The organism is Paenibacillus sp. TC-CSREp1, from assembly GCF_050171015.1.
In the GTDB taxonomy this organism is placed as follows: domain Bacteria; phylum Bacillota; class Bacilli; order Paenibacillales; family Paenibacillaceae; genus Paenibacillus; species Paenibacillus silvae.
Map to the genome: position 1 here is coordinate 173014 of NZ_JBNOKM010000007.1, position 57671 is coordinate 230684.

A 57671-nucleotide genomic window follows, 5' to 3' on the forward strand; every position below is an offset into this window, starting at 1 on the left:
AGGCTGTCATCTGCTGCACCCCGCGCCGATACAACATCTGCACCCGCTCTGCACCCAGCCGCACGGAACAGGTCGCTGCATCCACTGCCGTATTGCCTGCACCAATAACAGCTACGTTCAAGCCATGGAGCGCTGGCGGCACACCTTGCTTGGTCGATTCCACAAGCTCAATGGCATCATACACCCCTTCCAGTGTCTCCCCCTCAATGCCCAGCATCGGGACCGATCCCATGCCACAAGCCAGAATTACAGCCTCGTGCCGCTCCAAGAGCTCCGACGCCGCCATGTCGATGCCAATGCGTACACCATAGCGAATCTGCACGCCCAGCGCTTCCACCTGTTCTACTTCCCACAGCGGAACCTGCTCGGGCAAACGGAAGGATACGATGCCGTAGGTATTCAGCCCGCCGCCTTTTGCCTTGGCTTCATAGATGGTCACTTCATAACCTGCCCTTCCCAGCTCACGTGCTGCCGAGAGTCCGGCAGGTCCTGCACCGACAACAGCAATGCTTCTGCCATTTGCAGGAGCTGCATGGAAAAGAGGTTCATTGCTCTCCCTCGCCCAATCTGTTGCATAACGCTGCAGGTCCCCAATGCGAATCGGCTTTGAAGATTCGTTCAGCACACAAGCACCCTCGCACAGCTCCTCCGTGGGACAGACTCGAGCGCAGCTCGCACCGATTGGATTGGCATCCATGATCGTGCGAGCCGATCCTTTGAGATGCCCGGTTGCTATTTTTTTAATAAAAGAAGGGATGTTGATATCGGTGGGGCACGCCTTAATACACGGAGCATCGTAACAATACAAACAGCGGTTGGATTCCTCCATCGCTTCCTTGCCAGTCATTGCCGGTTTCATCTCGACAAAACGAGACTCCCATCCATAATCGGACCCTGCTGCTCCAGAGTGATTCATCAATGTACGCACCTCCTGTAAATTAACGACCTGTATTCACTTTCAGTCAGCCGCACTACAGACTCACCAGCTGCTCATACGTCTCAGGTCTGCGATCCCGATAAAATTGCCACACATTACGCACTTCCCGAATCATCTCCGTATCCATCTCGCCAATAACTACTTCATCCTGATCCCTGCTGCCTACAGCCACCATGCGTCCCCTCGGGTCCACCAGATACGACTGCCCATAAAATTCACCCATATTCCACGGCGCTTCCACACCAACACGATTGATTGCCGCTACATAATAACCGTTGGCTACCGCATGGGCCGGCTGCTCCAGCTTCCACAAATACTCCGAGGTGCCTGCCACCGTAGCGGACGGATTAAACACAATTTCGGCCCCTGCCAGCCCAAGCAGACGCGCTCCTTCTGGAAAATGACGATCATAACAGATATACACACCCACTTTGGCGTAAGCCGTATCAAATACCGGATAACCGAGGTTGCCGGGTTTGAAATAATATTTTTCCCAGAAGCCGTTTGTCCCTTCTCCTGCCTCCACATGGGGAATATGATGCTTGCGATATTTGCCCAGATACGTTCCGTCCGCATCAATGACCGCCGCTGTATTGTAATAGGAAGCAATTCCATCCACCTCGTACACAGGCAAAATAAGGACTACAGCAAGCTCCTTCGCCAGCTCCTGAAAGCGTCTGGTTGTCGGCCCTTCCGGCACCCGCTCTGCCGATGCGTACCATTTGGGTGTTTGTTCTGTGCAAAAGTAAGGTCCGTAGAAAACCTCCTGCAGCCCGATGATCTGCGCCCCTCTCGCCGCTGCCTCACGTACAAGCCTGATGTGCTTCTGAATCGCCGCCTCCTTATGCACTTCAACAGGGGCTTCACCCTCAATGTCATGGGATGCCTGAATCAAACCGATACGAATTACACTCATAACGTCATCACGCCTCCTTTGGTAATATGCACATGCTGCGGATGGTACGGAACAGCACCTCTGTACCCAGCGCAATATCCTCAGGGGAGGAATATTCACTTGGATGATGACTGATGCCATCCTTGCTGCGAACAAAAATCATCCCATAATCACACACATACGACAGTGCCAATGCATCATGGAACGGGCCGCTCATCAGCTCCGGAAGGGGCAGCTGAATCTCTTCTGCGGCAGAGCGAATGACAGACATGATCGACTCGGCGCAGTATCGAGGCTCACTGTTGGTATCCTCGGTGACGGAATACGTTAGACCATAACGAGAGCTGACCTCGTCCAGCAAAGTCATCAGTTGCGCCTGGAGCCGATTGCGGCGCTTCATATCCATATCCCGTAAATCCACCGTAAAGCTAACTTCCTCAGGAATGATATTCCTCGAATCCGGGAACACCCTCAGACTTCCTACCGTACCAACAGTGGGGGCATCCGGGTCCTCACGCACCATATCATCAAAAGCGGCAATCACTTTGGCACTGCCTGCAAGGGCATCATGACGCATAAGCATTGGAACAGAACCCGCATGCCCGGCCATCCCCTTCATCGTTACCGTGAGCCAGAGCGGCCCGGAGATGCCTGTCACCAAACCTACAGGAGCATTCATAGCTTCCAGCACAGGCCCCTGCTCGATATGCAGCTCCAGATATTGCCCGATAGAACCTGGCGAATATGCAGCAGCAGCAAAATCAGCTGGCGAACAGCCGCAGGCCTCCAGTGCCTCCCGCCGAGTCACCCCGTTCTTGTCCTGACGTTCCAGCTCTCCTTCCTCCAGCTGATTCGTAATGCCGCGTGAACCGAACAATCCCTTGTTAAACCGGGACCCCTCCTCATCGCAAAAGGCAATGACTTCAATTGGCATCAGCGGCTGTATGCCTTGTTCAATCAGGGATTGTACGGCCTCCAGCGCACCTAATACACCAATAGCTCCGTCATAACGTCCACCATAAGGCTGGGAGTCGATATGTGAACCGATCATCAGGATCGGCAGAGTTGAATCCATTCCTTCCAAACGACCAATCAGATTGCCAAAAGCATCGATTCGAGTCGAAAGACCCGCCCCTTCCATCCAGGCTCTGACCCGTTTCATCCCCTCCATATCCTCCGGCGTAAGAGCAAGCCTGCATACACCTGTATCTGCGATCCTGCCAATCTGCGCGAGCTCCTCAATATGCTGCATCAGCCGCAGCTGATTAATCGATGGGTCGGTTGTTGTCTGCATTCTGCTTCCCTCCTTGCATCAGCTTGTGCGCTTCATAAGCTCATCCTCATCTCATGCTCATCTCACTTGTCGCTGCCTAATTCTGGTAATCATGCAGACTGCCAAGCGCATTAAACAAGCTGGCTGCGATGAGATCGAGTTCTTCCTCGGTGGTGACAAACGGCGGCGACAGCGTCAAAATATTGGCAAAGCCCGGCACCGTATCTCCATTCTTGCCAATCAATATGCCATCCTGTTTACAATGAGCCAGCACCTTCATCACGTTCTCCGCTTTCGCTGGCGAACCGTCCGGCTCAATCAGCTCGATGCCGCAGGCGAATCCGAAGAGACGGATATCACCTACGGGCGGAAGCTGGAGCAGTGGCGCAAGCTTCTCGCCCAGCATGCTGCCCAGCGCCGCTGCCCGGCTAACCAGCTGCTCCCGTTCCAGAATCTCAAGGTTGGCCAGCGCTACCCGGCACGATACCGGGTTACCGCCAAACGTATTCACATGCCGAAAATGACTGTCATCGCCTGGTTCGCGGAATGAATCGTATAAGTCCGATCTTACTGCTGTAGCGGAAAGCGGTGCATACGCACTCGTCATGCCCTTGGCCATCGTAACGATATCCGGCTGCACCCCGTAATTCTGATGGCCGAATTTCTGCCCCGAGCGTCCAAAGCCGCAGATCACCTCATCTACAATGAGCAGCACTCCGTATTTCTGGCAGATACCCTGAACGGTACGCATATAGTCCGGCGGGGGAACAATCATGCCGCCGCCAGTAATAACCGGCTCCATAATAACGGCAGCCACCGTCTCCGGGCCTTCCCAGCGGATCACCTCTTCATAAATGGCCGCACATTCCAGTCCGCAGCTATCCTTGCTTTTGCCGAACGGACAGCGGTAGCAATATGGCGGTGGAACATGGGAGAAGCCCACGCCAAGCGGCTCGTATTTGATCTTGCGGGCTGCCTGACCCGTCGCACCAAGCGCCCCCATGGAGTTCCCGTGATATGCCCGGTGACGGGAGATGAATTTGTGACGCGTGGGCTCACCATTCTGATGGTGGAACTGACGAGCTATTTTGAAAGCCACCTCATTCGCGTCCGAACCGGAGTTGGAGAAAAAAATCCGATACTTCCCCTCGAGCCATTCATTCAGCTTCTCTGCCAGCAAAATGGCGGGTTCATGACTCTGTGTCATTGGAATATAAGCGAGGGTTTTCATCTGTTCATAAGCGCTCTTCGCGATTTCCTCACGTCCGTGCCCTACATTGACACACCATAATCCCGACATCGCATCAAGATAACGCGTGCCCTCCTGATCCGTAATCCAGCTACCCTCTCCGCTAACCGCAATCATCGGATGATCGTTATGAGGTGAGATGTGGTGCCAGACGTACTTGCGATCCTTCTCAAGCCATTCTTCTCTCGTGCCACTCATGGGCTGGGGCTGCTGATTCACAGAACTCATCCGCCTTGCTCCTCTCTGATTGGATACGTTTATGCTGGTGCGTTCAATTGTACGGGGCATTTTCGATGCATCTGCACTTGCACTTACTTCACAGCCTCTTCATACACGTTCTTCTCCAGAGCCTCATCCAGATTGGCTGCTTTTTTGATCAATCCATAGTTCAGAGCGATATCGGCTGTGCGGGCAAACGACTCATCCACAAAGCTGCCCACCTGCTTCTCGGTAAAGCCCTCCGGGCGGATCAGCTTTGCAATCTCTGCCAGCATCGTTACCTGATGCTCACGAGTTGTGCTGCCTTCCGTCACATTACTCATGACGATGTCCACCGTCTCATCCTGATGATCAATGGCATAATTCCAGCCTTTCAGGATCGCACGGGTCACTTTGACCGCCATCTCATGATTGCTGTCCACCCAGTCCTTCTTGGCAATCAGCGTATCCTCCAGCATGCCAACTCCGGCATCCTCAATATTGAACACATCCAGATCAGACTCCTTTACGCCGCTTTCGAGCACCACATGATACTCGTTATAGATCGTAGCCGTTGCCACATCCACCTGATCATTGAAAAACTGATCCATCGTAAAGCCCTGCTTGACAAGATTGATATCTTTTTTCGGATCAAGTCCGTTCTTCTCCATAAAAGCAAGCACCTGAAACTGCTGGCTGCCAAACCAGGTGCTGACCTTCTTGCCTTTCATCTGCGCCGGGCTGGTAATTCCTGCAGACTTCTTGGCAATCAGCCGATAACTGCTCTTCTGTGAGATCTGGGCAAGTGAAACGAGGGGCAGACCGTTATCGCGGCTGACCAGCAAACTATCCACTCCTGTAATGCCGACGTCGGCTGCGCCGTTAACTACCTGCTGCTCAATGACGATATCAGGCCCCCCGGGAATAATCTCCGCATCAATGCCTTCCTCTGCAAAAAAACCTTTTTCCTTCGCGGCATAGATTCCGGCAAACTGCGCCTGCGGCACCCATTTGAGCTGAATTTTCACTTTGGTTAATGACGAATTGGCTGCTTCGTCCCCGCCCGAGCTTGCAGCAGCTGGCTGCGATGACGGCTCGGTTGAAGCCGAGCAGGCCGAAAGCAGCAAAATACATAAGACCAGCATCCATAAACCCAGCTTCCACGTTTTGTTCATATACAGAACGACCCCCTGTTTATATATGGAATTTGTTCTTCTAATCCATGAGAACGGCTGCTCAACCATCTGTACGCGTTTGATTCCAGGGAAGCAGTCGTTTCTCCGTGAACACAACCAGCTCATAGAGAACGATGCCAAGCACTGCTGCGATGACGATGCAAGCCCAGGCCAGAGGCATGTTAGCCAGTCGAATCTGATCGGAGAGCAAATAACCCAATCCTTGTGAGGCGATAAAGAACTCTCCGACAATCGCTCCGATAATGCTGGTCGACATGTTAATTTTCAATCCCGCAAAGAAAGAAGGCATGGCATGAGGCAGCCTGAGTTTCCAAAAAAATTGCTTGCGGCTCGCAGCCAGGCTATTCAGCAATTCGCCATACTGCGGCTGGATCGAGGTGAGCCCCTTGAACAGGCTGACCGCCATTGCTGCCATCGTAATAACCGACACCACAGCGATGCGGGACCAGATCCCGTCTCCAAACCAATTGTTCATGATTGGAGCCAGGGCCACAATCGGAACAGCATTGAGCGCAGACAACACAGTGACCGCTGCCCTGCCGCTGTTCGGAAAAAATGACGCTCCTGTGGCAGCCAGCACCCCAAGAAGCGAGCCAATCAGAAAGCCGCCCAGCATCTCGGTTCCACTATAAACGGCATAGCGGAGAAGCATCTCCGCATTGTCGCGAATGGACAACACAATCGCAGAAGGCACAGGAAGCTGATAAGTTTCCAGTGACAGCAGGATGTGAAAGAAGCGCAGCTGCCACAAGGTCAGAAATGCGGCTCCTGCCAGCCAAGGCAGCAAAGTACGGAAGAGGATGCTGAGCTTGATTCCATAGCCTTCTGTACCGTTCCGGGAACTGTCAATAGGAATAGCCGCATTTGCAGCTTGAACCGACTTTATTCTCACGGGATGCATCCTACCCGCTGTGGCTTCAGCAGCTGCTCCGGCGCCGGATGCTGTTCCCTCCTCACCCTTTCGTGGCAGTACAGTGCCTTCACTCATGCCGACCCGCCTCCCGTTGACCTGAATTCAGGCTGCCATGGTGTAAGCCAGCGTTCAATCAGGCTGATCAAAAGATAAGAGATCATGCCAATCCCCATGCTAAGCATGATGGTGGCCCAGAACATACCGACTTGTGCATGACCGTAGTACAGTGAACTGACCATCAGTACGCCGAGCCCGTCCGGCGCGCCCATCAACTCCACGACGATCGAGGAGGTCACCGCGAGCGGTGCTGCAATTTTCAAGCCGGAAAACAGCCCTGGCAGCGCCGAAGGGATCAAACATTTCGTGTAATGTGCAGTCCGTGAGGCACCACTCGCCCGCATGAGCTCCAGATGTTCACGGGAGGCACTCTTTAAACCTTTTAACGTATGGATAATAATCGGGAAAAAAGTGACGTAAGCCGCCATCAGAATACGCGCCCAGGCAGCGTTATGAATAATGCCATAAACAATCGGCGCCAGTCCGATGACCGGGATCATCTGCGAAGATACAACATAAGGGGACAGTGTGCGCTCTAACCAGCCAGCAGCACTCATGAGCAGGGCCAGAAGCAGACCCAGTAACGCTCCTCCAGCGAAGCCAAGAGCCGCATTTCCAAAGGTTACGGCGCCCTGTTCTGCCAGCGTGCCGGAATATCGAATAAACGCCTCAATGACCTGATGAAGATACGGCAGACGGGAAGCAGCCTGCTGAGGAGACATGAACAAATGTAATACCCAGGCTATGCCTTCCCAAAATATAAAAAAAGAACTGATCCAGATCATCACCCAGACACGATAGCCTGGTTTACCCAAACGAAGAAACATTGGATGGATCACGCTCCCCCTGAAAACAGTTGCGAATCGTTGTGATCATCTGATAAAAGGCTTCCGTCTCCCTCAACTCGCTCTGTCGTTCGGCAGGCAGATGCACGTGATGGATGGAATGCACTTGGCCCGGATGGGCAGAGAGAACAATAATGCGGTCGGATAAAAAAATTGCTTCGGGGATGCTATGGGTAACAAAGAGGAAGGTCTTGCCGGTAGAGCGTTTGATCTCCAACAGCTCCAGCTGCAGCTTTTCCTTTGTGAACTCATCGAGGGCCGAGAAAGGTTCATCCATCAGCAGCAGCGGCGGATCAAGGGCAAGCGCACGTGCGATGGATACACGCTGCTGCATGCCGCCACTAAGCTGCCATGGGTAATGATCCGCGAATCGGGTCAGCCCGACCATTTCCAGCAGTTCACCGCTAATGCGGCGGCACTCCTTCCGCGGGGTACCCAGAAGTTCCATGGGCAGTTCTACATTATGGCGCACGGTACGCCAATCGAAGAGAGCCGGAGTCTGGAAAACGATGCCGAATTGCCTTTGCATTCTTGCTCGCTTCGGCTCCTGCCCTGCAAGTCGAATGCTTCCGGTTGTTGGCTGAAGCAGATCGGCCACTAATCGGAGCAGCGTTGATTTGCCGCAGCCCGAAGGCCCTAATAAAGAGACAAATTCATTGGAATGCACATGAAACGTCACATCGGATAAGGCCGTCACTTGCTGACTCCCGCTGCCAAATACAACAGAGACATGATCTACATCTATGAGCTTGTTTGCGGACGGAATGACGGCTTGGTGGATGGGAGCTGGAGATTGAGCGGTCATAGGCATTCTCCTTTGCTGTATGAGAAGTATTGATGCAATTCAGGAGCAAGTGGCAGGTTAACCTACACGAAAGTAACAGACTTTAGCTTGTTAGGTACTACTATATCGTGTTGGGCGAAAAATACATTATACAAACTGTTTGGAAAATAGGCTGATCCATGTGACATACTGTAAAACGAGCGGGATACTGATCCAATTTGCTGTACATCTACTGTAATGTGATATAACAGAAATCTTCCATATGTCAGACATAGCTTCGTTACCTTCTCCCTCTGTAATCGGCGTATATTCATTTGTATTAATTGATCAAATATTCGGAAAATTTGACATAACCCCTCGTAATCACATGTGATTTCATGTATAACGTTGGATATAGACAGAGAATAGGTCGTAAGCAAGCGTCGGTACTGTTGTAATACCAAGCCTCAATTAAGTTTGAAATCATTGATAACAAAGCTGTTCAAAGGCTGTTCAAATCCAGATATCGGGGTGGTCATGATGTTTGATTGGCTGGGATGGAAAAAAGGATTGCCGCTGTGGTGGTCTTATCGGTTGAATGCACACCGTACACATGATGTGGAGCAGATTTTTGAAGGAATTGCCGAAACCAGAAGGCAGTTAATGATGGATTGGGCGAGTGATCAGTGGAACCATCTGGACCGCTTGCTGCATCAGATGGAATCGGTCAGACCCCAGGACGTGAAGCAAGGATCGCCACAGGAAGAGAAGTTGAAAAGTTTGTTTAAAGCGAGTTATGCCCGATCACAGGATAGCACTGAATTGTTTATACTAAACGAGCAGCATCAGGTCATATTTTCTACATATCAGAAACATATTGGACAACGTTACACCACTCATGAAAATGCGTCTTTCGAACGTGGCCTAAACCACGTAATAACAGGTGCACCCGGCCAAAAATGCTTGTATGGCCCTTATGCTGATCCACTTACACTGGAGATTGGGCCACGCTCGTCCACATTCCATGATGCGATTACACTGATGTTCATTGCTCCGATTGTTCATCAAGGTAAGTATGCAGGAGCTTTGTGCAGCCGTATTCCCGGTGATGTGCTTGGTGATCTCATTCAGCGTGAGTCAGGACATATCTACCCGGACTCTGGCGATAACTATCTGTTTATGGCTGAATCTGTCTTGCGGCCTGAACTGCAGCCAGGGACAGCCTTGTCCCGAAGCCGCTTCGAGGATCGAACGTTTACCCATGGTGAAAATCTGAAGGATGGCGTAACGACCGACTGGGGCATCGTGTCTGTGCAGGCACATACAGAGCTTGAATTAATGTTCACCGATCCGTCCACGGGACAATTACATCCTGGCGTATCGAATACGATTCAGAACGGCTCCAATCTCTTTACTGCTTATCCTGGCTATTCGGATTATCGCCATATTCCCGTTATAGGTAAAGGCATCACCTTTCAACTTCCGCACTGCCCGGATCGCTGGGGCATGATGTGCGAAGGAGACCTGGAGGAAGTGTACCGCATTCGCAGTATCGGGTGGCGACAATCAAAACAGCATGGCATTTATATTATTCTCTCGGCAATTCTTGCAGCTGCCTTGATTTTTGCTCTGACAGGCAGCCGCTGGAGTGCAGCTGCGATTGCCGGTTTTAATGTTATATTTGGCTTCTTTGGCGCATGGCAGCTTCATCGCAAACAATACAACCGCGTGCACGAAGACCTGGGACGCCTGAGCCAATTCATCCGCATTAATGCAGAGGGCAAGGGGGATCTGACACAGCGTTTGGACACGAATTCCTTTGCCCAGGACGAATCCGGCGAGCTGGCTAAATGGATCAATAACATGATTGATTCGCTCGAAAGCATCATGCTCAAAGTCCAGCGGGCAACGGAGGATGTCATGGATAATCAGTATCTGATGCGCACTTCCACCGAGACAACGCAGGTGACCACAGATCGTGTAAATCTCAAGCTTGGCTCCATGATTCAAGCCATCCGTACCCAATTGCAGGATCTGGATCAAGCGAAGCAAGCCGCAGACCATATGCGACTGACGCTGCAGCAGCTGGAGATGTCGGCTAATGAACAGATCGGCGTGGCCAGACAGGAAGTGGATCGCATCGGTGACAAAATGATTCAAATCTCCGGCGCGGTATCCGATACCAACCAGACGATTCTGTCTTTTCTCGGCACCATGAAGGAAATCTATCGCGCTTTGGCGGTCATTGATGAAATATCTGCACAGACAAATCTGCTTGCATTGAATGCAACGATTGAGGCTGCTCGTGTGGGAGAGCATGGTCGCGGCTTCTCCGTCGTCGCCGATGAGATTCGCAAGCTGGCGGACGTCTCCCGCTCTTCCACAGAGGATATACATCACATACTGGATCGAATCTCGGTTGCGGCAAGTGCAGCTTCCAAGCAAATTACCGAGGGAGATCAAGTGCTTGCGGAAGGCACCAGTCTCGTTCAGGCAGCCTCCGAGCTTCTCCAGAAAGCCACAGCCGAAGAAGCAGAGCGTACACAAGTGGTGGATCAGGTCGTATTTCTAATGGAGAATATTGCTGCGATCAGTCACCAGAATCGGGCTACCTCCGCCGAGGTGGAAGCCGAGATGATGGCGTTGATTCGGGATATGATGAAAGTGCAGCAGTCCTCTCATGATGTGGAGGCGATCACCCTCTTCCTGCAGCAAGTGGTTGGACAGTTCCAGCTGAACCAGCCTGCCTGAATTGCTGTCACCGGACGTCATCATTGACGCGGATTGGAGAAATAGCTAAAATTTGATGCAACTGTTGCTTTCGTAATTGTCGTATCATTTATTATAGAAGATATCCAATCTGAACGTTGAAAGGGTGGTCTGCATGGAACTGCTTCAGGATTCATTTGGCCGAATACATGACTACATCCGTATTTCCGTTACGGACCGCTGCAATCTGCGCTGCGTTTACTGCATGCCCGCGGAAGGCATGGAGTTTGCTCCACATGATGAAATTATGAGTTATGAAGAGATTGCGGAAGTGCTGAAAGTACTCGCCCCCATGGGCATGCGCAAGGTTCGGCTCACCGGCGGGGAGCCGCTGGTGCGTAAAGACCTTCACAAACTTGTCGGCATGATCTCCGCGATCGACGGCATTGAAGATATTGCTCTGACGACCAATGCGCTGCTGCTGGACAAACAGGCACAAGCGTTGAAGGATGCAGGCTTGAATCGTATCAATATCAGTCTCGACTCGCTGCATGCCGACCGCTTCTCCATGATTACACGTGGTGGAGATGTGAATAAGGTGTTAAAAGGCATTGAAGCAGCTACGGCCGTCGGACTTGCACCGATCAAGCTGAATGTCGTGCTTATGAAGGGCATTAATGATGATGAGATCAAGGATTTCATCGCCATGACGATAGATCAGCCGCTACATGTGCGATTTATTGAATACATGCCCATCGGACACGCCTCTGATTCCTGGCGCAAATCATATTTGCCGCTGGAAGCAGTAACCGATGTGTGCGCAGAAGCTGGCTGGACGGTGGAGAGCACCGAAGGCCCTGCCGGGAACGGCCCATCTCGCAACATGAGAATCAAGGGCTCCCAAGGTACTTTTGGCCTGATCCATCCGGTAAGTGATCATTTCTGTGACAACTGCAACCGGCTGCGGCTGACCGCAGATGGACATATCAAAGCCTGCCTCTACTGGTCGGATGAGTATAATGTTCGCCGCTTCGTCGATGATCCCGATGCCATGGCGGCACTCTTCCTCAAAGCGCTGGGTACGAAACCGAAGAATCATGAGATGGCCCTCGCTCTGGAACAAAAAATGCAATCTCATACGCCGACTGTACGGCGTATGTCACAGATCGGCGGTTAAAAGAAAGAATGGTTCTCTTTATTTGAACGGTAGAACTGTCAGCTGTCCCCCACCAACAGCTCGAACGGCTACTTCAAAAGCATAGGAAACAGACTAAAACAGACGAGAATACCACGTTCCCGTCTGTTTTTTTGGCGTTTCTCCCCTTTTAAGGTCAGATATTGCTTGCTCTCTATGATCAGACATCGATGCACTGCTGCACTAGGATTCAAACGTTTTCAAAAAATATAGTAGACATTATGGTCTGATGGAGTCTAAAATTCAATAATCGTTCTGACGATGTATTATATACGCCCATATGATAAATACACATACACTATAGGAGCTGACCTTATTGAACATCGTAGAAGCACTCGTTGCAGCAAGTCCTTATTTCAAAATCATGTTAAAGGAACACGATATCATGATTGCCGTAACCGACACCGAGAAGTTCTGGTATTACGTTCCCAGCAACGAGCTTGATCTTGGCATCAAAGCTGGAGACCCGATCTCCCTTGAAGACCCTACCCTGCGCCGTGCATTAGTGAACGGTGAAACTTCGGCCAATCGAATTGATGCCAAATTTTACGGTACAGCGATCAATTCGGCGGCCACGCCGCTGTATGATGATCATGGAAAGATTGCAGGCACGCTTGCTATTGGATTTTCTCTTCAGAATGAAGAAAAGCTGGAGTACTTTACCGAACTGATTACCGGCATCAGCGGCAGACTATCCGATATGGTGCAGACTGTAGCTGCACAGGCCGAGCAGTTAACGGCATCATCCACACAGATTCTGGACAATACTCGTGTAGCTGTGCAAAATTCGGGCGAGGTTAACAAAGTCGCCGGATTTATTCGCGAGATTTCAGAACAGACGAATCTGCTCGGTCTGAATGCTGCAATTGAAGCTGCACGAGCTGGCGAGGCAGGGGCAGGATTCGGTGTCGTTGCATCCGAGGTACGCAAACTATCTACTGGAACCAAGGAAGCTACAGTCAACATCGAACGTTCACTTAAAGATGTTCAGACCTCCATTCGGCAGATGGAACAGGAGATTACCTCTATAGCCCAGTCCAGTAATGAACAGGCCGAGCTGGTAACCGAGTTCAGTGAAGCCATTGATCATCTGAATGAAGTGAGCCGTGACCTTAAACGGTTCATTGAATCCATGCTTCTGAAAGCGGAATAAATCCAGCTACCTGTCCGTCTATGAAGCAAAGAGCTTCCAGCACATCATCAGCGCGAGTCCAACCATAATCAGCGCGGATAAACGGTTCAGTGCGTGGCGAACCCGTCCAGTGTGATCATTGCTGCCAACCAGCCTGCCCGCACCTGCAAGTCCCAGAAACCATACCCAGGATACAGCTGCTGTTGTTAAGGCAAAACAGACACGTTCCATCCCTTTATACTGAAGTGAGCTGGTGCCAATCACAGCCACTGTATCCAGCAACGCATGAGGGTTGAGCAGGGAAACCGAAGCAGCAAATGTAATTTGACGCAATGCAGACATGGCCTTTGGGGCTTCTTCCCTGGAAGCAGATGACTTCCACAGTCCCCAAGCCATATACAGTAAAAACAGACTGCCTGCCCCGTATAAAGCATTGGTCAGTATGGGCCATTGTACCAAAACAAGGGACAAGCCCCCCACAGCTGCTCCAATCAGCAATGTATCACTAATGCTTGCTGTAACAACAGCAGGCATTGCATGCAGATATTTCTTCTGACTCAACCCTTGATTAAAAATAAATACATTCTGGACACCCAGCGGCAGAATCAGGCCAAAGGCCAGCACCACTGCGTGGATCATGAATTCCATTCTTCCTCATCCCCTTTATCTGTGTCTTCAGAGTAGATGAGACGCAGCCACATGTAACCAGCCACTTGGATGGTAAAGAGCCCAACCAAATGATATAGTGTACGGTACGTAAGACATTGGAGGTGAAACTTCCTGATGGGACGTAGCCCTATGAATCGTTCTTCCAGCATCAGCTGGAAGCCAGACCCTGCACTTGACCTGCCTATGTATCGTCAGATTGAAGCCTATATTCGTCAGAAGATCACCACAGGGGAATGGTCTGCCGGATATCGCCTTCCTTCTCAGCGAACGCTGGCAGCAGCCATGGGAGTAAACCGAAGTACACTGGTGACTGCTCTGGACAATCTTGCCGCGACGGGTATGATTGAAGGCCGTCACGGGGGTGGGACCTATGTCTCCGGTTCTGGCTGGCACAGCCTTGCTCATACATCACTGCCCAATTGGAGTGAAGCTGCACAGGAGGGCTGGTATTACCCGAATCTGCCAGAGATACAGCAGATTAATCAGGCCGAATTCCGTCCTGGCATTATTCGGCTGGGCACGGGCGAGCTTGCACCTGAGCTAATGCCCAGTGCAGCATTCAACGAAATTCTTCAGAACTTGTCCAGCCGTACTCGGACCCTTAATTATATTGAACCTCAAGGCAGCCTCGAGCTTCGCGAGGCCTTGGCCCTGCATTTGCAAACCAGCGGTATTCAGGCCTCGCCGGATTCCATCCTGATCGTATCCGGCTCGCTGCAGGCACTGCATCTGATCTCGGTAGGACTCCTGCCGCGTGGTTCAGCCGTGCTGCTGGAGAAACCCTCGTATCTCTATTCGATTCATGCCTTTCAATCCGCCGGTTTGAAACTGAATGGTATTCCGATGGATGAAGAGGGAATCGATCTCGGGTATCTGGATCGTGCCATCCAGACCGCGAAAAGGGCAAGCGGTGAGAACGGCGATGAATCTTTTCCACTGTTGTACACGATCCCAAGCTTCCACAACCCTACAGGGGGTGTAATGAGCAGAGAGCGCCGGGAACAATTGATGTCACTTGCCCGCATATCCGGCATCTCCATTCTCGAGGATGCCGCTTATCAGGAGCTGTGGCTGGACCATCCTCCCCCGCCCTCGCTCAAAGCAAACGACTTAGAAGGCCGGGTGCTGCATATGGGCACACTCTCCAAAGCAGTCAGCCCCGGACTTCGCCTTGGCTGGCTTGTCGGTCCTGTGCCCGTTATTCGGCGGCTGGCCGATATCAAAATGCAGACGGATTACGGCACCAGTTCACTTGCTCAGGAGGTAGCCGCATCATGGTTTGCTGACGGGCATCATGCAAGCCACATGGAACAACTTCGCCCTGAACTTCGTAAACGCAAAGCGTTCATGCTGACGTTACTGCAGCAGCATTTCCACGACATTGCCGATTGGACAACACCGGAAGGCGGCTTCTATATTTGGCTGCGTTTCACAGCGGAACCGTTATCCATAAGGCGATTATTCCATGACTGTCTGGAGGAAAATGTGCTGATTCACCCGGGTTACCTGTATGACCGGCTTGATACAAAGCATATCCGCCTCTCGTATGCCTATGCTTCCTTAGATGAGATGGAGCGAGGATTAATCCGCCTTGCGCAAGCGGCGCGCAGGCTGCTGCTGAATCAAACTTAAAACAGCCTTGAACTGAAGGAGCATATCCCCGGTTCAAGGCTGTTAGCATACCGTGAGTTACATTGGAATACCAAATATAAGTTCGTTAACCTTTTACCGCACCCTCCGCAATGCCCTCCATAATGAATTTCTGGAAGAACGCGTAGATCAGAATGACTGGAATCGCCGTCAGAACGAGCGAAGAGAGAATTAAAGGCCACTCCTTGTTGTACTCGCCAAACAGCATGTTCGTGGACAGAATTAACGTATATCTGTTTACATCGGTCAGCATGAGCAGCGGCAGCAGGAAATCGTTCCAGATCCACAGGAAGTCCAGAATTGCAATCGTCACGGTGATTGGCAGCAGCAGCGGGAAAATGATCCGGAAGAACGTCTGGAATTCGTTACAGCCATCAATCTGAGCTGATTCTTCCAATTCACGCGGAATGGACTTCACAAACCCGTGATAGAGAAAGATGGCCATATTTACACCAAGTCCGATATAGATCAAAGCCAGTCCGTATGTGCTGCCCTGCACCCCCATGCCCTTCGCTACTCGTGTCAGCGGGATCATGATGGAATGGAAAGGCACCAGCATGGATGCAACAAACATAAAGAAGATCAGGTTGCTTAATCGACCGGAAGTCCGTGACAACTTGTAACCCGCCAGGGAAGCGCAGAATACAATTCCCCCGATGCCCAGAATGGACACAATCGCAGAGTTGAGCGAGCTGCCGAGCAGATTGATTTTGTTAAAAGCATCGGTATAGTTCTCCCAGTGCAGTGTTGTCGGAAGAGCGATGAAGGATTGGAACATCTCGCCCTGTGTCTTGAACGAGTTCACCACAGCCATATAGATCGGCAGCATGGCTACCATGGAGCCAAGGATCAGGAATAGTCGAATCAGAACGTTATTTATCCGCCGCATCCTCATGCTTCCACCTCTTTTCTCTTCATAACGGTGATCTGAATGAGTGTAAAGATGAGAACGATGATAAACAGCACAACTGATTTGGCGCTTGCATAACCATATCTGAAGTTGTTGGAGAAGGCTTCTTCATAAATATTCATCGTGATAACTTGAGTCGCCCGGCCAGGTCCGCCGCCTGTCAAACCATACACCACCTCGAACACTTTAAATGCACCATTCAGCGTCAGGAAGAAACAGATGGTGATGGCATGAGTAATCATAGGCAGTACCACGTTGCGCAGTACTTGAAAAGCATTGGCTCCGTCAATCACGGCAGCCTCCTTGAGGCTTTGTGGCACGCCTTGCAGCGCTGCCAGATAAATGATCATCATGTAGCCCACACCGTTCCAGAGCGACACGATCAGTATCGAGTAGAAGGAAAACTTCGGATCACCGAGCCATTGCTGGTCGAGAAAAGAAACGGCCAGCTTCTCCGCCAGTTGTGGCAGCACCTGTGAAAAGATAAATGTCCACATAAATGCACTGATGATAGTACTGATCATGTTCGGCATGAAGAACAGTGTTCTGAAAAGGCCTTTGCTGCGTGTACGTGTCTCAATGAACACCGCGAGCAGCAGCGCAATGACGTTCTGCAGAACAAGCATAAACACAACATATTTCAGTGTAAACCACAGTGAATTCAGAAAGTCAGGGTCTTCCTTGAACAATTCCACGAAGTTTCCCAGTCCGATAAAGCTGTAGTCACGATTCAACCCGTTCCAGTCGGTCAAGCTGTAGAACATGCCGCTAAAGGTTGGATACAGCAGGAATATTGCATAGATTACAAAGGCTGGCGCTGTAAACGCGAGCAGTGAAAGGTACTTTTTGAACACACTCGTAGCCATAACTTCTCCCCCTTTATACACAGCGGATGAAGGTAACGGGGGAACGAAGATCGTTCAGCCAGCCGTTTCATCTGCCTAGAGACTGCGACGAAATAAAGCACCGCTTGTTTGCCGACAAAGCTCCCGGATACCGCTCGGGGTACCGTGGAGACTTTGTCAACAAATGCGGGTACCGCTTTTCTCACGGGCTCTTACTTGTTGCCGTTCAGGTCTTATTTGTTCACTTTATTGTAGGACTTCCACGCCTTGTCGAGTGCATCAATGACCTGCTGTTGATTCAGCTGTCCAGAGTAGTACCCTTGCAGCGCTTTACCAGACTCATCCTTAACGGCTTGAGGGATCGTTGGATCTTGATAAGCTTTGCCTTCGTTCACATATTTCAGTGCATCGTCTACCCACGGGAAGCTCTTGAAGGTATGCACCTTGGCAACCGGATTGAACTTGAGCGCTTCGTAGAATGCGCTTGAATCCTTGTCATCCAGAATGTAGTTCACGAAATCGAGTGCCACTTCTTTATTTTTACTTGTAGAGGATACAGCCAATGAAGTGGACGTACTCAGGTTGATTTTGGTATCATCCGGGTTGTCATTCAGCGGCATTGGAGCTACACCGAAGTTGATGTCCGGGTTGGACTTCAAAATGGTCTCTGCGTACCAAGGTCCTTGAATCCACATTGCAGCTTTGCCAGTTGCGTAAGCCGCTGCGCCGTCGTCGGCTCCGACTTCAAGCGCTTTGTCCGTTCCGTTGGCATTCACGAGATCAAATACATCGAACAATGCCTTCATATCCGAGAAGGAAGCTTCGTCCTTGTTCATTTTCTCTACGAAATCCTTGTGCTCCGTCTGTGTCAGTGCCCCTACAGTCAGCGGCAGGAACAGCTGCGGAACCCAAGCCTCTTTGTAAGACAGCTCAAACGGTGTGATTCCGGCAGCCTTCAGCTTCTCTACAACCGCTTTCATTTCTGTCAATGTTGTTGGAACCTCAAGTCCTTGCTCCTTGAAAATATCCTTGTTGTACAGATACCCCCATGATAAGGTTTCCAGCGGAACAGCAACGATTTTGCCGCTTGCATCCGTTACGGATGGTTTCACTGAATCGAGAAGTTTATCTACGAAAGGCTGATCCGACAGGTCTTCCAGATATCCGGCTTTGCTGAATGGAGGAATCTCGTTCACCGCATGCAGAGCGAATACGTCCGGTGCGTCATTGGAGGCCAGTCTTGTTTTCAAAATCTGAGGTGCATTATCTGCCGGCGGCATCTCCAGCTGCACATTCACCTCGATATTTTTGTCCGCTTTTTCCTTGGCTTTGAACTGTTCTATATATTTATCATAATGTTCCTTGAGCCTTGGCTGAGCAATGAATACTTTGAGGTTCACTGTGCTGCCTGCTGCAACTTCTTTTTGTTCATTGTCCGTTCCTGCATTCGAGCCACAGCCCGCCAGCAGAACGCTAACCAGTGCCGCACTTACAACGCTTTTCCATACTTTCATCTCTTATGACCTCCCGGTATGACTGGTTTGTCTTTCATAGGCTCATTATATATCGCAAAATGTAAGCGCTTCATTGGACAAAATTAGACTCTTCCATTGGATTATTTTAAACCTTAATTCAATCATAATCCCCCGAATAATCATTCGGGGGATGGATTAAACTCCTTATGCTGACCTTTGCGCATCTCTCCAGGCGACACACCAAAATGCTTTTTGAACACCCGATAAAAATACGAAACATCCTCATATCCTGTCATCTCAGCAATATGTTTGAGCGGAATCTGCTCATCCATCACCCATTCTCTCGCTTTGGTCATTCGAAGCTGCACCACATAATCGGTCACGTTGACGTCATACTCTTTCTTGAATGCTTTGCTCAAATATTCTTTGCTGACAAAGAAGATCTGGGCAAGCTGCTCCAGCGTGATCGTCTCCATGCAGTGCTGCTCCATATACTGCTTCACTTCTTCCAGGTTCAGCCTGTTCTTATATTTACGCTGTGCAATTAATTGCTCCAGTGCTTGCTCATACGCCTTGGTGATCCAATCTACCGTTGCCTGGATGGATGTCAGCGCTGCTGCTGGCGGAATGACTGCCTCCTCCAGCCGATCCGACAGTCCATTGGACACACACAGCTCATTCAACAGATTTTGCAGCTCGTAGGCAACCCGTCCAAGCTGGCGGGGTCTGCGAAGCTCACTTCGCTCCAGCTTCTGCTCTAACTGCTGAAACCATTCGCGCAAGCTCGGCAGATTCAGATCGTTAAAGCGCAGACGTGCCTGCTGCTGGAACAGAGAGAACTCGCCCGCAAAGGAAGCCGGATAGGCTTCCCAGACATCCGGTGCCGAGGCAGCCTTGGTTAGTTCACGCGTGCATTTGGCTAAGGCAGCATTCAGTTCTTCCGGATTTACCGGCTTGAGCAGATAATCTGCTGCACGATACCGCAGCGCATTTTTGGCATAATTAAAATCGTCATATCCGCTCACCACAATAACCTTAATCTCGGGATACTGACTGCTGAGTAGTTGTAACAAGGCTACACCGTCTGCCCCGGGCATGCGCATATCCGTAATAATGAGTTGAGGCTGATGCTCCTTCACCATCTGGATGGCCTGCTCCCCGTCCTCTGCTTCGCCACAAACACTTATGCCCAGCTCGTCCCACTCTCCAAGATTACGCAGAATATCCCGATTCCACGGCTCATCGTCCACCAGCAGCACTTTATATAACTCCTTATTCACAAGGAATCGCCTCCTGTTGTGTTGGGGATACGTACGATCACTCTGGTCCCCTGTCCATATTCACTCTCCATACGAATACCGTAATCCGCTCCAAAATGCATCACCATCCGTGACGCTGCATTCAGCAGCCCAATACTTGTGCCCGAGCTCCAGACCCGATCGGTTTGCCGTTTGATACGCTCCAGTCTGGACTGCATCTCGGTCAGCTTCTCAGGCTCAATCCCCACACCATTATCACAGATTTGAATGGTCACGATACCCTCCGGATCAGCATCGACTTCAATGCCCAATTTCCACTCTCCCTGTTTGTTCTCCAGCCCATGCAGAAATGCATTCTCCACAATAGGCTGCAGCGACAGCTTGGGTATATAACACTCTCGAATCTCTCCGTGAATCTCCAGCTTGTATTCAAGCCGACTCGCAAATCGCTGCTTCTGAATCAGCATATAATGCTCAAGCTGGTCCAGCTCCGATTGCAGCGGCACAAGACCGTCGGGTGCCCGCACGATGTAACGGAACATCTCGCTCAAAGCGCGAATGACCTTATAGCTGTCAGCCGGCTTCTGCGAATAAACCATGCCGCCGATCATCTGCAGTGTATTTTGCAAAAAATGGGGGTGTATCTGGGATTGCAGTGCCTTGAGTTCAGCGGTCTGTTTCTCCAGGTTCATCATATAGTTGTCCCGAATATGTTCCCGGATACGGCTTGCCATGCCGTGCAGGTTTTTCTCCAGCAGGCCAATCTCATCCACCCTGCCGCTGCGCTCCACCTTGCGATCCTTGATGAGCTGGATACCCTTCATGGCGTTCGCCAATCTGACGATCGGTTTGGAGGTACGCCATGCGACCAGTGCTGCCAAAGCGACAGATACCACGGCAGCCATGCCGCCCACAACAAGTCCGTATTTCATCGTTTCCAACGCACTCTCGTTAATGACATGATCCGGTACAATTTTGATCACACGCAGCCCGGACGGCTCAATATCGTGATAAAAAATATATTCCTTGGCTGTACGTATAAAACCGGCATTATGCTTCGTTTCCGCCAGCAGCATCAAAGCCTCATCCGATGGCTGAATCGACGGGTTTGGCTGATATACCGGATGTCCCAGGTTATCTCCGATATATACGGTATAATCACCCCTGCTATCGAGCAGCTCCAGCGTCTGATTGAACTCGGCCCATTTGATCTCCAGACTGATCGCTCCGATCTGGGCCTGATCCTCAAAACGATTCATGCTGCGGGTCATATGAAATTTGGACGAATCCTTAGGATCATTCCTGATGGTAAAATCCCTGTGCTCTGTAAAAAGCTCTTGATATGCTTCCGGGATATCCGTCACTCTCTGAATACGGTAATCCATGGAATTGAAGGTGAACAGCGTGTCCTGCTCCTTCAGGTATAATTCCACCCCGAATACATAATTGCCAGCAGAATAGTATACACTGTTGAGCATATTGAACACGGCCTTCTGTTCATCAAAACGGCTGGAGGCAGGCGCCTCCTGGGTCAGAGCCAGATACTGATGCAGCTCATCGCTAATCTGAATGGAATAAATAATATTATTCATGCGGGTAAACTGCTCTCCCAGATAAACCGAGGCCCAGTTCATGTTCACCCGGTTCGTATCCTTGATCTCGGCTTCCATAGAGGAACGTGCATTCTCGGCAGCGACAGCAGTGATGACGATGACCGGCAGTACAGCAACCAAGGTCATTGTCAGCATCAGTTTATTGCGAATGCTGCGCTTGAAGGGATCGGTCAACCTGCGATATAGTTCTTTAAACACAGTGCATCCACTCCTGAGCTAAAATAACACAAACGCCCCAGCATCAAAGCTGAAGGCGCCATGGTCTTGTTATTCTTTTCGGAAAATAAAAGCAATTTTTAAAATCTATTTATATTAAATAAAGTTTTTACACAGTCCACTCCGATGACAGAATAACCTGGAGAGTAGCTATTATCCCCTAGTTCTGCTCGATAATGCGTACACCCCACCGCTCCAGCTCAAGCTTCTGATCTGCCTCAACCGAATCTCCCGATAACAGCTCCGTCCCTGCTCCGTGCGGATTGTTGAAGGAAACCGCCTCATCCGAATAGTTGAAGTAATAACGGATGGTATGGCCCAGATCATTCACACCTGTCTTCACAATGAGCGGAAAGGCAAGCTCCTGATCCGCTCCCCACACCCCTGCATCCTTCATCACACGCTCCAGCACCTTACGAATGACAGCAGCGCTGGTATAACAGCCGACATATGTCGCCTTGCCTTTGCCATAGCTGTTTTGCGTGATTGCGGCATATTCTCCCCAGTGCGGATGATCATACCACGCGAGCACCTCCGCAGTCGTTGGTGTGATTAGCTCCATCCAGGTATGCACCTGATTATGCTCCTCACCTACGCCAAATGGATCATCCCGCAACGCAACTTGCTTCGGCTCGACAAACAGGTTATAGCTGATACCGCATGCCTCGCTGATCACTCCCGGCTGACGTGTCGAGCGAACCTTGATATGCTCATTGGCAAAACCGCTTTTGAACGAGTAAACGATATGTCCCCCATCCCGCACGAACTGATTTAATTTTTCCAGAAGCGTATCCGAAGCTGCATACAGTGCCGGCACTACGAGCACATCATAACCATCATAACTTTCCACGGAAGGGTCAATGAGGTCACAGCCAATGTTCATTTTATACAGCTCATCATACATCCAGCGCACAACGTCGTTATAATTTTTGTCACTGGTGAAGTTGAAGCCAAACCACTTGATGGACGTCAACGCCTCATTGCTGAACAGCACAGCGACCCGATTCGTCTTCTTCAGGTTGACCAGCTTTGGACTCAGGCGAGCAAAATCCCGGCCAATCGTCTTCGCTTCGTTATAAACCGGATTGGGCTCAAAATCATGGCTCAGCAGACCTTTCCAATACGTCTCAAACGAGTTGTGCAGCGAGTGCCAATGCCAGTAGGCCACCATATTCGCACCAGAAGCCAGATGACTGAATGCCTGTAATCGCAGCTGTCCCGGGTAAGGCACCCAGTGCCAGAATGCCTGCGCTTCGGTCTCCAGGACAAGATAATTGGACTGCTTGGTGGAACGCGCCACATCTCCCCCGAACGAAATTTCAATGCCCGTAAGCTCGTCCTGGGAAGGATGATAAATATCTACACTGGTGATGTCAAAAGGTCGGGATGCCGCAAAATGATCCACATCCCCCTGAATGCCGTACGAATATCCACGCCATTCAAAGTCAAAGTTCTGGGTAACAAACTGTCCTTCCTGTTTGTACTCATTCACAATCCCGACCTGCCATGCCAGAAAGTTTGTGACCAGCTGCCGCTGGAACTTCGCAAACTCCGCTCCAAGGCTGCCGTTAATCGTGCCTACTACGGAAGGGAAGTCCTCCCAGCTGTTAATCCGGTTACTCCAGTAATCCAGTCCAAACTCTTTGTTTAATTCATCCAGTGAACTGAATTTGTTCCGCATATATTTCACAAATTGCAGCTGTACATTGTCCCCCGCCGTGTTGTAATGCTTCGTTTCATTATCTGTCTGATATCCAATCACTGCCGGATGTTTACTCAGCCGAGAGATCAGCTTGCGAATGATTCGCTCTGCATAAAACAGATACGTAGGGTTTGTAATATCCATAATTTGTCTTGCACCATATTTTCCCGGACCCTGCACGGTGGTTGCCAGAACGTCAGGGTGCTCCTTGACCATCCATGTCGGTACCGCATATGTCGGGGTTCCCACAATAACATGAAGACCCGCTGCATGCATGGCATCCAGCACTCGATCCACCGAGGTGAAATCAAATACGCCGTTCTGCGGCTCATGTGTGCTCCAGGTTGATTCCGCAATCCGCACCACATTGATGCCAGCGTCTTTCATCATCTGAATATCCTTGTGCAATCTTTCGTAGGGCATATATTCATCATAGTAGGCTACGCCGTATAATAATTTGTCCATAATGATGTCTCCTTTTCGCTGCTTCAGATTTTCTCTGTCCTCTCTGTTCCTGTGTAAATGAGTTATTCAGCTTATATAACGTTGTTGGTATTAGGTAAGTTGACATATTCCCACCCTTAGTGGTAGCGTTTACATTATTGTTGGTATATGCGTGTTTTCTGTACATTACCTATTCATTACACTGCGAACTGCTTCATGATTAGGAAGTCAGCGTTAAACTGATTATAATGAAGTACATGCATAGTGCCGATGGCACAAGGCGAGTATTTTTTACCCTTTTCCGAGGTGAAATGTTATGGATATCCGTTCGCAGCTTCGAGAAATGCCGTACCACACACTGGCACACTGGCTCCCGATCATTGACTGCAACATCAAATTTTATGGTGCTCACAGCCAAGAGGTTCCTTGCGGGTGGACAATGCCTGAGGAGACACATCCAGGCTTTGAGATTATTCTGATCATCCAGGGTACGCAGGAAAGCGTCATTCACGGATACACGTATATGGTGGAGGAAGGCTCCATCCTGCTTATTCCGCCCGGGTTCAAACATACAAATCGCTGTATGTCTGCAGAGGGCATGACGTATTTTAGCGCACACTTCAATGTAGATGATCCGGTGTTCACCTTAAAGCTAATATCCCAGCGTAGCAGAATCTATCCAGCAGGTACAGGAGATAATATGAAAATACGAGCTGTTCTGGAAAGCTGGATGGGCATGATTAATACGGCGGAGGCGTATTCTTCCACAGATAAATTGCTGATGCAGGCTCGCATGTTTGAGTTGTTTGCGCTGCTCTCTCAAGCGGCAGACCATGCCCCCGAGACTGTTATCTCTGTTGCTTCTGCGCAGGCGCCAGCTCCCACAGCCATGCATTATGCAGGAGCTATCGCCGAGGCGATCAAACAGGCTTTTCACGCACAGCTTCGAATGAGAGACGGCAATGTAGCCTCGGTTAGAGTAGAGCAGATCATTGCTTCGTTTGGCATCAGTCCAGGATATGGCTTGCAGGTATTTCGCAAGGTATTTGGCATTTCACCGCGAGCATACCTGTCGAACCTGAAGCTGCAGGAAGCCAAAATGCTCATCGAGCAGCCTGACCTGTCTCTCGGGGAGATCGCCCTAAAGCTCGGTTATACTCATTTGTCACATTTCAGCAGACAGTTCAAACGCTGGACGGGTCAGAGCCCCCTGCTTTATCGCAATCAGCATGCCGGGCACCTTCATGAACGGGTGTCTCACCCCCCTGAGGACGAGCCATCTGAATTCTGAAGATGAAGGCGTATATGCTGCAATTGCTCCGGGGTATTCATATTGCTCAATTGCAGAGCAGACTGCTGAACTCCCGCTTGCTCCAGTTCATTGGTTTCAACATACTGGCAGCCGATCTCTTCCAGCCAGCGAACCACACGCAGCTGGTCATGAATCAGGCGCTGTTCCAGTTCAGGCAGTATTCTTCTGTGATATGCCCCGGCAAGCGGATGAATTCGGCCCTCTACACGCGGAACAATAGCATTGCTTGCTGGATAATGGGCTGCAAGCCTCTTCATACCATTGAATAATGAGGTTTGCAGTAGCGGCATATCGCAGGCACTGACCAGATTCCATGCTGTATGGGATGCAGCTAACGCCGCATGGAGACCCGCGAGAGGCCCTTTCCCGGGATATTGATCCTGTACAAATTCCAAACCTTCGTGGTGGTCCATGGCTCTGTTTGCGGCTTTGTTTGCACCTTTGTCCGTGGCTCGGTACAACGCTTCGTAAGGACCTGCTGCCACAACAATCCGGGAAACGGCAGGTCTTATTGCTTCCACAATATGTGTCAGTACAGTGGAGCCGTTCAGCTCAAGCAGCGCTTTATGGGTGCCCATTCGGGTGGATTGCCCGCCTGCCAATATAATGCCTGTCCACTGTTCATTTTCATTGATCATAGATAACGGGATCACCTCTTTCCTGCAGGACTAAGGACTATGACTCTTACAATGAGTCAAGCTATGAATAGCATATGAGTCATACCTAACATTCAAGTTATCATTTTCATCAGGAGTTTTCATTACAAGACACACATGAATCTGTTACACCTGCACATGGGCCGGGCCCGGCTTCGTTTGGGTGGATCAATCGATAATGCCTATATTCTATACCGTTGAATCCCCTTTCAACAAATGATACAGTGAACAATATGATTCGATTCGGAAAGGAATGGCTCAATTGGACAGATCTGCACCTGTGAGAGGCACATCCTCGCTGGCCTCACTGAAACTATATAATTTTTTCATCTATGGAGCCATTTCCATCTTCGCCGGATTCCTCGGGCTGTATCTTCAAGAGATTGGCATGACCAAACTGGAGATTGGCAGCCTGATGGCGATTGGTCCGTTTGTCTCTCTGTTTGCCAACCCGTTCTGGGGCTTCTGGAGTGATAAATCGCGTAATATTCGAATCGTGCTGATGATTATGATGGCAGGCACCTTTGTGCTCGCACAAGGGGTATTTTATGCGCCTACATATATGTGGATTTATGTCGCGATGATATTTTTTTATTTTTTCCAAAGTCCATTATTCGCTCAAACCAACAGTCTGATTCTCGGATATATTGACGGCACAGGACAGAAGTTTGGCACCTTCCGGCTCTGGGGTTCACTGGGCTGGGCCTTGACCGCAGTCGCTGCCGGACCGGTCATCGACCGTTATGGCGTAGGCAGTGTGTCTGTTATTTTTGCTTGTATGATTGCTGCTGCGTTTATGTTCTCGGTAGTTCTTCCAAGGCAGCCTGTTGCCTCCGATACGCCGATTGTTACGTTAAGACGATTTGGCAAGGTCATGTTTAATCCGCATTTTATGGCCTTTATCGGTCTTGGTGTGCTCGTCTCGGTCCCGAATGCCATGAACAGCACCTTTATGTCGCTTTATATTGTAGAGATGGGCGGCGACAAGCAGATGGTCGGCTGGGCGATCTTCACATCCTCCATTCTGGAAGTCGGTGTATTCCTGCTGCTGGATCGACTGCTTAAACGCAAAATGAGCTTGCTGCTGGGCTCTCTCATTCTGATCAGCCTGTTGTTTGCTCTGCGGTGGCAGCTTATGGCTCTGGCTTCGAGCCCGATGGAGGTTGTGTTTATTCAGCTCATGCACTCGGTCACCTTTGGTGGTTATTTCTATGTAGGTACGCAGCTGACCATGTTGTTTATTCCACGGCCCTATCGCTCCTCCGGGCAAGCGGTGTACACGATGGCCTGGGGCGGCCTTTCCGGCGTTATTGCCGGCTTCTTCGGCGGGTGGCTCTTCCAGAGCTTCGGGGCCGAGGTGATGTACAACATTGGTGTATTCTTCTCACTCATCGGCGCGTTTGGCTTCGGCATCATGTGGCTTTGGAACCGTCATAACGGATATCAACCTACAGTGCTGACGGAAATGGGCAATATGGATGAGGACAAATAAGCATAGGTTGCAGGGGGGGAAATGCAAGCCAGTCTAACGTTTTATTGCCGCGTTCCGTTAACAAAGCTCCTGCTGTTCACACTAATTATACGGTAACGATCCCCTTTCCCATCGATATCACGCATCAGGTCGGGGGACGAGCTTACTCCACATCGATATCACGCATCAGTTTAGGGACAAGCCTACTCCTTACCGATACCACACACCAGTTTGAGGGAACAGCACACTTAACACCAATTTTATACACCAGTTTGGGGAACAAACCTACTTCTTACCGATACCACTCACCAGTTTGAGGGAACGGCACACTTCTCACCAATTTTATACAACAGTTTGGGGAACAAACCTACTTCTTACCGCTACCACTCACCAGTTTGAGGGAACGGCACACTTCTCACCGATGTTATGCACCAGTTTTTGGGGAACAAGCCTACTTCTTACCGATACCACACACCAGTTTGAGGGAACAGCACACTTCTCACCAATGTTATGCACCAGTCTTTGGGGACTAGCCACTCCACACTAATGCTTCCCACCAGCTCCGCGGCTAACGATTCCCAGAAGCCTTATTTACGTGTTTTTCAGCCGTTTCACATTCTAACGATTCCCACAGAGCTTATCTCCCCACACACTCACGAAAAATGCTTGAAAATCCTACTTTTTGAGGAAATAAGCTTCCTACGAATCGTTAGAATTCCGAAAAGCTAAAAAACTGGGGAATAGCGTTCCCTGGATTCGTTAGAATATTTTTGCATAGAAAATGATGGGGCCTCCGGCGTGCTGACGTAGCTGGTTGTTTGTATAGTCACTTAGCTGTATAGGTTGATGATTGTACAGTCACTTTTGCTGTGTAGGTGGTGGTTGTACATTTGCTTGATTGCAGTAGTTTGTTGTTTGTGTTGTTTGTATAGTTGTCGCTTCGTTGTTAATTAGTTGGCATATAGACTTGGTTGATGGTGATCGTTAAGGACGGTGGACACTGAGAGGTTTGTTCAGCATGAATGGGTTACTCTAAAAGCTAACGAGACGAGATATGTGACAGCAGCCAGCTAATACGTGATTTTGGAGCTTACTGGATCGTTATAAGGAGATGATGGAGGCTAGACTGCAGCAACGCTTTAAGATGGCGAAAATTAACGACTACTCGAAGGTTGAACTAGTGTGGTCACGAGATAGACAGCCAAATAAACAGGTTGAAAGCCAGGTTGCTTTTGACAAAATATCAATGAAAAAAGGGCGTCCCGTCATGATGATGACAATGGAACGCCCCATTTTTATATGCTGCCAAAGAACCTTCTACAGCTTACGCAGTTTATGCTTCTAATACTTATACCGGGTTATGCCACTTACACTTTTAACACGCTTCTACGCTCTGTTCCATCTTCTTCCTAGCCTTCAGCTGCCCCTGTCCTATGCCTTTGGCAATTGGAACGAGCTTTTCAGCGATACGACCCGGTTGAATACCGGGCGGCCTGGCTCGGAGTGCTTTGGATCAACACTGAAGTAACCGTGACGAAAAAACTGGAACTTGTCCTGTGGTTTCGCTTCTTTCATCTCTTGCTCCACGAAGCCGTGAACGATCTCCAGAGAGTTCGGGTTCAGCTGATCCAGGAACGTTTTCTCCGGCTGCTCGACAGTCTCTGCCCCAGTGCCAGTCACATCCGCCTCAATCTCAGCCCCTGCTACAGCAGCTACTACTTCGGCCTCCGCTTCTGCTTCTGGTGCTTCTGCCGAAATCAACGGCTCGTACAGACGGAACTCCGCTGGCACGGCTTGAGTCGCTTCTACCCAGTGGATCGTACCTTTCACTTTGCGGCCCGTAAAGCCACTGCCACTCTTCGTTTCGACATCGTATGTGCAATGAATCTCAACGACATTACCGTCCGCATCCTTGATCACGTCATTACATTTAATGAAGTAGGCATGTTTCAAACGCACTTCGTTGCCCGGGAACAAACGGAAGTATTTGTTCGGCGGATTTTCCATAAAGTCGTCTTGTTCAATATAAATCTCGCGGGAGAACGGAATTTGACGGCTGCCCATCTCCGGATTTTCCACGTTATTCTCGGCTTCCAGCCATTCCACTTGTCCCTCAGGGTAGTTGGTGATGACCACTTTGAGCGGGTGCAGCACAGCCATCGTACGTGGAGCTTTCAGCTTCAGATCCTCACGAACAAAGTGCTCCAGCGTTTGCAGATCAATGACACCATAGTTTTTGGAAATGCCTGTTTCGTATACAAAATCACGAATCGCTTCCGGTGTGTACCCCCGGCGACGCAAACCCGAGATCGTTGGCATGCGCGGATCATCCCAGCCATCGACATGGCCTTCATCCACAAGCAGCTTCAGCTTGCGCTTGCTCGTAACCATCTGGGACAGGTTCAGGCGGCCGAATTCGTATTGACGCGGCTGACTTTCCATCTCACACTCAGCGATAACCCAATCATAGAACGGGCGTTGATCCTCAAACTCCAGGGAACACAGGGAATGGGTTACACCTTCAATGGCATCTTCGAGCGGGTGTGCATAAGCATACATCGGATAGATGCACCACTTGTCACCCGTGTTATGGTGATGTGCGTGAGAGATACGGTAGATCACCGGATCACGCAGGTTGATGTTAGGCGAAGCCATATCAATCTTGGCACGCAGCACTCTCTCTCCGTTCTTGAACTCGCCTGCACGCATGCGTGTAAACAGGTCGAGATTCTCTTCCACCGAACGCTCGCGGTACGGGCTGTTCTTGCCCGGCTCTGTCAGCGTTCCACGCATTTGACGAATTTCGTCAGCGCTTTGGTCGTCGACGTAGGCTTTACCTTTTTGAATAAGCAGAACCGCACGGTTGTACATCTCATCGAAATAATCCGAAGCAAAACGTTTCTCGTTCCACTCGTATCCGAGCCATTTCACGTCTTCCTGGATGGAATTCACGTACTCCACGTCTTCCTTCACCGGGTTCGTGTCATCAAAGCGCAGATTTGTCTTGCCGCCGAACTCGCCGCCCAGCGTAAAGTTGATCCAGATCGCCTTCGCATGACCAATATGCAGATAACCGTTCGGTTCCGGTGGAAAACGGGTAATAACTTCCTGAACTTTGCCCGACCGGAGGTCTTCGGTAATGATATTTTTAATAAAGTTAGGTGGGGTTGTGAAACGATTGTCCACGGGTATCAAACCTTTCATGAATGGATTGGAGCTTGCAAATAAAACAGCAATTCCGGGTGAAATTCCTTAATGACGAAGCCATTTCCTGAAAACATCTTCTTTCATGGAAAGTTTCGTACGCGTTTCATTTAAATATACCTTTAACGGGGAAGGAGTTCAATAAATAACAGCACCAAAATCAGGATCAGATACACATACCTCCGCTGAAGTTAGGCCTAATACCATTTTGACGAGTTCGCACGAATCATGTAGCATGTTAGTAAAACCAAATTTAAGGGAGGGTTTCCCAAGTGAACGCGCTAAAACTGACCAAAGAACAGCAGGATGAGGCCATTCGCACGATCCAGTCATATTTTGAAGAGGAACGCGGCGAAGAGTTGGGCGATCTGGCAGCATGGGGTGTCCTCGACCTGTTTATGACACAGCTTGCTCCCTACATATATAATCAGGCACTCAGTGACGCACGCACAACGGTAAACCAGCGCATGGCCTCCATGGAAGAGGATCTGTTTGCACTGGAGCGCAAGTTGCCAAGGCCTCCCCGTTAATCTACCTATTATATAAAGAAAGAAGGTTGCAATCATGTTTACCTATTCACTTGATGAATATACGGAGCTTCGCCCGCTTCTGATGGAGCACACCAAACCGCTGTTTGAACTGACGGACCGTTCCCGGGATCAGCTCAGGCATTGGCTACCATGGGTGGACCAGGTGACCGAGATTGAACATACATCGAAATTTATTACAGGCGCGTTAAAACAAACTGCGGAGAACGGCGGTCTCACAGCCGGTATCTGGTTAAAAGGAGAGCTTGCAGGCATCATCGGCTTCCACGAAATCAACTGGACGAACCGCTCGGTGAGCATCGGGTATTGGCTTGGCAAAGGTTTTGAAGGCCAAGGCTTGATGACCAGCGCCTGCCGTGTTCTGGTGGATTACGCGCTCGTCACGCTTGACCTGAACCGGGTCGAGATTCGCTGCGCCACCAACAACAAACGCAGCCGTGCCATTCCCGAACGACTCGGCTTTGTGCTTGAAGGTGTCATTCGACAGGTCGAGAAGCTGCCCAAGGGTTATGTGAATCACGCGGTGTACGGCATGTTGCAGCATGAATGGGAACTTTTGCGATAAACCAGGCCTTACATAATGCACATCCACAATCAGATACGATAGAAAAGCTCCATGGCATCGTTTAACATATTCATAACATCACCCAACGTATCTATAACCTCTCACCCGTGGCGTTTACATTCTTTTCCACAGATGAGGGGTTATTGTGGTTATGAATCCATATTTTACTTCAACCTAAGGTTGTCTTAATCTAAATTTCATGCTTCGCACCTAAGATAGCGTTGTGGTTCTGTAACCACACACTAAACCAGGGAAGAAGGATGATCACGGATGAAGAGAAGTACAACATCAAAGACAGTCAAGGTCACCAGCGCTTTAGCTCTCACGATTGCACTTGGCGGTAGCTTGCTGGCAACTGCTTCGGTTCATGCAGACCCTGCGGCAAAAGCATCCGATGCACTCCAGAACAAACGCAATGCACCGATTGGTTCCCATATATTAAAGCCGCCTGGCGAAGCCAAGAGAGGACTTGGGCCTTTCTTCGGCCCTCATGCCGAAGAAGTTCTGTCTGTGCTTGGCTTAACCAAGGATGAATGAAAAGAAGCCCTGCAGGCAGACCAGTCACTTGCCGAGATTGCAGCCTCGAAAAACATTGAGGTACAGACCCTTATTGATAAACTTGTTGCCCCGGAGAAAAAGGAACTACAGCAGCAGCTCGCGGACTCCAAGATTACACAAGCTCAATATGATGAACGCCTTGCAGCGCTGACGGAGCGTGTAACCACACTTGTCAAAGAAAAACCATCCGAAATACGCGCGCATAAACCTGAACCTGGTCTTCTGCCTGCACCTGGATTATCTGGCGGGTTTGGACTCGGACCCGAGTTGGATTCAAATGTGGACAAGCTCGCGTCTTTGCTAGGTGTAACCGCCAGTGAACTCACATCATCACTTCAAAATGGCAAGTCCCTCGCTGAGATCGCAACCGCTCAGAATGTAAACGTGCAAACGCTCATTCAGCAGCTTGTAAACGCTAGGAAGGCCGACCTGCAGCAAGAGCTGAAGGACGGCAAAATTACACAGGCTCAATACGATGAGCGGGTGGCTGACCTAACCCAAAGAATTACAGATCTGGTCAACGGAACTCGCCCATCGGTTGGACCCAAGCATCATCATGGTTCCCGTTTGAAAGATGAAGCGGACTCCTCCGTGAACTCTGTACCAAAGAGTGATACCACAGACAAGAGCACTTCTGAAGCTGACAAGAATCCTGCGTAATTGGAGCTAACGTTCACTTCCAGAGAAGCTGACTCCACGCCAAGTCCCTCCTTCCCACGCTGTTTGCAGCGGTGAAGGAGGGACTTTTCATTTTAAATAGAAGAAACAGTGTATCTCTTGGGTGAAGAGGGTTCGACTCAATATTGAAAGCACACAGTGGGTCTGATGTTATCGTTGAGCTCTTATCTATCCATTACGTTTGATCAAAGATTATGCTGCAGAGGTATGCTTTGCACGCTCACAGGCCACTAATCACGGTGTAAAAGCCATATCTCTCCCTGGGTTCCCATCATATTGCGCCTTCAGCATTGTTGTGTTAACGTATACTTAATAGACATATGTCTTGCAATCAACATGAGATAAGTTCCTAATTTCTCCCCAAACTGAGCTTGGTTATAACATATTGATTAAGCTGGCTCTCTTAGCAATATACTTGGTAAGTGGAGGAGTTTTGTTTACCGGACTTGGAGAAAGAAAGTGGAAGCCTCCACTCTTTGAATCTTTTTTTCTAAGCATTAAATGATGAAAAAGCAAGCTTATGAGACATATCTTGTTCACCTCTGTGTGGGGTGGTTGGTCGTACTTCTATCTAATGAGGAGAGTCAATTGTCTCTCTCTTTTTACATTTCACGGAACCAATTTCGGGCAAGTAAAGATAATAATTTTAAAATGTAAACTTTTCACTAATCAGTAAACAAGGTATAACCGACATGAATAGTGGAGTTCAGGATCGTGAGGAAGAACAATGAAATTCTCCAATGACCACCCTATTTATTTACAAATAAAGAAAGAATTTTATCGGCGTATCTGTGCGGGAATTTTAAAACCTGGCGAGAAGTTAACTTCGGTTAGAGAAACTGCCATTGAAATCGGCGTTAACGCCAATACCGTCCAGCGTTCTTACAGCGATATGGAGCGAGATGGTATCATCGAGAAAAGAAGAGGCCAAGGTTCTTATGTAACTGAAAATCAACAGGTGATTCAGCAGCTTCGTGACCAGATTGCACAAGAGCAAGTCTTCCTTTTTTATAACAACATGAGACAGATTGGATTTTCGAACGAAGAAATCAGTAACAAGCTTCTCGAAACTGTTAAGAAGGAAGGAAAAACTTAAATGCAACCCATGGTTGAATTAACAGGTGTAACCAAGCGTTACGGCAGCCATATTGTGATCGATAATCTCTCCCTTTCCCTGCCTTCTGGCTTGATTGGTCTCATAGGGCCCAATGGCAGTGGCAAAACTACGCTGCTCAATATGCTTGCAGGGCTTCAGCGTCCCACCAAAGGAGTTATCACCTTAGCCCAGCAGCGCGTTTCACGCTTGAGCGCCAGCCACATTGCTTATATAGCGGACAGGCAAATGCTCTATGGATTCTATACCGTTGAGGAAACAATTGCATATGCATCAAACATCTATCCCGACTTTAACAACCAGCAAGTAGCGGACATCATCGCACAAATATTTCAGTTCGACCCCAAAAAGAAAGTATCCCAGTTGTCCAAAGGGAACCAGCTACGCCTGCAAATCGCGATTGCCTTGGCACGCAAAGTACCGCTCATTCTGATGGATGAACCACTCTCCGGTTTAGATCCGCTCATTCGTCAGGATGTCCTCAAGTTGTTCGTAGCCTGTACCGAGCTGGAGCAGCAGACAATCATCATTTCTTCTCATGAAGTTGCCGAAATCGAGCCTTATCTCGACTATGTCATTTTCCTTAACGAAGGCCAACTAAAATTGTTTGCCTCTACGGAGACATTGAGAGCAGAACGCGAGCTAAGCATGCTGGATATGATGAAGGAGAATTGTTTATGATTTCTTGGAAAATTTTGTTTTTGAAGGAGATTTACGGATCAAAACAATGGATTCAACTGAATATCCTTCTCTTAATCCTGTTAATCGTATACTCTTTAATCAGCAATACTGCCGATACACGGCTTTTCATTTTATTGGGAATTATTCTATTCCATGTAGCCTATCTGCCCTGTTGGGCCTTCTACTCCATCTTTAAAGAATTGAAAGAACATACCTTTACACATTGGCTCAATCTTCCTCATAGTGGATTAGTTCTTTTGTCAGCCAAATTTGTGTCAGGTCTTTCTCTAATGGCTGTCTCGCTCACCATCAGTATGCTTGCGGCCATACTCCCTGCGCTGTTTGGCGTGAATGCTCCACACGGGTTGGATTACGCTCTCTCCCTTTGGGCAAGCCATAAATTTGGATTATTTTTCCTTATAACAGTCATATCGTCTATATTTGCTGGAGCACAAGTTATTCTTGCCTTCATGCTTGCTAAATCGCTCCATGCCTTCCGCATGCTCGCCGCATTCGGATTGCTAGCTTTGCTCAGCTTGCTTCAGAAATTGATGATCAGCTCTCCTTTATTGGTGAAATTGACTCAGTGGGGACCTCTTTTCTCATCTCCCGCTGCAGATTGGTGGGGACAGATGGCAGATCAACATTATGATATATATGTATTACTGCAATCCGTATCTAATATAATGAATTTAATGTACGTTGGCGTGCTGGTCATTGGACTCGTTGCCTCAATTCTTTTCTTATGGCTGAGTAGCAAACTGCTCGATAAATACGTTCATGTATAGGGGCTTCTCTTCAACCAGCAGCTGCCCAGAACGTTCATATTCAAGTAAATCTCAACAAATTAACCCCCCAAGCATGATGTAATATCATGCTTGGGGGGTTAATTTTAGGAAATCGTTCAACCAGAAATACTAGTAGATCTGTTCCGGATTGTTTTTACACTGAAAAGAACCGTTGTAAGAATACAGCCAGCAATCGCACCACTAAATACAAGAAGTGTGGAGATTGAAACCCCGATGGACAGCAGCAGTGGTACAAGACCTGCTGACAGCGGGTAGAGTCCCATTGAAGCAATCGTAAACAGACTCATTCCCCTCCCCAATTTGTCTTGCTCAAGACTTAACTGAAACACGGTCAATAGCATCATATTGGCAATAGCTGATAACAACCCCGTAAAAATGCTAATAACAATGGAGTAATTCAACTCCTTGGATAACCCTAGAGTCATAATTCCTACGCATAAGAGAATGAATGCTCCGTAAGCCCATACTGCCATATTCCCTTTCGGCTTGAGAACCCCGATAAGTACCCCGCCCAAAACACTACCGATCGCGAAGGATGTCTGAAGATATGTTAGATCAACTGTCGTGCCTTCAAAAACCGTCTTAACCAATGTTGGAAAAGCAACTGATACCGGACCAGATACAAAAAAACTAGCAATACTTACAGTCAAAATAATAGATACTTTAAAGGAATCTTTCTTGATGTAAAGAAACCCTTCTTTAAGTTCTCGAAACATAGAAGGCTTACTTTCCTCTACCCTTGCAACAGCCACAGGTACACGCACCAAGATCAAACACAGTGCTCCTAACAGCAATAATACACCTATCACGGTGAAAGCAGCCTCAAAAGTTCCAAAAGCGAGCAGCAAACCCGCTATAACCGGTCCGAGCATCATTCCAAGCTGCTGAATAATCATGCCGAAGCTGTTAGCAGTCCTGAGATTTTCCGCAGGGACAATGGAAGGAATAATCGAAGTAGAAGCTGGCCAATAAAAGGCCTCCAGAACTCCGAACAATGCTGCGAATGTTAAGAGCGTCCAGAAATTAAGTAGGTCGAAGACGACCAGCCCAGCCATTCCGAACAGTAATCCCGCACGTGTAAAGTCAGAGAAAAACATAATCTTAGATTTAGATATACGATCTGATAGTACGCCACCAAACAGCATAAATAGGACTCGAGGGATCGCGGTAACCATCAGCACAAGACCGAGCAAAGCCGGTTGATTTAAATGATCTACTACGTACCAACCTTCAACGAGCATATACATTGGGCCCGTAAAACTGGTAAAAATGATTGAATACAGATAGAAGAGAAACGTTTTGTTGCGCAAAACACTCCATCCTCCAGAATTCAACGTCTCCTCTAGTTTCTTTTCTGATTTTTCAGTGTCCATCCTCCGACTCCTTTGTAATTAGACATATGATATTGCCTATTTCAACACACCGCCGGCTACTAAATCTTCTAATATTTGACTGTATTTTGTGATTAGCTGCTCTATCGTCTCTCTGTGGAACACATTTTGATTGTAGCCGAACCTAATATGCAGCCGCCCCTGAAGCACGATGATATTCACATATAGCGAAAAAGGTATTGAAAATTGGGAACTGAACGAATTGCCGATCGTCTCTACGCTTTGTATAATTCCCTCTTTCACTCCTTCATTCACTTTGCCATGATAATTAAAGCTGATCTCCGGCTGCTGATGTATCAAGCCACGCTTAAGCTCTGGCGAAGTGAGATATTTGAGTATACTGTGTCCAACGCCTTTATTAGGAACGGCAGCCATGTCCTTTTTGACTTGCTCCAGAGTTTGCTGCCAGTTGGCATTGGCTACCGGAATAACGAATGGCGAATGCGCATTAAACCACCCGACCGTTCTTGTCACGTCAAGACCGTCCAATATATCTTCGCGACCATGCCTCTCTAGATTGACAAGAACATGCTCTGCTCCGTTCCACGACCGTACAGCGAGCCCTAACGCACACAGCATAACTTGAAAAGCGTCAGCTCGGCTGTCTCGATCTATGTAACTGAATAAGCGATTTGAATCCTCCCGGGACCAGGAGTGAAGAACAACATCCATATCCTGCAGACTACAGAGAGTGTTCCCTTCTTTGTCTTTGGGCAGAGGCTTGATCTTTGTCTGTTCAAGCTTCAACCAGTAAGGCAGCTGGTGGAGAAATGCCTCGGAATTAGCATATTCAGTTAATCCCCGGCTCCACTGCTGATAAGATGCCGTCTTCGGAGGAAGCTTCAACTCCTCGCCGGACTTTGCCTGATCGTAGGCAACTATAAAATCCTCCATCAAAATATTGGCCGAGATATCATCCATCACAAGATGATGAATCGAAAGAACTACATATTCCGTTTCATCTGTTAAAAACATCGCTGCCTTGAGCAATGGCCCTTGTGTAAGATCGGTCCCAGCATTAACCCGGTGGACGTGTTCGGTCATTTTAGATACGGCATCCTTCGTCCGGGTCATGTCTACAGTTTGGAAAGAATACAGTCCCTCTTCTGCGATCTCGCGATTCCACTGGCATATACGTTGTTCTTCTTGTCTGAAAACGATTCGCAACGCATCATGATGCTCCACGATTTTCCCCACAGCCTGCTGCACAGCTTCCGTTTCCCAGCCCGATTTATTTTCCAGAACAATATTAATATGCATGTCATGAATGACGTCAAACGAAGTCTCAAACAACCAGTGCTGAATCGGGGTCAACGGAATCTCACCGACTACTGTATGCGAGGTGCTGCTCGGCAATACTTCCAAGCATAATGAAAGCTGACTGATCGTTGGGTACAAATATAACTGTTTCATGGATAATTTCCATTGATTATGAGCTAGCTTAGCAATGACCTGCATTCCTTTGATCGAATCACCACCAATTTCAAAGAAATGATCATGAACCCCAACCTGATCTAATTGCAGAACCTCTTGCCACACATGGGCCAATTCCTTCTCCAGTGGCGTAGATGGTGCCTCATATCCACCGCGCTCCTGCATCATCTCGGAAGGTGCTGGCAGTGCCCTGCGGTCCACCTTTCCGTTTGCGTTCAATGGAAAAGCAGGCAGTTCTATGATCGCCGATGGAATCATATATGATGGCAGTTGCTCTTTCATCGCTGCCCTTACCTTCGCTGCAACTCCCTGCACTTCGTGCTCCACCACAATGTATGCCACCAGCCTGCGGTCTTCGGTCACATGCACGATGACTTCCTTTACCTCAGGATGGCTGCTGATTGCAGCCTCCACCTCTCCCAGTTCAATTCGGAATCCACGGATTTTCACCTGATTATCCAGTCGGTCGATAAATTCCAGATGACCCTCTGGCAGCCAGCGCACCAGGTCTCCTGTACGGTACAGACGCTCCCCGCTTCGGAATGGATTCTCCACATATCGCTCCGTCGTCAGCTCGGGACGATTCAGATACGCTTGTGATACCCCCTCACCACCGATATACAATTCGCCTGGCACTCCCTTGGGCACGAGTTTCATCTCGGCATTCAGCACATACGTCGTTGTATTCCCGATTGGACGGCCAATCGGTACACTTCCTCCCCGCAATGCTGCCTCGTCTACCTCATAGGAGGTCGCAAACACCGTTGTCTCTGTCGGACCGTATACATGCAGGAGCTTGCCTTCTCCCAGCTGCTCCACAGCTTTCCTCACATGTTTAATCGATGCCTTCTCGCCCCCAAACAGGATCTTCCGCAGCTGCTTCAGGCATGACAGCTCTGACTCCACCAGCGCATTGAACAGGGCCGTTGTCATGAATGTCACCGTGATGCCTTCCTCGCGGATGACCGATGACAATTCACGAGCATCCAGCACCGTTTCCTGCGGGATTACTACCAATCTGGCACCATGGAGCAGCGCCCCATATATTTCGAAGGTCGATCCGTCAAACGCTGGATTGGACAACTGCAGCAACCTGTCCTCGGGATACATGCTCAAATACCCGTTATTAATGACCGTTCGCACCACATTGCGATGCGTTGTCAGTATCCCCTTCGGTTGCCCTGTGGAGCCCGAGGTATACATGACATAGGCTATGTCCTCAGAGGTGCCTCGCGGAGTCAGATTCGTTCCATCCAACTCCCTGATCTTCTCTTCCTCCACGTTCACACATTCAATTCCAGCCATATACGCATGCATGCGTCGCCCAAGTTCCTCTGTCGTCAGCAGTATCCGAACGTCACTGTCCTTCAGCATATATGAGATTCGCTCTGCCGGATATTCCGGATCGATCGGCACATACGCCGCTCCTGCCTTCAGTACAGCCAGCAGACTGGAGTACAGAACCGTTGCACGTTCCAGACATACCCCAACCCGATCCCCCGGCTTCACGCCTGCTTCCTCAAGCCGGCGTGCCAGTCTGTTCGCATGGGTATTCAGTTCTTCGTAGCTAATCTTCTTTTCTCCCTGCACGAGCGCGGTTTGCTCCGGCCACAGTGCGGCCTGCTGCTCGAACAGCTCGTGCAGCATACTGTTCCGAGGATATTCACATTCCGTGCGATTTAGTACCTCCAGTAATTCTTCGCTCTCCTTGGCAGACAGGAGAGAAATTTCCCCCAACAGTCGATTGGGATTAGATGTAATTTGCTCTAACAAGTAGATGAACTGCTGTATCATACGAGATACAGTGTCCTGCTTGAATAAAGCGGTACAGTACTCCACCATGATGCGCAATTGCAATCCGTCTGTCACTGTCCAACTCATGTCCACCCTGGAACTTTGCCATTTGTACGGCTCTTGGGTGATGGTCAATCCGGGAATTGCAAATTCAGACATATCCATATTTTGCAATACAAACATGGTGTCAAAGAGAGGATTGCGGCTTATATCTCTTCGTTCACCCAGACTCTCGATTAACTGATCCAGCGGATAATCATCATTCTCATAAACATCTAACATGTGCTGATGTACCGCCAACAGGAAGTGTTCAAACGTTTCATGCGGTGACGCCGATGCACGAATGGCTAGGGTCCGCACAAACATTCCGATTACCGGCTCCAGTTCAGCGGATGAACGTCCTGCAACAGTTGTGCCAACTACAATGTCCGATTCGCCGCTATAATGGTACAACAGTGTATAATAGGCTGCGAGCAGGGTCGTAAACAAAGTGACACCTTTCTCTGCCGCTAGTTCGCGAAGCTTTTGACTAAGCTCTTTGCTAAGCATGTGTTCATGCAATTCTCCCTCAAATGATTGGATCGCAGGCCGAACGAAATCCGTTGGCAGCTCTAATCGAGGAATCTCCCTGTTAAACTGGTTCAGCCAGTAGGTTTTCTGAGTATGGAACGCTTCCGATTGGCGGAAGCGTTCTTCCCAAACTGCATAATCCTTGACCTGCAGCAGCAATGCTGGCAGCTCCCTCCCCTGATACAGCTCTGAAAGCTCCTGAATCATCACCCCCATCGAAACACCATCAGAAATAATATGGTGCATATCAATTAACAACAGCTGCTCCTCTTCCCCAGCAAAAACGAGAGTGGAGCGAAATAGCGGGGCTTGAGCCAAATCAAACGGTTGGATGAACTTTGCGGCGAAGCTCTCTACCTCATGATGATTCTCGGCTTCAAGAAGCTCCAATCGAAAAGCTGCCGTCTCTGCAATATGTTGCATAAGCTCTCCCTCCACCAGCTGGAAGGCTGTCCGCAACGATTCATGCCGCTGAATCAGAGCTTTAAACGCTTCTTCTAGTCGAATAACATCCACCTTGCCTTTGATTCGAAGCATAAGAGGAATGTTATAAGCAGTATGAACGCCATCCAGTAATTGGAGAGCATATAATCGCTTTTGAACAGAAGTAACAGGATAGTAGGGGCGCGGAGCGACCCGCTCAATGAACTTCTCCTGCCCGCTTGAAGCCACCTTCTCTAAATATGATGCCATCTCGCCGAGAATAGGTTTTGCAAACACAGTTCTAACCGAAATCTGTAGCTGGAGCTGCTTCATGATGCGGGAGACAAGCATCATGGCCTTCAACGAATGTCCTCCCCGCTCAAAGAAATGATCATGAACCCCAACCTGATCTAATTGCAGAACCTCCTGCCACACATGGGCCAATTCCTTCTCCAGTGGCGTAGATGGTGCCTCATATCCACCGCGCTCCTGCATCATCTCGGAAGGTGCTGGCAGTGCCCTGCGGTCCACCTTTCCGTTTGCGTTCAATGGAAAAGCAGGCAGTTCTATGATCGCCGATGGAATCATATATGATGGCAGTTGCTCTTTCATCGCTGCCCTTACCTTCGCTGCAACTCCCTGCACTTCGTGCTCCACCACAATGTATGCCACCAGCCTGCGGTCTTCGGTCACATGCACGATGACTTCCTTTACCTCAGGATGGCTGCTGATTGCAGCCTCCACCTCTCCCAGTTCAATTCGGAATCCACGGATTTTCACCTGATTATCCAGTCGGTCGATAAATTCCAGATGACCCTCTGGCAGCCAGCGCACCAGGTCTCCTGTACGGTACAGACGCTCCCCGCTTCGGAATGGATTCTCCACATATCGCTCCGTCGTCAGCTCGGGACGATTCAGATACGCTTGTGATACCCCCTCACCACCGATATACAATTCGCCTGGCACTCCCTTGGGCACGAGTTTCATCTCGGCATTCAGCACATACGTCGTTGTATTCCCGATTGGACGGCCAATCGGTACACTTCCTCCCCGCAATGCTGCCTCGTCTACCTCATAGGAGGTCGCAAACACCGTTGTCTCTGTCGGACCGTATACATGCAGGAGCTTGCCTTCTCCCAGCTGCTCCACAGCTTTCCTCACATGTTTAATCGATGCCTTCTCGCCCCCAAACAGGATCTTCCGCAGCTGCTTCAGGCATGACAGCTCTGACTCCACCAGCGCATTGAACAGGGCCGTTGTCATGAATGTCACCGTGATGCCTTCCTCGCGGATGACCGATGACAATTCACGAGCATCCAGCACCGTTTCCTGCGGGATTACTACCAATCTGGCACCATGGAGCAGCGCCCCATATATTTCGAAGGTCGATCCGTCAAACGCTGGATTGGACAACTGCAGCAACCTGTCCTCGGGATACATGCTCAAATACCCGTTATTAATGACCGTTCGCACCACATTGCGATGCGTTGTCAGTATCCCCTTCGGTTGCCCTGTGGAGCCCGAGGTATACATGACATAGGCTATGTCCTCAGAGGTGCCTCGCGGAGTCAGATTCGTTCCATCCAACTCCCTGATCTTCTCTTCCTCCACGTTCACACATTCAATTCCAGCCATATACGCATGCATGCGTCGCCCAAGTTCCTCTGTCGTCAGCAGTATCCGAACGTCACTGTCCTTCAGCATATATGAGATTCGCTCTGCCGGATATTCCGGATCGATCGGCACATACGCCGCTCCTGCCTTCAGTACAGCCAGCAGACTGGAGTACAGAACCGTTGCACGTTCCAGACATACCCCAACCCGATCCCCCGGCTTCACGCCTGCTTCCTCAAGCCGGCGTGCCAGTCTGTTCGCATGGGTATTCAGTTCTTCGTAGCTAATCTTCTTTTCTCCCTGCACGAGCGCGGTTTGCTCCGGCCACAGTGCGGCCTGCTGCTCGAACAGCTCGTGCAGCATACTGTTCCGAGGATATTCACATTCCGTGCGATTCAGTACCTCGAGTAATTCCTCCCTTTCCTCCACTGGGAGATCCAGCATACCAATGGCTTGCTCCGGCTGGTCGATGACCTGCTCTAAAATCGAGGCGAACTGTTTCAACACGGTTTCAATATGTTCATAATCAAAAGCAACTGCATTGAAGGTGCACTTTAACACGATGTCACGACCAGGCAGCACAAGTAAGTTGAAGTCATAATTTGTCTGCTCGAAGGTGTGGGCATCCACAATGGTAAAACTATCATCTTCCTCGTGCCCCTTAGCCGAATCAGGTTCGAACGGGTAATTTTCAAAAGCTAACAGATGACTGAATAATGCCTTAGAGCAGGAAGTGCCTGCTTGAATGTCCGCCAACGACATGTAGCTGAAGGGCTCAGATTCTACTGCTGCGAGTTGAAGCTTCTCCAGCAACGCGGCGAAGTTATCATTCGGAGAGCATTGTACCCGCACGGGCACTGTATTAATAAATAAACCTACAATTTGTTCAACGTTTGGAATAGCAGCAGGTCTGCCCGAGACAATGGTACCGAATACAGCATCACTGGTATTATTATAACGTTGCAAGAGAACACCCCACGCAGCCTGAAGCACCGTATTCAGTGTCACTTGATAACGCTTTGCCAGTTCACTCAGCCCAGTGGTGATATTAAGACCGAGATGACGCACCATATCCTGCATCTTATAACCAGTTTTTGCGTCTGTTGGCCGCTTCAGCGGAAGCTCCGATGGCTGTTCAAATCCCGACAGATAAGAATGCCAGTAATCCTGGGCCGTGACCGGGCTCTGTTTTGCCAGCCAACGGATGTACTCACTATATGGGGGAGCCGCCCCTTTCACCTCATATAATTGTCCTTTTACCCGATTCCTGTACATGGCGAAGAAATCGTTTAACACAATACCCAAACACCAGCCGTCCATAATAATATGGTGGAAGCTCCAAATGAGACGGTAACGTCTTTCTCCTGTTTTATACAAGACAAAACGAATCGGCAACTCGCTCGCCAGGTCAAACCCTCTCAAGCGCTCCTGCTGTTTGAATTGTTCAATCTTCATTTCAATATCCCGTTCGCCAGTCAAGTCTACAAAAGGAATGCCTGCTGTTCTCTCCTTTAATACAACCTGAACAGGCTGTTTAACCTTTTCATAGACGAAGACGGTACGGAACACCTCATATTTCTGAATCAACTGCTGAAAGCTTTCCTCCAATGCTGCATGCTGCACGACTCCTTCAAGAGAAAAATCAATCTGTTCAAAATAGGACTGACTTCCTTCATCATGTAAATAATGAAACAGCATACCTTGCTGTAGCGGGGATAGCTCATATACATCTTGAATATCTTGCTTTCTAAACATTCCTATCACCCCAAGACTTATTGTTTTGACGTTACAGTGAACGAATACTAGACTTTTTCTCTTAAAACATCAAATATATCATCCAATTCCTCAAACGAAAGCGAGTTAGCCGAATAGTCGCTCGGTGTCAACTCCGTCACTTTTTGTTGGATGCAATACTCAATAATTACTCGAAGATAGTATGCATATCTCTCAGCCAACAGCTTGATCGTTGATTCATGATGCCGATTGCGATTATACCCAAACGTCAGGAGCAACTTGCCCTGCTTAACCATGCCGTTGATCAGAAGAGCATAAGAACATGTAGTCGTTGGACTCGCAGCTTCCCCCGTCAACCATGCAGACGAGCCCAAGCCTTCATCCTGACCTTTTGAAAATTGTCCCAAATAGTTAAAGCTAATTTCCGGTGTTTGTTGGAGGTGTAACCCTTCCTTCTTTTTCTCAGAAGTTAAATACTTCAATACACCAAACCCGATTCCCTTATTTGGAATCTGCCGCAGTGTCTCTTTAACCTGCTTGATCGCTTGTGATAAATCCTCCTTGTTGGAAGGAAGATGCAGGACAACAGGATATACGGATGTAAACCATCCAATTGTGCGAGTAATGTCAATATCGTCAAACAATTCCTCTCGTCCATGCGCCTCCAGATCCAGGGCTATCTTGTTCTGTCCGACCCATTCGCCGATAGTAAGTGCCAAAGCGGTTAATAACAAATCGTTAATCTCCGTCTTATAAGCCTGATGGGCTTCAGTTAGCAGAAACGTCGTTTCCCTTATCGTGAGTTCCAACGTAACGGTCCCACTGTCTGCTGCATGATATGTCCTCGAACCCTCTATATCGGCTGGAAGCAAAGGGTAGGATTGGCCGGTTACCCCAGACCAGTAAGGGATATCCCTCAGCAGCTCCTCGCTGTTTGCGTAGTTGGTCAGCCTTGTTGCCCATTCACGATAAGAGGTTGTTTTCGTCGGAAGCGATGGTGATTTCCCAGCAATTAATTCATCATACACACGTTCAAAATCATCAATTAGAATTCGCCATGACAGCGCGTCAACTACGAGATGATGAATAATGATGAGCAGATATTCACCCTCTGATGTACGGAATAGACCCAGTCTGACGAGAGGCCCCTGTTGAAGATCAAGGGATCGGTGTAGACGATTGGACTCCTCCTGCATCATGGTTCGCTCATCTCCCCGTTGTGCCAGTTCGAAAATTTGGAGCTCTAGCTTCGTCCTGGATAGTCCTTCATTGACCTGCTTGACCTCTTCGGCACTCTGTATATAGCTCATCCGAAGAGCATCATGATGAGCCATGAGGTACTCAAAGGTAGACTGAACAGCCTCGGGATGGTAACCTTCCTGACGGTGCAGTATCATTTCTTGGTTCCAGTGATTCGGCTGTGCAAACTGCTGTTCGAAGAACCAATGCTGAATCGGGGTCAGACATACCTCTCCCTCTACCGTTCCTTGCTCTGCTGTAATGTGCAAAGGCTTGATATACGGAGCTACTTGGCGAATGGTCGGATGACGGAACAACTGTCCCACCTCAAGCTTCAGATCATCATTAAGCAGCCTTGCTGCAACCTGAATCGCTTTAATCGAATCCCCCCCTGATTCGAAGAAATGATCATGTACACCAATCTCCTCACGATCAAGTACTTCCTTCCAAACGCTGACCAGTATATGTTCAACCTGCGTTTCAGGTAGAGCGTAATTTTCTGTGTTGGTCAGTTCTGGTGCAGGTAGTGCCCTACGATCCAGCTTACCGTTAGCTGTCATAGGCAATACATCCAACCTAATGAATTGGGCTGGAATCATAAAACTGGGTAGAATGGCTTCAATCGACGTTCTAACTGCTGACATATCCAGCTCAGTCCCCGCAACGATATAAGCGCACAACGCGGAATGGCCTCTCTGATCAGCTTGAGCGATGACCGCAGCTTCTCTTACACCTTGCAATTGAATGAGCTGATGCTCGATCTCTCCTAATTCAATCCGATGCCCCCTGATTTTTACTTGCTGATCAATTCGGCCGATGTAATCGATTGCCCCATCTGCCCGCCAACAAGCAAGATCGCCCGTTCTGTACATCCGCTCACCCGGTTCCGCCAGATCTTGAACGAAACTGTCCCGGGTACGTTCAGGCTGGTTCAGATATCCACGTGCCAGACCTTCACCCGCAATACATAGTTCCCCTGGAACACCTATCGGTTGCAGCTGATTATGATGGTCTACAATATAAATCCGATTATTAGCAATCGGTTTACCGATCGGTGGACTTTCATCAAATCTTTCAATGCTATAGCTTGTTGCAACGACTGTATTCTCAGTCGGACCATAATTATTGACAATACGATAATGCCTGTTGCGAACACGATGCGCACGATCACCACCAATGAGTAACAGACGCAGCGAAGTGTTGTCCAGTTCCATAAATTGCTCGGCAAGCTGTGTAGGCAAAAAGCTGACTGTAATCCTATGTTCTTCATAGTAACGATTCAGCTCTACAATATCGTAGCGAATTTCATCCGGGATAATATATAACGCTGCTCCAGCAATAAAATAAGGGAACATTTCCCATACTGAGGCGTCAAATCCAAATCCCGCATATTTTGTGCTTCTGTCTTCTTGGGTTACTTCAAAAGTACGATTGTGCCAGGTTGCCAGATTTACGAGAGAACGGTGTTCAACCATGACCCCCTTAGGACGACCTGTGGAACCTGATGTATAGATGATATAGGCCAAATCTTTCGATTCAACCGGAACTTGTGGAGATAAGCTGCTCTTATCTTCAAATGTATCTTCCCGGTCTAATACTATAACTTCGTCAGTGTAGCCTGGCGGAACTTCTAATTCGGATTGCACAAGAAGCACCCGTGTGCCGCTATCTTCCAGCATATACGCAATGCGATCTGGCGGGTAAGAAGGATCGATAGGCAGAAATGCTCCTGAAGCCTTGAGCACCCCTAGAACCCCGACAATCATATCCACTCCAGGCTTTGCGATAATACCCACAATATCCGAGCAAGCGACTCCCTTTTGAAGCAACAGATGTGCTAGTCGGTTGGCACGCTCATCAAGCTGTTGATACGTTATAACATTTTTGTTGCAAACAATTGCAGGACGGTTCGGCACAAGTAAGACCTGCTCTTCAAATAATTGATGAATTGCCTTATTCCGAGGATAAGGCTCCGAAGGAGGGTTGAATTCCTCTAGCAGTTGTCGCTTCTCCTCCAAAGTTACAAGTGCAAACTGACTAATAGGCCATTCCGGATGACCTGCTGCCTGGTAAAACAGTGTCTGTAGATGCTGTAATAACTGGCCTACCCATGTCTCTGTGAAAACGGACTTGTTAAAGCTTACTTTCACAGTTAATTCATCACCAGGCAATACCAGCACATTCAAATCATAGTTGGTCTGGCTGAACGTGCTCGAATCTGTGATCACAAAGCCAAGTCCTCTGCTGTGCGCTTCAATCGACGCCTTGTCCAGCGGATAGTTCTCAAATGCAACGATATGATCAAACAATCCCCCTGGCAGCAACGATAGCGCCTGAATTTCGGATAAACTCAGATGCGTGTAAGGTTCAGCGGAGGCACCTGTCTCCTGTACCCTGCGAATCAGTTCACTAAATGTGTCATGCCCCCCGCTTCGAATACGAACAGGAACTGTGTTGATGAACAGTCCTACCATGGATTCTACTCCAGCCAGGGTGGGAGGTCTGCCAGACACCACACTGCCAAATACTACATCCTCCGTGCGATTGTATTTTTGAAGCAGAATTCCCCATACCGTGCGAAACACCGTATTTAGAGTAACCTTGTTGCTCCTCGCCAAAGCAGTGAGTTCCGCAGTTAATTTTGAGTCCAGTCTCCATTCAACCTCAGCCGGCTCGAAAGGAGACTCGTCTGCCTGCAACCCTTGCTGAGGAATACTGGTCATTTGCTCAATACCGTGCAGATAATTTTTCCAAAATTGTCTTGCTTCAACACTGTCTTGCTGCTCCAGCCAGCTTAGATACTGCCCATATGACGGAACATGTTCCATAACAAGTGCCTGAGAACTTTTCCGCTGTTGATACAACTCAAATAACTTGTTGAGTACGATGCCAAGACACCAGCCATCCATTAAGATGTGGTGAAAGCTCCAGATGAGTCGGTATCGATTCCCACGCTGCTTAACCAGAGTGAATCGAAGAAGCACATCACGTGATAGATCAAAGCCTAATAACCGATCCTCTGCTTTCAAATGCTCAATGAATTCCTCTTGCTCATGTTCATCAAACCTTGTACTATCTATAATCTTGATAACTGCACGACGTTCCTTCAGTACTACTTGCACAGGCCGTGACAATCTCTCATATAGAAATACAGTGCGGAATATATCATATTGAGCAATGAGTCCATTCACACTTTCTTCGAGATGGTTAGGATTAACTTCGCCCTCCAGTGAAAAATCAATCTGTTCAAAGTAAGCCCGACTCTCCTTATTTCTCAATTGATGAAAAAACATGCCTTCCTGCATAGGAGACAGATAACGAAGTGCAGCAATCTCTGGTTGCGAGTATAGAGAAGAAATGATAGCAAGTTCTTTTAAGGCCAAGTTTTTCAGCCCATAATCACTCGGCGTCCACGTCTCCTTCGCGGATTTGCAATGATCAACGCATACTTGCAGTTGATTGATATAACACTCTACAAGACTATTAATTGTATCGTTATGAAAACGTTGGCTGTTATATCCAAACTGAATTTCGAATTGCCCATTTATAACCATTGCATTGATTTCCAATTGATGTGACATCCGAGAAAGGGGACTGACCAAATCCCCGAGCGGTAGCTCGGCATGAACAAAACCTGATGCTTGCTCCGAATCAAATTTCCCCAGATAGTTAAAACTGATCTCAGGCATAAAGTCAGGCAACTCTTGTCCCGCTACCGACAAGTAACGAAGAATACCATATCCGACCCCTTTGTGGGGGATACGTCTAAGATTTTCCTTCACCGATTGGATTGTTTCAGCCATCCCTTCATCCGGTTCATTGGCTAAAATCACGGGATACATGGATGTAAACCAACCTACAGTACGACTTAGATCAACCCCATCCATCACCGTTTCCCGTCCATGCCCTTCCATATGTAACGCTAGTCTATCCTGTCCTGTCCATTCTTTCAGTGCCAGCGACAGGGCTGCAAGCAGAATATCATTGATCTCCGTGTGATAGGTGTGATGTACCTCGGTGAGCAAAGAGTTTGTCAGGCTGGTGTCAAGATTGGCAGTCACTAGAGCATAGTCACGGTAAAGACAGTCTGTTGTCCCTTCAAAATCTGCAGGGAGCGGCTGGATGACAGTACCGCAAACCTCCTGCCAGTAAGCTAGCTCCTGCTTGGCTAATTTACTTTCGGCATAAGCATGCAGTTTGTCAGACCATACCTGAAAGGAAGTCGTTTTGGGTGGCAGAGTTAACACCCTGTTGGCTATCGCCTGATCATAGACAGTCTCGAAGTCCTCAAGCAGGATCCGCCAGGATACCCCATCCACTACTAAATGATGAATTACAAGCAAAAGGAAACTAGAGGAATACGTATCAAAAAGTGCTGCACCTATAAGCCGTCCGTCTGCGAGATTCAGGCTTCCCTGCAAACGATTTGCTTCAGCCTTCATTTGTTCAAGAACAAGCGAATCATCCTTCTCCTCTGTCAGATCGATATGTCTAAGATAAGGTTTTACATCCTTGATCGCCTGATTAATCTGTTTCCTCACTACCTGCCCGTCGTTTTTCTCTACAACAAATTTCATACGAAGGGCGTCATGGTGAACCAAAAGCTTTTCTAGACTTTTATGCACTACCGCAAGGTTCCAGCCTTCCTTCCTAGGGAGTAGCATCGCCTGGTTCCAATGGTCCGGGGACTCCATATTTTGCTCAAAAAACCAATGCTGAATCGGGGTGCATTCAACCTCACCCGTAACCTCCACCTGACTCTCTTCAGATTGTGACATTTCAATATGCGGAGCCAGACCAGCAATAGTTGGGTTTTGAAATAAGTCCTGCATATGAAGCTTATACTTCTTTCGGTTAAGTCTGGCTGCGATCTGAATGGCCATAATCGAATCGCCACCCAATTCGAAGAAGTTATCATGGACACTCAGCCGTTCAAGCCCGAGCACTTCTTTCCATACAGCGGCCAGTTGCTCCTCCACCTCCGACAGGAACTCCACAGCTTCATTATGGTTTACTGCTGGCTGGATTGGCTCGGGCAAGCTTTTCCGATCTACTTTACCGTTCGGATTAAGTGGTAATGAGTCCATAATCATAAAAATTGAAGGGACCATATACTCAGGGAGCATGTCTTGCAAGTAGCGGCGCCACTCTGTTGCATCCTGATGAGCAAGCTTATGTTCAGGTACAATATAAGCAACCAGCTGCTTGCTGTCGGTCACGTGAATGACTGCTTCCTTAACGGATGGGTTTCGACTCAGAACTATCTCAATCTCACCAGGTTCGATACGATAACCACGAATTTTGACCTGATTATCCAGTCGACCCATAAAAATGAGGTTTCCATCAGGCAAGAAGCGAACCAAATCGCCGGTCCGATAAAGTCGTGAATCTCCTATTCCCTCCGGAGCGGTTACGAAACGTTCCTGCGTTAAATCGGCACGACCGAAATATCCTTGGGCAAGTCCGTCCCCACCGATGTATAACTCACCGGGAATCCCTGGAGGTACCGCCTTCATCCGGGAATCAAGCACATAAACATTTGTATTCATAATGGGACGACCAATCGGGATATTTGTTCCTTCCCATTCGGGCGGGATGCTGTAACAGCACGTAAAGGTTGTATTCTCAGTTGGACCGTACCCGTTAATAACTTCAATATCACCCAACTCTAGCACCTTACGGACATGCGGCACGGACAAGACATCGCCGCCCACCAGTAATTGCTGGACACCGCACAGTGCCTCCAACTGATGATCTACAACAATGTTGAACAGTCCAGACGTAAGCCATAGAGTTGTTACCTGATAATCTCGTATAGCTTGAGCAATCTGTTCTACCGTTGGTGTTCCCGGAGGCATAATGGCAAGACAGCCTCCGTTAAGCAAACTGCCCCAGATTTCGAAAGTGGATGCATCAAACGCAACCGGTGCCAACTGCAAAAATACCCGGCTTTCATCAAATATCGCATAGTCATTGTTTTGGACGAGCCGGACGACCCCACGATGCGTGACACTCACTCCTTTAGGCATGCCTGTGGACCCGGACGTATACATCACATAAGCTATATCTTGCGCACTACATGCGTGTAGAGGACTAAAACTTTCTTCAGCTTCTATTCCTTCTCGCTCGTCATCAACACAAAGAATGCTCTGCTCCTCAACTGGCAGCATCCCAGTGGTATGCTGATGGGCGAGTATATGTGATAGGCCCGCATCGTCCAGCATGTATGCGATCCGTTCTTGGGGATAGCTGGCATCGATAGGGACATACGTTGCCCCCGTCTTCAAAATAGCAAGTAGGCCGACATAGAGATCAATGGAGCGTTCCATTGCGATACCAATAAGGCTTGATCGTTGAACCCCTCGTTTTAACATGTAGTTCGCTAATTGATTGGCCCGCTCGTTCAACTGGCGATAGGTAAGATGCTCATTCCCGTAACACAACGCTGTATTCTCAGGAGTGCGGTCTGCCTGTTGTTCAAACAGTTCCTGAATAGTGCTTCCCTTAGAATATTCAGTAATCCGACTCCCCAATGCCAAAAGTTGCTTCTGTTCTACTGCGGTTATAATCTCTAGTTCTTCAACAAGAATATTTGAACATTGGATAACTTGTTCCATTAGATGAGTAAGATGACGGCTAATATTATTCATTGTCTCGTGCTCATAAGCAGCGGGGTCATAAGTAAGCTTCACAGTCATTTCTCGTCCCGGCATCACAAGAACATGTAGCGGATAATTAGTTTGCTCATAAACATCCAACTCGTTTATAACAAATCCCAGTTGTTTCGTTCTATCCATCATTAGCTCATCAAGTGGATAATTCTCGAACACTATCACATGATCAAACAAAAGACCGGACACGCTTGCTTGCTTCTGAATACTAGATAGAGACAGATAATCGTATCTACCCGAAGCCATCGCATCCTGCTGTATTCCTACCACCAAATCTTCAAAAGTTCTATCCTTAGAGCCAATCCGAACCGGAACAGAATTGATGAATAACCCAACCATCGTCTCAATTCCCTGTATCGCTGCCGGTCTGCCTGATACCACTGTACCGAACACTGCTTCATCACTATTGTTATATCGCATCAGCAGTATCCCCCATAAGGCTTGGAAGACAGTATTTAGTGTAACGTTAAGACGGCTAGCCAGACGACTTAATGAGAGAGTTGCCTCGGTATTCCAAGTGAAGGAAAGTTGCCCTTGACTTGTAGGCATTCCCCCTTCTTTGCCTTCGGATGCAAGTCGAGCTGGAATTCCTGTCATCTGGTCGAAGCCTGTTAAATAGTTAGCCCAGAATGAAGCAGCTTCCTCCTCCTCCTGACTGGCAAGCCACTCAATATAGCGACTATAAGGAACCTCCGTTCCAATCCTCAAGGACTGCCCAAGCAAGCTTTGCTGGTAAAATTCCAGCAAATCCTGAAATAATATGCCGAAGCACCACCCATCCATTAAAATATGGTGATGACTCCAAATAAGCACCATCTTGTTCGCAGCTGTCTTTAGCAACGAAAAACGAATGAGCAAGTCGCGAGACAGATCAAAGCCTGTTTGACGATCTCGTAGCTGGAAGTTCTTTATATAATGTTGTTGATCCTCTGGGGTTAGGTGAATAATATCCTCATAATGAATACTAGCCGTCCTTTGTTTCCACACTAATTGCATCGGTTCAGTTGATTGCCTGTAGATGAAATTGGTTCGCAGGCTGTCATATTTTAGAATCAAACCATTAAGGCTTTCCTCCAGGCAGGTCGGATCAATTGCTCCGTCAATGAGCAGGGTCATTTGTTCAAAATAAGCACCGCTTCCTTCATCTTTCATGTAGTGAAACAGCATCCCTTTTTGTAGAGGAGACAATTCATACATATTTTTTATGTTTTTCTTGTTCAGCACGTAAGCACACCTCTTTCACAATATTGGAAATGAGCTGTCCCAGCCTAGGTCAAATTGTTCAATTCCAACAAAATATCGTCCAGGCCTTCGACAGTTAACTTAGTGGCGCTAAAGTCGCTAAGTGTATGCTCTTGTTCCTTCTGCGCCATGCAATGAGAGATGATAGAGATCAGATATGCTTGAAAGCGACTTAGAATAGTTTCAATTTTGGCCGAATCATAGCTATGCCTGCAGTATCCTATACTCAGATGAAGTTGTCCCGCAAGTACGATACAGTTTACTTCCAGCACATGATTAATCGGTGTAGAAGGACTGAACAGCTCTCCAAGTGGAACACTAGAGCTGCCAAATCCGTGCCCCCCCTCTTGGTCAAATACACCCAGATAATTAAAGCTGATCGAGGGCTTCAGTTTGAAGGACATCGCTTCCTTATGCTGGACAGCTGTTAAATACTTCAGAATGCCGTAGCCAACGCCTTTGTTAGGAATGCCACGCATCGTTTCCTTGATCGATTTTACAGCATCCCCTAACTCGCTAGATTGGAGATGAAATATAGCTGGAAAAATGGATGTAAACCAGCCAATCGTCCGCCCCAGATTACTGCCATCGATAATGGATTCCCGGCCATGACCTTCCAGACTGACAGCGATCCGCTCCTCACCACTCCATTCACGGATGGCCAGCATAAGAGCAGCAAGCAGAAGATGTACAGGCTCCGACCGATAAGGTCGATTCGCTTCTGTTAGCAGCAATTCTGTATATTCATCTGTTAACGTCATATTCGCCTCAATCGCATCACGGCGCATATAGGGGAGCATTGGTTTCAGGTCCACAGGGAGCGGATTAACAGTTTGGCAATCTACTTCATTCCAGTACAGCGCTTCTTTGCGCATTGCCTTGCTGTTTGCATAATCTTGAAGTTCCCTGCTCCAAGCCTGATACGACATCGTCTTCAAAGGAAACCGGATGGGCTCGCATCGTAATGCTTGTTTATAACCATTCTCCAAATCCTCAAGTAAAACTCTCCAAGAAACCCCGTCGATAATTAGATGGTGAACAATAATAAGCAGATAATCTCCCTGACTTGTCTGAAATATTGCTGGGATTACAAGTGGGCCGTTCTCCAGATCTATGCTGCGCTGAAGCCGATTAGCTTCTGTTTCTATTTCCTCCAAAAAACGTATAGATGATCGGTAGTCGTACTTATAAACCGGGCATTCTACCCCAATTCCCCTCACCACTTGCACGATCGACTGTCCATCTTGTAAAAAAGCTATTCTGAGCGCATCATGATGAACAAACAGCGCCGCAAAGACCTCTCTGACTGCCTCAAATATCCAGCCCTCCGAACGAAATAGCATCATTGCTTGGTTCCAATGGTGGGCATCAGGAATCTGCTGCTCCAAAAACCAGTGCTGAATCGGGAGAAATGGAACCTCGCCCTCTACGACTCCCTGTTCAATCTGCGACGCATCCGCCTTCAAATGAGGGGCAAGTTCTGCAATAGTGGAATAACGTAACAAATCACTTACTTCCATCCGCAGTTGTCTTTGATGTACTCGTGCTGATACCTGAATAGCTTTGATAGAATCGCCGCCAAGCTCTATAAAACGGTCGTGAATACCGACCTGCTCTACCTGCAGCACCTGCTGCCAGATTTCAGCAAGTGCCCGCTCCACTTCATTCGTCGGTGCTACATAGTCCGCCTCCATTTGTCTGCCCATACGGGGCTCCGGTAGAGCTTTTTTGTCCACCTTGCCGTTTGGCGTAAGCGGTATTTGCTTCACCTCCATAAAGGATGATGGCACCATATAGTCCGGCAGCCTGCTGCGAATATGCTCCCGCAGCTCATGCGCTGTCCATTCCCGCCGGGGCACTACGTACGCGCACAGGATGCTTCGTCCCTCCCCGTCCGTATAGGCTACTACGGTCGATTCGCTTACCGCTCCATGCTCCAGCAGCACTCGTGCTACTTCCCCTGGTTCAATCCGGTGGCCACGGATCTTCACTTGATCATCTATTCGTCCGATATATTCTATGGTTCCATCAGGCAACCAGCAGGCCAAATCTCCAGTTCGGTACATTCGTTCCCCTTGCGCATACGGGTTGGGCACGAACTTCTCCAACGTCAGTTCTTCCTTCCCCCAATACCCTCGGGCCAGACCGTCTCCTCCGATGCACAGCTCTCCCGGCACCCCGATCGGCTGCAACTTTCCTTGTCCATTCACAATATAGATTTTTTTGTTCGCAATCGGCCTGCCAATCGGCGGATTCTCCATCTCCTCTGTGCAGATCCCCACCGTACTGCCTACTGTTGCCTCTGTAGGTCCATACGCATTCAGGAAGGTGCGACCTCGTCCCCACATCCGGACCAAATCCGGTGAGCATGCTTCACCTGCTGTAATAATCGTTGTTAAATCCGGAAGTTCCTCATAGGGTAGTGCGCGCAGAACCGATGGCGGGAAAACCACTGAGGCAATTCGATTCGCCTTCAGCCATGCGGTAAAGCCCGCTCCGCTCAGCAACAATTCTTTCCTTGCCATGTATAGAGTGGCTCCGTTCAGCAGTGTCGGGAAAATTTCACCTACCGATGAATCGAAGCTGAAGGACGAGAACTGCAGCACATGACTCTCGGGCACAATTCCGTATGTTGGAGCAATGAGACAGAAGTTGCTAACTCCCCGATGTTCAATCATCACGCCTTTGGGCTGACCTGTAGAGCCTGACGTGTAGATCATATAGGCCAGATCCTCCGCCCCATTCACTTGCACGGGGTTGCTTCGCTCCTCTTCCTTCCACTCTCCTTCATCCAGTGGAATGACCCTTCCCCTATAGGTTGCCGGCGGCTTCAACCCTTGCTGCACGAGCATATATGCTGCTCCGCTGTCCTCCAGCATGTAGGCAATTCGCTCCTCGGGATAAGAGGGATCGAGCGGCACGTACGCCCCCCCTGCCTTCAATACACCAAACACACCAATGACCATCGCCACCGAGCGATCGGCCAGAATACCTACAAAAGTCTCTCGCCCTACTCCACACGACCGCAGATAATGCGCGAATTGATTCGCTCGCTCATTGAGCTCTTTATAGGTCAGTTCTATGTCCTCAAACACCAGTGCTGTCCTTCCAGGATGCTCGCTTGCCTGACGCTCGAATTGCTGCTGCAGTGTGTCCTCCCTGAAGTAGCTTTGATCCGTCCGATTAAACTCCTCCAGCAGTTGCTTTCTTTCTTCTTCCGTAACCAGTTCAATCTCTCCCAAACATATCTCTTGCTGCTCGCTGATCTGGTTTAAAACATGTTCAAAATGCCGGCACATCCGCTCAATTGTTGTCTTTTTGTAAAGAACCGTATTATATTCAACCGTAAACTGCAGCGCTTCTCCATCCAATGCTTCCCATGTCATATCGAACAGGGATGCAGTACAGCCAATTGGATAGGGGCTTGTATCGAGATTCGGTAATTCAATAGTAGACAGATCAAAATTTTGCATGGCGAACATGGTATCAAATATCGGATTGCGATCTGGATTCCGATGATAACCAAGGCGACCAATAATCTCTTCAAGCGGGAAGTCGCCATGCTCGTAGCCATCAAGCACGCTTGTTTTTACATCCTGCAAAAATTGTGTGAATGAGAGGTACTTGCTCGTTCTTCCACGCATGACTAACGTATTGACGAACATTCCACAAACGCTCTCAAATTCGATGCGTGGTCTCCTCATTACAGGCGCTCCAACGATAATATCTTCTTGTTCAGTATAGCGGGACAACATGATCTGATAACAAGCAAGGAGCAGCATGTATAGTGTAGCGCCTTCTTCTGCGGCGAGTTGTTT

Annotated in this window: 34 protein-coding genes (2 of these 34 only partly in view); 13 read left to right on the plus strand and 21 right to left on the minus strand. The window is 48.7% G+C overall.

Features of this window, described 5'->3' with window-relative positions; genetic code table 11:
• From ACQSGY_RS12520 to ACQSGY_RS12555, 8 genes are all read right to left on the minus strand, one after another.
• Positions 1-916, minus strand: the 5' portion of a protein-coding gene (locus tag ACQSGY_RS12520; protein WP_427052221.1) for an NAD(P)-dependent oxidoreductase. Its footprint begins 452 nt before the window's first position; the window shows 916 of its 1368 coding nt (coding positions 1-916); it begins with the start codon at positions 914-916; its stop codon lies beyond the left edge, outside the window.
• Positions 917-971: 55 nt separating this feature from the next.
• The gene (locus tag ACQSGY_RS12525; RefSeq protein ID WP_188593845.1) at positions 972-1853 is read right to left on the minus strand and encodes a nitrilase-related carbon-nitrogen hydrolase; all 882 of its coding nucleotides are present in this window, start codon (positions 1851-1853) and stop codon (positions 972-974) included.
• Positions 1854-1860: 7 nt separating this feature from the next.
• Positions 1861-3126, minus strand: a complete 1266-nt coding sequence (locus ACQSGY_RS12530) for a M20 family metallo-hydrolase (RefSeq protein ID WP_427052110.1) — start codon at positions 3124-3126, stop codon at positions 1861-1863.
• A gap of 76 nt (positions 3127-3202) precedes the next feature.
• Entirely contained in the window at positions 3203-4582 is a 1380-nt protein-coding gene (locus ACQSGY_RS12535) for an aspartate aminotransferase family protein (RefSeq protein ID WP_427052111.1), read from the minus strand.
• An 83-nt stretch (positions 4583-4665) separates the two neighbouring features.
• Positions 4666-5727, minus strand: coding sequence for an ABC transporter substrate-binding protein (locus ACQSGY_RS12540; RefSeq protein ID WP_427052112.1), 1062 nt, complete (start codon positions 5725-5727; stop codon positions 4666-4668).
• A 61-nt stretch (positions 5728-5788) separates the two neighbouring features.
• Positions 5789-6736: an ABC transporter permease gene (locus tag ACQSGY_RS12545; RefSeq protein ID WP_427052113.1), complete on the minus strand. Its 948-nt coding sequence runs from the start codon at positions 6734-6736 to the stop codon at positions 5789-5791.
• Positions 6733-7545: an ABC transporter permease gene (locus ACQSGY_RS12550; protein ID WP_427052114.1), complete on the minus strand. Its 813-nt coding sequence runs from the start codon at positions 7543-7545 to the stop codon at positions 6733-6735. Before ACQSGY_RS12550 ends, ACQSGY_RS12545 begins: the two co-directional genes overlap by 4 nt.
• Complete coding sequence (locus ACQSGY_RS12555; RefSeq protein ID WP_427052115.1) at positions 7526-8368, minus strand: ABC transporter ATP-binding protein; 843 nt, start codon at positions 8366-8368, stop codon at positions 7526-7528. The genes ACQSGY_RS12550 and ACQSGY_RS12555 overlap by 20 nt, the downstream gene beginning before the upstream one ends.
• A 495-nt stretch (positions 8369-8863) precedes the next feature.
• Here ACQSGY_RS12555 and ACQSGY_RS12560 point away from each other — a divergent pair, with 495 nt between their 5' ends.
• From ACQSGY_RS12560 to ACQSGY_RS12570, 3 genes are all read left to right on the plus strand, one after another.
• Complete coding sequence (locus ACQSGY_RS12560; RefSeq protein ID WP_427052116.1) at positions 8864-11077, plus strand: methyl-accepting chemotaxis protein; 2214 nt, start codon at positions 8864-8866, stop codon at positions 11075-11077.
• Positions 11078-11210: 133 nt separating this feature from the next.
• On the plus strand, positions 11211-12212 hold the full coding sequence (gene moaA / locus ACQSGY_RS12565; protein ID WP_427052117.1) for a GTP 3',8-cyclase MoaA: 1002 nt from the start codon (positions 11211-11213) through the stop codon (positions 12210-12212).
• Between the two features lie 334 nt (positions 12213-12546).
• A complete protein-coding gene (locus ACQSGY_RS12570) occupies positions 12547-13383 on the plus strand; it encodes a methyl-accepting chemotaxis protein (RefSeq protein ID WP_427052118.1) in 837 nt (278 codons plus the stop codon).
• An 18-nt stretch (positions 13384-13401) separates the two neighbouring features.
• On the opposite strand, the gene ACQSGY_RS12575 is transcribed toward ACQSGY_RS12570, so the two are convergent.
• A complete protein-coding gene (locus ACQSGY_RS12575; RefSeq protein ID WP_427052119.1) occupies positions 13402-14010 on the minus strand; it encodes a LysE/ArgO family amino acid transporter in 609 nt (202 codons plus the stop codon).
• 135 nt (positions 14011-14145) lie between these two features.
• On the opposite strand from ACQSGY_RS12575, the gene ACQSGY_RS12580 reads away from it, so the two are divergent.
• Positions 14146-15663: a PLP-dependent aminotransferase family protein gene (locus ACQSGY_RS12580; RefSeq protein WP_427052120.1), complete on the plus strand. Its 1518-nt coding sequence runs from the start codon at positions 14146-14148 to the stop codon at positions 15661-15663.
• Positions 15664-15748: 85 nt separating this feature from the next.
• On the opposite strand, the gene ACQSGY_RS12585 is transcribed toward ACQSGY_RS12580, so the two are convergent.
• The 6 genes from ACQSGY_RS12585 to ACQSGY_RS12610 all read right to left on the minus strand — a co-directional run bounded on the left by ACQSGY_RS12585 (position 15749) and on the right by ACQSGY_RS12610 (position 24166).
• Positions 15749-16576, minus strand: a complete 828-nt coding sequence (locus tag ACQSGY_RS12585) for a carbohydrate ABC transporter permease (RefSeq protein WP_145404466.1) — start codon at positions 16574-16576, stop codon at positions 15749-15751.
• Positions 16573-17457 (minus strand): carbohydrate ABC transporter permease, encoded by an 885-nt coding sequence (locus tag ACQSGY_RS12590; protein WP_111269020.1) that lies wholly within the window; start codon positions 17455-17457, stop codon positions 16573-16575. The genes ACQSGY_RS12585 and ACQSGY_RS12590 overlap by 4 nt, the downstream gene beginning before the upstream one ends.
• A 212-nt stretch (positions 17458-17669) precedes the next feature.
• The gene (locus ACQSGY_RS12595; RefSeq protein WP_111269019.1) at positions 17670-18950 is read right to left on the minus strand and encodes an ABC transporter substrate-binding protein; all 1281 of its coding nucleotides are present in this window, start codon (positions 18948-18950) and stop codon (positions 17670-17672) included.
• A 140-nt stretch (positions 18951-19090) separates the two neighbouring features.
• Positions 19091-20191, minus strand: a complete 1101-nt coding sequence (locus ACQSGY_RS12600) for a response regulator transcription factor (RefSeq protein WP_427052121.1) — start codon at positions 20189-20191, stop codon at positions 19091-19093.
• On the minus strand, positions 20188-21981 hold the full coding sequence (locus ACQSGY_RS12605; RefSeq protein WP_427052122.1) for a sensor histidine kinase: 1794 nt from the start codon (positions 21979-21981) through the stop codon (positions 20188-20190). Before ACQSGY_RS12605 ends, ACQSGY_RS12600 begins: the two co-directional genes overlap by 4 nt.
• 178 nt (positions 21982-22159) lie before the next feature.
• Positions 22160-24166: a beta-galactosidase gene (locus tag ACQSGY_RS12610; RefSeq protein WP_427052123.1), complete on the minus strand. Its 2007-nt coding sequence runs from the start codon at positions 24164-24166 to the stop codon at positions 22160-22162.
• Between the two features lie 295 nt (positions 24167-24461).
• Between ACQSGY_RS12610 and ACQSGY_RS12615 the strand changes: the two genes are divergently transcribed.
• A complete protein-coding gene (locus ACQSGY_RS12615) occupies positions 24462-25436 on the plus strand; it encodes an AraC family transcriptional regulator (RefSeq protein ID WP_427052124.1) in 975 nt (324 codons plus the stop codon).
• On the opposite strand, the gene mobA is transcribed toward ACQSGY_RS12615, so the two are convergent.
• On the minus strand, positions 25403-26095 hold the full coding sequence (mobA, locus tag ACQSGY_RS12620; protein ID WP_427052125.1) for a molybdenum cofactor guanylyltransferase: 693 nt from the start codon (positions 26093-26095) through the stop codon (positions 25403-25405). The genes ACQSGY_RS12615 and mobA overlap by 34 nt on opposite strands.
• 271 nt (positions 26096-26366) lie before the next feature.
• Between mobA and ACQSGY_RS12625 the strand changes: the two genes are divergently transcribed.
• Positions 26367-27605, plus strand: a complete 1239-nt coding sequence (locus ACQSGY_RS12625; protein ID WP_427052126.1) for an MFS transporter — start codon at positions 26367-26369, stop codon at positions 27603-27605.
• Positions 27606-29015: 1410 nt separating this feature from the next.
• Here the strand turns inward: ACQSGY_RS12625 and ACQSGY_RS12630 are convergent.
• On the minus strand, positions 29016-30788 hold the full coding sequence (locus tag ACQSGY_RS12630; protein ID WP_427052127.1) for a glutamine--tRNA ligase/YqeY domain fusion protein: 1773 nt from the start codon (positions 30786-30788) through the stop codon (positions 29016-29018).
• A 272-nt stretch (positions 30789-31060) separates the two neighbouring features.
• Between ACQSGY_RS12630 and ACQSGY_RS12635 the strand changes: the two genes are divergently transcribed.
• The 7 genes from ACQSGY_RS12635 to ACQSGY_RS12665 all read left to right on the plus strand — a co-directional run bounded on the left by ACQSGY_RS12635 (position 31061) and on the right by ACQSGY_RS12665 (position 35720).
• A complete protein-coding gene (locus ACQSGY_RS12635) occupies positions 31061-31318 on the plus strand; it encodes a DUF2164 domain-containing protein (protein WP_090924184.1) in 258 nt (85 codons plus the stop codon).
• Positions 31319-31352: 34 nt separating this feature from the next.
• Positions 31353-31901 (plus strand): GNAT family N-acetyltransferase, encoded by a 549-nt coding sequence (locus ACQSGY_RS12640; RefSeq protein ID WP_111269012.1) that lies wholly within the window; start codon positions 31353-31355, stop codon positions 31899-31901.
• Between the two features lie 270 nt (positions 31902-32171).
• A complete protein-coding gene (locus ACQSGY_RS12645; protein ID WP_427052128.1) occupies positions 32172-32438 on the plus strand; it encodes a hypothetical protein in 267 nt (88 codons plus the stop codon).
• Between the two features lie 288 nt (positions 32439-32726).
• Positions 32727-33119, plus strand: coding sequence for a hypothetical protein (locus ACQSGY_RS12650; RefSeq protein WP_427052129.1), 393 nt, complete (start codon positions 32727-32729; stop codon positions 33117-33119).
• 745 nt (positions 33120-33864) lie between these two features.
• Positions 33865-34233, plus strand: a complete 369-nt coding sequence (locus ACQSGY_RS12655) for a GntR family transcriptional regulator (RefSeq protein WP_427052130.1) — start codon at positions 33865-33867, stop codon at positions 34231-34233.
• Entirely contained in the window at positions 34234-34932 is a 699-nt protein-coding gene (locus ACQSGY_RS12660) for an ABC transporter ATP-binding protein (RefSeq protein ID WP_427052131.1), read from the plus strand.
• On the plus strand, positions 34929-35720 hold the full coding sequence (locus ACQSGY_RS12665) for a hypothetical protein (protein ID WP_427052132.1): 792 nt from the start codon (positions 34929-34931) through the stop codon (positions 35718-35720). The genes ACQSGY_RS12660 and ACQSGY_RS12665 overlap by 4 nt, the downstream gene beginning before the upstream one ends.
• A gap of 116 nt (positions 35721-35836) precedes the next feature.
• Here ACQSGY_RS12665 and ACQSGY_RS12670 read toward each other — a convergent pair whose 3' ends face one another.
• From ACQSGY_RS12670 to ACQSGY_RS12685, 4 genes are all read right to left on the minus strand, one after another.
• On the minus strand, positions 35837-37114 hold the full coding sequence (locus ACQSGY_RS12670) for an MFS transporter (protein ID WP_427052133.1): 1278 nt from the start codon (positions 37112-37114) through the stop codon (positions 35837-35839).
• A 36-nt stretch (positions 37115-37150) separates the two neighbouring features.
• Positions 37151-44722, minus strand: coding sequence for an amino acid adenylation domain-containing protein (locus ACQSGY_RS12675; RefSeq protein ID WP_427052134.1), 7572 nt, complete (start codon positions 44720-44722; stop codon positions 37151-37153).
• A gap of 47 nt (positions 44723-44769) precedes the next feature.
• Positions 44770-53808, minus strand: a complete 9039-nt coding sequence (locus ACQSGY_RS12680) for an amino acid adenylation domain-containing protein (RefSeq protein WP_427052222.1) — start codon at positions 53806-53808, stop codon at positions 44770-44772.
• A gap of 71 nt (positions 53809-53879) precedes the next feature.
• A protein-coding gene (locus ACQSGY_RS12685) for an amino acid adenylation domain-containing protein (RefSeq protein WP_427052135.1) crosses the window boundary here: on the minus strand, positions 53880-57671 show its 3' portion. The gene runs 3105 nt beyond the window's last position; the window shows 3792 of its 6897 coding nt (coding positions 3106-6897); its start codon lies beyond the right edge, outside the window; it ends in the stop codon at positions 53880-53882.

Coding starts and splice junctions, on each gene's coding strand:
- ACQSGY_RS12525 (WP_188593845.1), bottom strand. CDS start 1,853: ATGAGTGTAATTCGTATCGGTTTGATTCAGGCATCCCATGACATTGAG.
- ACQSGY_RS12530 (WP_427052110.1), bottom strand. CDS start 3,126: ATGCAGACAACAACCGACCCATCGATTAATCAGCTGCGGCTGATGCAG.
- ACQSGY_RS12535 (WP_427052111.1), bottom strand. CDS start 4,582: ATGAGTTCTGTGAATCAGCAGCCCCAGCCCATGAGTGGCACGAGAGAA.
- ACQSGY_RS12540 (WP_427052112.1), bottom strand. CDS start 5,727: ATGAACAAAACGTGGAAGCTGGGTTTATGGATGCTGGTCTTATGTATT.
- ACQSGY_RS12545 (WP_427052113.1), bottom strand. CDS start 6,736: ATGAGTGAAGGCACTGTACTGCCACGAAAGGGTGAGGAGGGAACAGCA.
- ACQSGY_RS12550 (WP_427052114.1), bottom strand. CDS start 7,545: ATGTTTCTTCGTTTGGGTAAACCAGGCTATCGTGTCTGGGTGATGATC.
- ACQSGY_RS12555 (WP_427052115.1), bottom strand. CDS start 8,368: ATGACCGCTCAATCTCCAGCTCCCATCCACCAAGCCGTCATTCCGTCC.
- ACQSGY_RS12560 (WP_427052116.1), top strand. CDS start 8,864: ATGATGTTTGATTGGCTGGGATGGAAAAAAGGATTGCCGCTGTGGTGG.
- moaA (WP_427052117.1), top strand. CDS start 11,211: ATGGAACTGCTTCAGGATTCATTTGGCCGAATACATGACTACATCCGT.
- ACQSGY_RS12575 (WP_427052119.1), bottom strand. CDS start 14,010: ATGGAATTCATGATCCACGCAGTGGTGCTGGCCTTTGGCCTGATTCTG.
- ACQSGY_RS12580 (WP_427052120.1), top strand. CDS start 14,146: ATGGGACGTAGCCCTATGAATCGTTCTTCCAGCATCAGCTGGAAGCCA.
- ACQSGY_RS12585 (WP_145404466.1), bottom strand. CDS start 16,576: ATGAGGATGCGGCGGATAAATAACGTTCTGATTCGACTATTCCTGATC.
- ACQSGY_RS12590 (WP_111269020.1), bottom strand. CDS start 17,457: ATGGCTACGAGTGTGTTCAAAAAGTACCTTTCACTGCTCGCGTTTACA.
- ACQSGY_RS12595 (WP_111269019.1), bottom strand. CDS start 18,950: ATGAAAGTATGGAAAAGCGTTGTAAGTGCGGCACTGGTTAGCGTTCTG.
- ACQSGY_RS12610 (WP_427052123.1), bottom strand. CDS start 24,166: ATGGACAAATTATTATACGGCGTAGCCTACTATGATGAATATATGCCC.
- ACQSGY_RS12615 (WP_427052124.1), top strand. CDS start 24,462: ATGGATATCCGTTCGCAGCTTCGAGAAATGCCGTACCACACACTGGCA.
- mobA (WP_427052125.1), bottom strand. CDS start 26,095: ATGATCAATGAAAATGAACAGTGGACAGGCATTATATTGGCAGGCGGG.
- ACQSGY_RS12625 (WP_427052126.1), top strand. CDS start 26,367: ATGGCTCAATTGGACAGATCTGCACCTGTGAGAGGCACATCCTCGCTG.
- ACQSGY_RS12630 (WP_427052127.1), bottom strand. CDS start 30,788: ATGAAAGGTTTGATACCCGTGGACAATCGTTTCACAACCCCACCTAAC.
- ACQSGY_RS12640 (WP_111269012.1), top strand. CDS start 31,353: ATGTTTACCTATTCACTTGATGAATATACGGAGCTTCGCCCGCTTCTG.
- ACQSGY_RS12645 (WP_427052128.1), top strand. CDS start 32,172: ATGAAGAGAAGTACAACATCAAAGACAGTCAAGGTCACCAGCGCTTTA.
- ACQSGY_RS12655 (WP_427052130.1), top strand. CDS start 33,865: ATGAAATTCTCCAATGACCACCCTATTTATTTACAAATAAAGAAAGAA.
- ACQSGY_RS12660 (WP_427052131.1), top strand. CDS start 34,234: ATGCAACCCATGGTTGAATTAACAGGTGTAACCAAGCGTTACGGCAGC.
- ACQSGY_RS12665 (WP_427052132.1), top strand. CDS start 34,929: ATGATTTCTTGGAAAATTTTGTTTTTGAAGGAGATTTACGGATCAAAA.
- ACQSGY_RS12670 (WP_427052133.1), bottom strand. CDS start 37,114: ATGGACACTGAAAAATCAGAAAAGAAACTAGAGGAGACGTTGAATTCT.
- ACQSGY_RS12675 (WP_427052134.1), bottom strand. CDS start 44,722: ATGTTTAGAAAGCAAGATATTCAAGATGTATATGAGCTATCCCCGCTA.
- ACQSGY_RS12680 (WP_427052222.1), bottom strand. CDS start 53,808: ATGTATGAATTGTCTCCTCTACAAAAAGGGATGCTGTTTCACTACATG.